Below are 43554 nucleotides of genomic sequence, written 5' to 3'. Positions count from 1 at the left end.
GTGCTGCGCTCCTCATCACCCCTCCCCCAGCGGGGGAGGGGCAAGGGGTGGGGGCATCAGCCCGCGCAGCGGGCTTCGTCACCCTAGCCCGGCCCTTTAGGGCCGGGCACGAGCTGAGGCATCCGTCCCGCTCAAGCGGGAGATTGCTTCGGTCGGGCGGCACCCTGCTGTGCGGGGTGCCGCCACTCCCTCGCAATGACAGACAGGACTCGCCAGCGTACAACATACCCCTCTCCCTAAAGTGGGAAGAGGGGCAGACGCGCGTTTCGTACCGCGTTACGACAGCCAGCGTTTGCGGCGTTTGTAATGCTTCACTTCGCGATAACTCTTGCGGCTGCCAATCTCGTTGAGGCCAAGGTAAAACTCGCGTACATCAGCGTTATCTTTCAAATCAGCCGGCGATCCATCGAGCACAATCCGGCCATTTTCCATGATGTACGCATGGTGCGCCGACTCGAGCGCCAAGCGCGCATTCTGCTCAACCAGCAAAATGGTCGTTCCCTGCTCGCGATTAATGCGGCGGATAATTTCAAAGATCTCGGCCACTAGCAGCGGGGCCAAGCCCAGCGACGGCTCATCGAGCATGATCAGTTTGGGATGGGCCATCAGCGCGCGCCCGATCGCCAGCATCTGCTGTTCTCCGCCGCTGAGGAAGCCGGCCACTTGATTGCGCCGCTCTTTGAGGCGGGGAAAATAGTTGTAGACCAGCGCCAGATCCTCGCTAAACCGGCCCAGCGGCTGGGTGTATGCGCCGGCGCGCAGATTCTCCTCGACGGTGAGGTGCTCGAAGACGCGCCGCCCTTCCATCACCTGAAAGATGCCCATGCGCACAATCTCGGCGGCGTCTTTCTTGTGGATCGGCTGGCCTTGAAACAGAATCTCGCCATCGGTGACTTCACCGTTTTCCGGCTTGAGCAAGCCCGAAATTGCTTTGAGAGTTGTGCTCTTGCCGGCGCCGTTTGAGCCGAGCAACGCGACGATGCGGCCTTCCGGCACTTCCAGCGAGAGGCCCTTCAGCACCAGCACCACATCGTTGTAGATGACTTCGATATTATTGAGTGAAAGCATAAGCGATTGATGAGGCGGCGGAAGGGGCAGGTCACAGACCTGCCCCCACGAGAGACCTTACCGCGCGGTAATGAAATCGGTAATCGGCACCCACTTGCCGTTTTCGACCCGGAACATCTTGAGCGACTTGACCCCGGCGTGATCGGTGGCGCTAAATTGCACCGGCAGCGTCACACCCTTCGTATCGATGGCACCCATCGTCTCGAGGGCCGTCTTGATATTCTCGCCGGTCACCTCTTTGCCGTCGGCCACCACCTTCTCGACCCCGGCGATCAGAATCGACATTGCTGTCCAGCCTTGCACGAAGGTGCTGTCAGCGCCGCCGTAGTCGATATTCTTCGCCTTGGCGAATTCGAGCGCAATCTTGCCGCCTTCCGACTCGTGGTTGAACGGCACGGCGCCAACCACGCCTTCGGCATCCGCACCGGCCAGCTTGATCAAGATCTCGTTGGCGCACCAGTTCAAGCAGACGAACTGGACGTTGTAGCCAAGGCTCTTGGCGTTCTTGATCGCCAGCGCCGCCGGGCTAGAAACGTTCTGCAAGAAGATGTAATTCGCGCCGTAGTCGCGGAGCTGGGTCAACTGCGGGGTGAGGTCAGTCGCGCCACGCGGCGAGGGCACTTCCAGCGGCGTCTCGATCCCCTGCGAGGTGGCGAAGGCGGTGCCGTCGGCCAGCGGCGAGCGACCGAACGGGCTATCGTTGATCAGATAGCCAAACTTCGGCAACCCGCTGTTGCCCTTGGCCTTCCAGTCTTCGATCGCCCACTTCATCGCGATGATCAACTGATCCGAGTAGGTCGGCGCGACGAGGAAGTTGTAGGGCGTCTCAGCCGGGTTAGCCAGCGTCACCGAGTACGAAGCCGAGATGAACGGAATCTTGTCTTCGGTAATCTTGGGCCGCAACGCTTCGGTATCACCGGTGCCCCAGCCAGAGAAGATAACCACCTTGTCTTGGGTCACGAACTTGGTGTACAGCTCTTCGGCCCGCGGCACCTGATAGGCGTAGTCTTCGCTGAACAACTGCAACCGCCGCCCGTTGATGCCGCCCTGCTCATTCTTCCAGTCAATAAAGGCAATCTGTCCACGCGCATAGGGTGTACCGACGTCAGCCGTCGCGCCGGTCAAGTCGAAGATCGCACCTACTTTGATTGGTTCGGCACTAGCGCCACCGCCGCCGGTGCCGCCACCCGTGCCGCCCGTACCGCCGCCGCCGCCACACGCAGCCAGCAACGTTGCAAAGAGGGCTAGCGCCACCAACCACCCGAACGTCCGTCTCCTCCTGTGCATGCCATCCTCCTTCTAGACGCTTCAATAACTGAACGGCCATAGCCGGAAATAATCTTTAATGTTGCGCCACATCTTCACAATGCCTTCCGGCTCGAAGATCAGGAAGAGGATGATAGCTAAGCCGAATGCGCCCTGCTGCATATAGGGCAGATAGGAGTTGATGTTGGGTACGACGTCGCTGAGGGCGCGGGCCAGATTGGAAAGGAACGCGGGCAGGAGCGTCATAAAGGCGGCGCCGTAGATCGAACCAGAGACGCTGCCGAGCCCGCCGATGATGATCATCGCGAGAAAGAGAATGCTGGTATCGATGGTAAATCGCTCCCACGAAATAATCCCACGGTAGTGAGCGGTGAGCGCGCCGGCCAAGCCGGCGAAGAACGACGAGGTGGCGAAGGCGAGCAGTTTATAGCGGAAGAGGTCAACCCCGATCACCTGCGCCGCGATGTCTTGATCGCGAATGGCGACGAATGCCCGCCCGGCGCGGGTGCGAAAGAGGTTGCTGACAAAGATGACGGTCAAGATCAGCGCCACAAGGCAGACCCAATAGAAGGCGAAATCGTTATTGCCTAGCCGGTCTAGCGGCAACCCAAACAGATTGTTGCTCGCCCGCGGCAGCGAGAGCGATTCGCCAATGCCAAGCAGTTTACCGTGGGTGAGCACCCAAATGATAATCTCTTGCGAGGCGAGGGTCGCGATCGCGAGGTACAAGCCTTTCAGGCGGAGCGATGGCAGACCGAAGAACGCGCCGACTGCCGCCGTGAACAAGCTCGCCACCGGGATGGTGATCCACATCGGCGCGCCGAGGTGGACGGCCATCATGCCGGCGGTGTACGCGCCGACGGCGAGGAAGCCGCCATGACCAATGCTAATCTGGCCGGTATAGCCGACGAGAATATTCAGCCCGATCGCGCCGATCGCAGCAATGGCGATCGTATTGGCCAGATTAAGCCAGTACCGATCGGCAAACCACGGAAAGATCAGCGCCAGCGCCAAGACGATCACAATCCGGATGCGTTGCGGCCAATACGGACGTAAACTGACATCACTGGCATACGTAGTGTGAAACGTTCCGCTCTGCATAGCAAACCCAATCTTGTTAGCGCCAATCGCCGCTTACACGCGCTCGATGATCCGTTGGCCAAAGAGACCGTATGGCCGCACCAGCAAGATAAAGAGCAAGATAATGAATGGGGCGACTTCACCTAGGCCCCATTCTGGCGGCAGCAAACCGCCGGCGAACGACTGGAGCAGGCCGATGATCAACCCGCCGATAATCGCGCCGGGAATGCTATCGAGACCGCCCAAAATCACCACCGGGAAGACGAGCAGACCGACCCGCCCGATCGTGCCCGACACACCGCCGAAGATGCTCATGAGCAGAATGCCGCCGACTGCCGCCGTAATCGCCGCGATCGCCCACGCCACGGCCCACACCTTCTTGACGCTAATGCCCATACTGAGTGCTGCTTGCTGATCGTCGGCCACTGCGCGCATCGCGATCCCTTCGCGGCTGAACCGGAAGAAGAGCGTGAGCAAGGCAAAGAGGGCGATCGCCAACCCAAAGGCCCAAATCCGATCAACCCCGACATTTGCCCCCAGAATGGTCACGGTATCGGTCGGCAAAAACTGCGGCGCCGGACGCGGCGTCACGCCCCAAATCGCGCCCACAATGGCACGTAAGAGTGACGAGAGGCCAATCGTGACCATAATCACCGAGATGGCCGGTTCGCCGATCAGCGGTCGCAACACCAGTTGCTCAATCAACACCCCGACCACGGCAGCCAGCGCCACTGCCACCACAACGCCTGCCGGCCACCATAGGCCAAACTGCTCGACCATCGCATAGGTGAGGTAAGCCCCAATCAGCAGCAACTCGCCTTGGGCGAAGTTGATCACGTCGCTGCTCTTGTAGATCAAGACAAAGCCAAGCGCCACCAACGCAAAGATTGCGCCATTGGCAATCCCGCTCAGCGCCAGTTGAATAATCCGATCCATGCGCGTCTCCGTCGTCGCCGAATTGCAAATTGGTGCCAGTATGGATTTAGAACCGCGTTGGGAACGTGCTCCCTGTTATCGCGCCACGGCCCGCGCTGCTGGGGCCGGCGCCGGTGCAGCCGGGTCGTGCAATTCCTCAATGCGCAGGCGGGTCTTGATCAGCGCCGTGCGCCCGTCTTGGTAGGTAATCGTTGTCTCGATTTCAAGCATATCTTGGTCGCCGTAGAGCGCATCAACAATCTCTTGGTAGCGTTGGGCCACCAACCGCCGGCGCACCTTGCGGGTGCGCGTCAACTCGCCATCGTCGGCATCAAGCTCTTTGTGCAGCAACAAGAAGCGGCGGATGCGCGCCGCCGGCGGCAAATCGGCATTCGCCCGCTCGACATCTTTGCGGATCAGTGCATAGACCTGCGGTTTCTGGGCCAAGTCGGTGTAGGTGGTGTACGAAATTTGCGCATTCTCAGCCCACTTGCCAACGTTGGCGAAATCGATATTGATCATCGCCGTGACAAAGGGCCAATCGCCGCCGAACACCACCGCTTCCTTGATATACGGGCTAAACTTGAGCTTATTCTCGATAAACTGGGGCGAAAACTTGGTGCCGTCATGCAGGGTCATCACATCTTTCGCCCGGTCGATCACGATCAAGTGGCCATCCTCATCAAAATAGCCGGCGTCGCCGCTATGCAGCCAGCCATCTTCCAGCGCCTCGGCGGTCGCTTCCGGGTTCTTGTAGTAGCCAACAAACACCGACGGGCTTTTCACCAGAATCTCGCCATTCTCGGCGATCCGGATCTCGGTATTGGGCAGGGGCGTGCCAACCGTTTGGAACTTGATCTGGCCATCGCGGTGGATCACGCTCAAGCCAGAGCTTTCGGTCTGGCCGTAAACCTGTTTGAGATTCACGCCGATGGCGTGATAAAAGCGGAAGACATCAGGGCCGAGCGCGGCGCCGCCGGTGTAGGCCCGCTTGAGAAATCGCAAGCCGAGATGGTCTTTCAGCATCTCGAACACGGTGATGCGGGCCAGCCAATAGCGCAGGCGCAGACCAAGATCGGGTTGCTTGCCGCTAAAGCGGGCATCGGCCATGGCATAGCCCTGCTTCATTGCCCACTCGAACAGCGCCCGTTTTAAGCGGGTCGAATCCTGCACTTTGACCTGCACCTGCGAGAGCATATTTTCCCAGATGCGGGGCGGCGAGAACATCACCCGCGGCCCGATCTCGCGGATATTCTCTTGCACCGTGCTGGCCGATTCGGGGAAATTGATCGTAAAGCCGCACTGCATCCCGGCGGCGACCGTCACCATCTGCTCGCCGACCCATGCCAGCGGCAAGAAGCTGACAAACTCATCGTCGGGGCCGAGCGGATCGACCGAGAGCAAGCCGGCGCCTTGGCTGATCAAATTGCGATGGGTGAGCATCGCCAGTTTGGGCTTGCCGGTGGTACCGGAGGTGGTAGAAAGGATGGCGACATCGTCGGGCTTGCCGGCGGCCAGTTCGGCCTCAAATAGGCCGGGATGGGCCCGATCGTAGGCGCGGCCTTGTTCTTCGATATCGGGGAAATGGGCAAGGTAGGGCTGCTGGTAATTGCGCATCCCTTTTGGTTCGTAGTAGATAACCTTCAGCACCCCTTCGAGGCGCGGCCAGATCTCGATAATCTTATCGACCTGCTCTTGGTCTTCGACCACAATCACCCGCGCTTCAGCCGCCGAGAGAATGTAATACACCTCTTCGGCCACCGAATCTTGGTAGACGCCGATCGACATCGCGCCGATGGTTTGGGCGGCAAATTCGGCATAGAGCCATTCGGGCCGGTTATCGCCAATAATGGCGATCACATCGCCGCGGCGCACGCCAAGCGCGTGCAGACCCATCGCAAACGCGCGCACGTGCTCGGCAAACTGCCGCCACGTCACCGTTTGCCAGATGCCAAAATCCTTCTCGCGCAGCGCCACCTTATCGCCGAAACGTTCCGCATTCTGGAATAATAAGCGCGGCAGCGTCGTCTCAGGTATCTGTATCATTGCGTCACCCGACCGTGGGACCGGCAGACAGCGCCGGAAGACTGGTATCGATTACATCCTCGGCATTGCGTGTTCACGGCCCAGATACGCATCGATCACCTTCGGATCGCTGCGCACCTCAGCCGGTGTGCCATACGCGATCAGTTGGCCGAATTCGAGCACCGCCACCCGATCGCTAATATCCATCACGACCCCCATATCGTGCTCAATCAGCACGATGGTCGTGCCATACTCTTCGTTAATATCAAGGATGAAGCGGGCCATATCCTCTTTTTCTTCGGTATTCATACCCGCCATCGGCTCATCGAGCAGCAAGAGGCGCGGATTCATCGCGAGCGCGCGGCCCAACTCCACCCGCTTTTGCAGGCCATACGAGAGCGCGCCGACCATCTTCTTGCGGATCGACTGGATTTCGAGCAGATCGATCACCTGCTCGACAAACGCGCGGTGCTCGACCTCTTCGCGCTGGGCGCGCCCCCAGTACAAGCCGCCGCTGAAGATCCCGCTGCGCATGTGAATGTGACGGCCCAGCATCAAGTTGTCAACGACCGTCATGTGGCGGAAGAGCTCGATATTCTGGAACGAGCGGGCAATGCCGAGGCGCGCGATCTGATGGGGCGGCATACCGATAATGTTGCGCCCTTCAAAGCGGATCTGCCCTTGTTGCGGGCGGTAGAGGCCGCTGATGCAGTTCAACAGGCTGGTCTTGCCGGCGCCGTTGGGGCCGATAATGGCCTGAATGGTGCCGGGATAGATATTGAAGGTCACGGAAAGCAGCGCGCGTACCCCGCCAAAGCTCAACCCGATGTGATCAATCTCCATTTGCGGGGCGGGCAGCGTCACCGAATCACGATGCGTCATGCGATCCTCATTGACAATGCACGAAACAGGTACGCACCGCTCACGAGTCGATCATGCGCATGAAGGTAGAATGTCGCCACTTCGATCGCTGTGATCGACCAATGACGTATCACAAACTATGGGGAATACTTGAGGTTTATTATAACGAAGGTCGCAGAATTGCGCAAATGGAGGTTGGGTTATGGAACGTACCGCGCGCCATACAGACAGAGGCCGGCCAAGGCGAGCCAAAACCAATGCCACAACCCAAACGGTTGCACGAAGGCGACCACAAGCGAAATGATCACAAAGATCAGGCCAAGGAGGGCCAGCAGAGTGCGGCGATGGTGGGCTGGCATCACGCACCCTCACGCACGACAAAGAAGGCGAACGCGAACAGCGCCACGGCAATGAACAGCAGCAACGAAAAGGCGAGGTTGCCGGTGGCGCTGATCAAGAAAATCGTCATCGCAATCACAATGATCGCCATCATGATACAGCCGCGGCGCACACGGCGGACACTGGCGGCGACATCGGGTTCTTCGGGAGTCTGAGCCATGATGGTTTCCGCTGCTAAACGCTTCCTGCCCTATCTTAGCATATCCGTAGCGCACGGCGTGCTGTAATGGTACTGCAATCGTAGTTTAGTACCAAAGTACTGTGCAATCTATAGCCAACATGCTATACTACACATGTAGGCGAAGCAACAGCTTGGCTGCAATGGCGCATGGGGAAAGGAGCTGCCGATGTTTGACCGCGAGACGTGGCGGCAACGGGTAGCCGAACGATTCAATAACTTTGCGCGCAACCCGCGGCAGGAGATCCAAGTAGCCGGCGTCAATACAGTGCTCGGTTTTCTTGCGCTGCGCGCGCTCGAACCCTTCCTCGAGGCCTTTCAAGACGAACCGGTAGCGGCGGTGCTGGCGTTGGCCGAGATTTCGCGCGGCCCCGGCGCCAATCATATTGTGCGCCGGGCAAGCCATTGGCGCTACCAGTTGGCGCAATTGATCGACCGCGAACTGCGCTCGCGTCCCGAATTGCGTATCACTATCGAAGAGATTTTATTGGCGCTGAACGTCATTCACCTTGCCCGCCAGCGGTTGAATAGCTCGCGGGATGAATGGTTGCGCCTGACCCTGCTCGCCGAAATCGATTCATTTGAGAGCGGTGATTTCGAGCAGTTGCGCCGCCAGTTGCACGATCCCGGCTGGCAGAGCCGGTACGAAGCGATTCGTCGCCTGCGGGTGCGCGAAGGCCATTTCACCGCCGCCGATCTGGTGCTGCTCCACGATGGTCTGAGCGATAGCGCCTCACATGTGCGTGCTGCCGCTGCCCGCACGCTGGGTTTGATCGTCGGCACGCCGCCGCAGCCGCTGGTCAAGACATTGATCCGGCTAGCCATTCACGATTGCGATTTAGAAACCCGCTTCGCCGCCGCTCGCACGCTGGGCTTGTTGCGCGACCGGATCGCGTCGCCGCAATTGCTCGATTATCTGATTGAGTGCCTTGGCGATCCTGACAGTTTTGTCCGTTCAGCGGCGGCGCTGGTGGTCAGCCAGTTGGGCGAGTTGGCCGGCACTAGCTCGATGATCGAGCGCCTGTTGGCAATGCTGGCCGATAGCGATGCCTACGCCCGTGAAGCCGCCGCCCGCGCTTTGGGCCGCCTTGGCGTTGCCGCTGCGACGTCGCCGGTGCTCAATGCCTTGGCACAGGCAGTTGATGATACCGATCCGAATGTCCATGAAGCGGCAGTGGATGCTATTACACGCCTGCGCAAGTTGCGGGCCACCCTGCCGCTTAGTCCGAGCCGCCATCCGACCGAGCCGCTGGCAGTGTAGGTGGGCGCATGCGGCGGCAGATCACTGTTTTTGCTGATCAGAACGCGATATCTGCTCTCTTGGCCTTCAGCGATGAGCTGGAGGCCAGTTGGCATTTGCCGCCCGATTATGGCTATTTGTTGCGGCTGGTGATCGAAGAGGTGGCCACCAATATCGTCAAGTATGGCTACCACGATCACAACCGTGACCAGATCCAGCTCGCTTGCGAGTATGAGCAAGGGGTGCTCACGATTACCATTCGTGATCGCGGCCAGCCGTTCGATCCGCGCGAAGCGCCGCCGCCGGACATCCATGCCGCTGCTGATCAGCGCTTGATTGGCGGCCTTGGCCTCTTTTTCGTTCGCGAATATGCCGATACGCTGACTTATCACCACGATCCGCGCAGCGGCTGGAATGAGTTGACCGTGACGAAGGCGATGAGCATGCTCGACCGGCTGCGGGCCTTGCCGATTTTTCAGGCTGTGCCGGAAACGGTACTGGCCGAACTGGCTCCGCGGCTGGCGGAAAGCCGGTTGGCCGCCGGTGAAGTGTTGTTTCATCAGGGGGATGCCGGCGCCGAATGCTTTGTCATTCTCGACGGCGCGGTCGAGGTGATTACGTTCGTGAACGGCGCCGAGTTGCGGCTCGAGGTCTTTCACACCGGCCAGATTATCGGTGAAATGAGCCTGATCGATCGCAGTCCCCGTTCGGCGACGGTGCGCGCGATCGAGCCGAGCCGGCTGGTTGCGTTGAACGAAGCGGTGTTTGCGACCCTGATTGGTTCCAGTCCGGAGTTGGCGATGACAATGCTGCGCAGCATTGTCAGCCGGGTGCGCAATACCAACCAGCGCATGATCCACGATCTCGAACGCAAGAATGCCGAGCTGGTAGCCGCTTATCAGCAATTGCAAGCCGCCCAAGCCGAACTTATCCGGCTCAACCGGCTCGAAGAAGAGCTGGCGGTTGCGCGCCGCATTCAGCAATCGTTTTTACCCCGCGTCTTGCCGCAACCACCCGGCTGGCGCATTGCGGCGTTTAGCCGGGGAGCGCAAGCGGTTGGCGGTGATTTCTTTGATACCATTACCCTCCCCAATGGCCAGATCGGGCTGGTGGTCGCCGATGCTTGCGGCAAAGGCGTCACCGCTGCCCTCTTTGTCGCCCTCAGCCGGTCGCTCTTACGCGCCGCTTCCCAAGCTGCCGGCAGCTCCCAAAGCGACGGTGATGCCAGCGCAGCAATTCTGCTGCACGCCGTAAGCCTGACCAATGACTATATCTGCCGTGAGCATGGTGACTCGATGATGTTTGTGACCCTCTTTTATGGCTTGCTCGACCCGGCCACCGGAGCGATGCAGTACATCAATGCCGGCCATAATCCGCCGTTGCGGATCGGGCCCGATGGCGCGGTGATCGAGGAGTTGAGCGAGGGCGCGCTGCCGATTGGAATTGTGACCGGACAAGCGTATGACGTGCGCGCATTGCAGATTGCTCCCGGCGAGAAGTTGGTCGCATTTAGCGATGGCATCACCGAGGCGATGAACCCGGCTGGTGAATTGTTTGGCGATGATCGTCTCCAAGCCTTGTTGCGCGCGCAAGCGCAGTGTACAGCGGCTGAGCTGGTGACGGCGGCGGTATCGGCAGTGGATGCCTTCGCGCAGGGTGCGCCCCAAGCCGACGACATCACCCTCTTGGTGGTAGAGCGGTTGCCGGCGGGGTAAGCGAGCGCTCGGCTATCGCCGGCAACCGAAACCTATGGACGAGCCGTGCTATAATGACCGCATCCTTGATCGCATAGCGGGCTAGCACCTGCTAGAAAGGGGTTTTTCGGCGTGAAAACCGAGCAAGTAGATGACGTGCTCATCATTGAGCTGCCAGCACGCCTCGATGCCGCCGGCGTGGCCGCGATCGAACACGATTTGGCCGCCGCAATTACCAACCACGGCGGCAAAGTGTTGGCCGATATGACCGCAGTGACCTTTGTCGCCAGCTTGGCGTTGCGCATGCTGCTGAGCAATCTGCGCGCCGTGCAACCGTTAGGCGGGGATTTGCGCTTGTGCGGGTTGCAACCGCAGATCGCCGAAATCTTCCGCAAGAGCCGCTTTGATACCCTCTTCAAGATTTACCCCGACCGCGAAGCGGCGCTGGCGTCATACCGCGATCGGTGAGGTGCGACGGATGGGGCGAGGCATCCCTCGCCCCGCTGGTTACGCCGAACGCTCGTGCGCCAGCATGATGGCCATTGCGATCGCCGACACCGCTAGCAAAACCAAGGCCGGTGCCGCGGCTTGGGTAAACATCGCTTCGCTGGTGGCGCTCCAGATCATCGTGGCAAGGGTCGGGAAGCCGGTCGGGCTGAGCAGCAACGTGGTCGGCAATTCTTTAATTGAGGTGAGGAAGACTAGCGCCGCTGCCGAGAGCATGCCGGGAGTCATCAGCGGGAGGGTAACGCCGGCAAAGACGGCGAGCGGCGAGCGGCCCAGCGAGCGGGCCGCATCTTCGACCCGCGGATTCATCTGCTGTAACGTGGTGCGGAGGCTGCCGATCGCCTGCGGCAAGAAGCGAATGGCCAATCCAAACAAAAGCATCGGCAGGGTCTGGTAGAGCCACGGCGTGTAGTTGGCGCCGAAGAAGACGAGCGCCAGCGCGACGACAATGCCGGGCAGAGCATAACCAGTGTAGGCGGCAGCATCGAGGAGGCGGCTCAGGCGGGAGGGGAAGCGGGCCGCCAGCAGCGCAATCGGAATGGCGGCCACAACGGTCAGTGCCGCCGCGCCGCCGGCAGCGAGCAGGGAATTGGCCATCGGCCGCCAGAGCACGTCGAGCGTCTGCCCGTTGAGCAAGCCGCGGATCAACCAGTAGCTCAGCGCCAACAGCGGCATCCCAATGCCAAGCAGCGTCAATAAGGCAGCATACAGCGCCGCCAGCCAGCGCCACGGCCCAATGTCAGCCAGCCGGCGCGGGCGGGCCACAGCGCAAGTCGTGCGGCTCATGCTGGGCCGGCCCCGGATGAGTTGCTCGATCCCGATCAGGCTGAGCGTCAACCCAATCAAGACGAGGGCCAACAGGGCGGCGCCGCTGCGATCAAACGATCCACGATACTGCACATAAATCGAACGGGTGAAAGTCTCGAATTGCAAGAGCGACACCGCGCCGAAATCGCTCAAGCTGTAGAGGGCAGCCAGCAACGCGCCAATCGCAATCGCCGGACGCACTTGCGGCAAGAGAATGCGCCAAAAGACGCGCCACGGGCTATCACCCATACTGCGGGCGGCGTCTTCCACCGCCGGATCGCACCGTTGCAACGCTGCGCGCGTATTCAGCAACACATACGGATAACTGCTGAGGGTGAGGGCCAAGACGGCGCCGCCGAAGCCATACACCGGCGGCAACCGCTCAACACCCAACGGCGCAAGCATCTGTTGCAGCAACCCCACTGGCCCTAACACCACAATGATCGCAAAGCCGTTGATGTACGACGGCACCGCCAGCGGCAAGGCGGTCGCGATTGCCCAAAAGCGGCGACCGGGAATATCGACGCAGACCGTCAACCACGCCAACGGCGCAGCGATCAGCACGCTGAGCAGGGCTGTGGCGAGGGCCAGACCGATACTATTCGTCACGACCCGGAGCGTGCGGGGGCGAAGTAAGGCGGCCCATGCATCAGGCCCGGCTTCGAGGGCGCGCACGAGGAGATAGCCGATCGGCAGCAACACGAGCGCAACAATGCCGAGACTCAGCCCGATCAAGACCCACGGGCGCGCGCGGCGCTGGGGAATGGCAACGGCTACTTCAGTCAGGGTGGCGCGACGGATCATAGGCTTGGAATAATGGGCGCCGCGATCAGGCCTGATCGCGGCGCATACACACGGTTACAACGCTCCAACATCACGCAGCAATTGCAAGGTGCCTTGCAAATCGCGCAACTGGTTGAGATCAATCTGCGGCGTTTGGATCTCAGACAGCGGCTTCAGCCGCGGATCTGGCTGCACATTGCCGGCCAGCGGATACTCAAAGGTCTGCTCGGCGAAATAGCGTTGGCCTTCGGTCGAGAGCATATAGTCAATCAGTCGTTGCGCTGCGGGCGCATTCTTGGCCGTCTTGAGGATGCCAACGCCGGCGATATTGATCAACGCGCCCACATCACCATCGGCGGGGTAATAGTTGGCGGCGGCCAGCGTATTGCCCGACTGGCGCTGCAACTGGTAGAGATAGTAGTGATTGACAAAGCCAACGTCGATCTCGCCAGCGGCGACGGCTTGCACGATCGCCGCATTCTTCTCGTAGGTCTTGACCTCGTTGGCGATCATCCCTTCCAGCCAACGCCGGGCAGCTTCTTCGCCCAACTGCACCCGCATCGCGGTGACAAACGCTTGGAACGAACCATTGGTCGGCGCCCAACCGACCCGACCCCGCCACTGCGGATCGACAAAGCCCGTGATCGAGCGCGGCAAATCGGCCTCGGTCAGCTTATTGGTGTTGTAGACCACCACGCGGGCGCGGCCACTGATGCCAACCCACAAGCCATCGGACGAGCGGAAGCGCGGCTCGACCTGATTGAGCGTGTCGGCAGGTAAAGGGGCCAGCATACCGGCAGCCGCCAACGCGCCGAGCGCGCCAGCGTCTTGGGCAAAGAAGAGGTCGGCGGGGCTATTAGCGCCCTCTTCGAGGATGGTCGCCGCTAGCTCAGCGGTATCGCCGTAGCGCACTTCAACTTGAATACCGGTGGCTTGGGTAAATTGGGTAAAGAACGGCCCAACGAGGCTTTCGCTGCGACCGGAATAGACGACAATCTTGGCCGGCGCATCGGTTGGCGCAGGCGCTTGGGTGGGTGAGCTGGCAGCTTGATTCCCGCAGGCGGCCAGTGTGAATGCCGCCAATGTCAACAGCGCGAACAGGCGCAGAAAGCGATTCACGGTTTCTCTCCTCGACCACGTCGATTCTTCGTGACAACGACCACAACCTTGCGCAAGGTTGGCGTTAGTATATCCTAACCTTTTCCGAAGGTCAAGCTAATTTACGAACATTTTGGTTGAGATATTTAGAAAAAGGTTGTGAAAGAGGTGGGCAAGCGCGGAGCGGGTTACGTCCACAGCCGGTCGAGCGTCTCAATCAGCAATTGGCTATGGCGGCTCAGATCGGCAAGGGCGATATGCTCATCAGGGGCAAACAGCGCGCTGGTTGCCGGCGTCAGGCCGATGCTGGCGGTAGGGATGGGCTGGCCGCCGGTGAGCAGGCTGAGCGGCGCCACATAGGGGCCGGCCGGCACAATTGCGAGGGGACGCTCAAACACAGTTGCGCCGATCGCTGCGACCCGGCTCACGATCGGATGGTCGGTAGCAGTAGCCCAAGGTGAATAACCGCCGGGCAATCGTTCGAGGGCGAGATCAGCAAACCCTTTATCGTCAAGATGGCGACGCACTAACTCATAGATGGCATCAGGCTGCTGGCCCGGCACCAATTGGAGATCGAGCAACGCTGATGCAAGGGCAGGGATTGCCGGCGCGTCACTATGCGGTTCAACGGTCAATGAACTGACATTACAGGTTGGGAGCGTGACCTCTGTGCGGCTAAGAGCCGCGCCGTCGATCCCAAACAAAAATTGGCCGATCTGCCATGCTTCCCGGCGCGCGGCGGCGGCCAATTGCAATTGGCGAATCGCGGCGTTATCAGCGCGGGAAGGCCCTTCAACCGCATCGTAGAAGCCCTCGATGCGCACATCTTCATCGTCGCCCTTGAAGGAGGCGAGCGCCCAGATCAAGCGCCAGAGCGGATTCGCGACACTCGTCGCGAATCCGGCGGGCAACGGATAGGCCGGGCCGCGGGCAACCAAGCGTAATCGGAGCCAGCCTTTGCTGCCGCTGGCGCAGATCGGCGTGCCATGCACGTCGCGATCGCCGCTGCTGGCCAACACCGCATCGCAGCGCACCAGATCAGCGTGGGCTGGCAATGCTTCAGCCAATCCCGGACTGCCAATCGTCGCCGCACCTTCGATCACAAGGGTCACACCGCACGGCAAGCTGCCTTCGCGTTGCACAATAGCTTGCAAAGCGGCGAGATGGGCAGCGAGCGCCCCTTTGCCGCCGGCGACGCCACGTCCAAAGATTTGGCCGTCACGCTCAGCAATCGCGAACGGTTCGTGCGACCAGTAGCGCCAAGGGCCGGTTGGCGGCGTATCGTAGTGATGGTAGAGCAACAGCGTCTGGGGGCGGCGGCCAGAACGGTGGGCAATAATCACCGGCGCTGCACTGGTCGCGACGATGCGCACCTGCATGCCGAGCATGCGGATGAAGAGTGCGATTTGTTCAGCCGCCGCGCGCAACTCCTCGCCATGCCCAGTCGTTGAGGGCAACCGGCACATATGGCGCAGTACATGCACGAGTTGTTCGGTTGATGGCGGTGCGTGAACAGTCACCCAGATTGCTCCCGTGGCAGTGCAACATCGTGTTTGGTGAACGAATTATAACACGGGGTTTACTCTAGAGAGGGTTAAGGCCATGCTAGAATAAAGTGCGAAATGTCACATTATTCTTGCAATCCGCGACGGCCGGTCGCGGCTGGAGGTTATGGCATGGATTCCCGGCACCGCGCATTTGTGAACTTTGCATGGCTGAATGTTGGTTACAACCTGCTGGTGATCATGTGGGGCGCGTTTGTGCGCGCTACCGGTTCGGGCGCTGGCTGTGGCGATCACTGGCCGCTGTGCGATGGGCAAGTGATCCCGCGCGCGCCGGATACGGCGCAGATGATCGAGTTTTCCCATCGCGTGACTAGCGGCATTGCGCTGTTGCTGGCAGTGGCATTGCTGGTATGGGCCTTGCGATTGTTTGCTGCCGGCCATCCGGCGCGCCGCGCCGCGATTGCCACCATGGTGTTCATGATCGTGGAATCGCTCATCGGCGCTGCGCTTGTCCTCTTCCGCTTGGTGGCTCACGATGTCTCGCTGACGCGAGCGTTGTCACTGGGTCTGCACCTGATTAACACCTTCTTGCTGATTGGCGCGATGGCATTGACCGCGTGGTACGCCAGCGGCAAGCCGGCGCCTGAATTGCGCGGCAAAGGTGGCCTGCTTGGCATGTTGATCGCTGCGCTGATCGGTACGGCGCTAGTTGGTTCAAGCGGTGCAGTGACTGCGCTGGGTGATACGCTCTTGCAGTTGGGGGTGTTGCCCGGCGGTGTGTCGCAAGCGATCACGCTTGATAGCCATCCCTTGGTTTGGATGCGCATTATCCATCCGGTGCTCGGCACGCTGGTGGGGTTAGCGATGATCACCTTGGCTCAGCGCGCGATGCGTTACGATCCCTCGCCGGCGACGCGGCGGCTGGCATGGGCCACGGCGGCCATCTTTGTCGGCCAGATCTTTCTCGGCACGATCAATGTCATTCTGAAAGCGCCGGTTTGGATGCAGTTAGTGCATCTGCTCTTCGCCGATCTCGCATGGCTGACGCTCGTCTTGCTCAGCGCAACGTTGTTGGCTCGACCATCGACTGTTGCTGCACTGCATGCGCCGGTGGTCTCCGGGTCGCCGGCCCGTTAGCCGGTTTGGTATGCGATGGGTTGTAGTTTGGCCTATCGCACAACGGGACTAGGGTCATCTTGTGTGCTGAGCAGCGCTATGGTATAACCAATTTGAGAAGGGGCATCCTCACCTCATCGCTACTTTGCATAGGAGGCCCGCGAATGGCGCTGCATGGATCGTTAGAACAGGTTTCATTGCGCGAGCTGATCGATCTCGCGACATATAGCTCGCTCACCGGATCGCTCGATATCACTGGCGAGCGATCCGGCCGGATCTTCCTCTTCAATGGCCAAATCTACCATATCGAGTGCGAAGGGCAGATTGGCGTCGAAGCACTGGGGATTCTGCTCAATGTGCAGAAGGGGACGTTCAACGTGACGAGTGGTGCGCGCAGCGAACATCAGTCCGTATGGGGCGATCTTGAGACGTTGCTGCGCAATGCTGAACGCACGGCGTTACGCTGGCGTCGCTTGTGGCATCAGGTGCCTTCGCTGCACTTGACGCCGGTGCTAGCAATGCCGCGGGAAGCGGCGAAAGAGCGCGCAAATGTAACAGAGCATCTGCTCATTGATGCCATCGATGGGCACAAGTGTTTGAGCGAGATTGCGGCTGAGTTGCACTGGCAGGCGATTGATGTGGTGGAGGGCATTGCCCATCTGGCAGCGCAACAGATGGTGCGGCTCGAAACGATGCCGCTGGCGCCGCACGATCCAGTGCCAGCGGCGCAACCGCGACCGGTGCCGCCGGCAATCCCCACCATTGACCGGTTGTTAGCGATTTTGCGGTCGTGATCTCTATCAAGATGGCGTAGAGTGGGAGGGGCGCAGCTATGCTGCGCCCCTCCTGTGCGTTATACTATACGTATTCGCCAACACGCACAAACCGCTGGGGGTTGCGATGGAAGTGACTCTGCCAACTGGTGCATACGTGCGCTACGATGATGTGGGGAGCGGGCAGCCGGTCGTGTTGTTGCATGCGTTTCCGCTGAGCGCGGCGCTCTGGCGCGTGCAACTAACTTCGCTCACCGATCGGTTTCGCATGATTGCACCCGATCTGCGCGGGTTTGGCGGCTCGCCACCCGCACCTACGCCGCAATCACTCGACGATTATGCCGATGATGTGCTCGCCTTGCTCGATACGTTACAGATTGAACGGGCGATCATTGCTGGCTTATCAATGGGAGGTTACATCGCGTTTGCCTTGCTGCGCCGGGCGCCTGAGCGGATCAGCGGTTTGCTGCTAGCTGACACCCGGGCGACGGCCGATAGCGATGCTACCCGTGCGACGCGCGCCGCTAACGCTGAGATTGCGCTGCGCGAGGGTAGTGCCGCCTTGGCGGAACGATTACTGCCAAATCTGCTCGCACCGCAAGCCAGCGAGGCGTTGCGGGCCGAACTGCTGGCAATTGCCGCGGCGAATCCGCCCGCAGGGGTGGCCGCCGCCTTGCACGCAATGGCGGCGCGCTCTGATTCAACGCCGCTCTTGAGCCAGATCCGGGTGCCGACGACCGTGGTCGTTGGCGCGGAAGATACGCTGACGCCGCCGGGCGAGGCACGGGTGATGCACGAAGCGATTCCCGGCAGCCGGTTCGTCGTGATTCCCGGCGCCGGCCATCTCAGCGCGATCGAGCGTCCGGCAGAATTTAATCTGGCGCTGGTTGAGCTGGTCATGCAGGTGGCTGCTGCCAATTCGTAAGCATGTGAGGGTTAGTCGCCGGCCCAACGATCGCCGGCAAAAACAACCGCAGCGGCGCATGCGCCGCTGCGGTGCTGTTGCCCGAAGTGTTGTCTAGTTTTGGGTCGTTTCCCGCCGCTCGCGGATGCGGGCCGCCTTGCCGGTGAGGCCACGCAGGTAGTACAGCTTGGCCCGGCGCACCTTACCACGCCGGATAACCTTAATCGAGTCGATGCGCGGCGCGTGGAGCAAGAACGTGCGCTCGACGCCAATCCCGTGCGACGCAATCCGGCGCACGGTGAAATTCTCGTTGATGCCCTCGCCACGGCGCCGGATCACGACACCCTCAAAATCCTGCACCCGTTCGCGGTTGCCTTCAACCACTTTGACGCCGACGCGCACCGTGTCACCGACGCGAAACTCAGGAATGTCGGTGCGGTACTGGCGCCGGCCCAATTCTTCAAGCAATTGCTGCGACACGGCGTCGCTCCTTTCGCATGATGCCGGCAGGCGCCCGCATGGTAGCGGGACTGCACGGCGCGCTGACACACAAATTTGGCAGGCGGATGGGTTGCCGCCTGCCAGATCGGCTCTGTTCCATCGCTGATTATACCATAGCTGTGAGAGGGCGGCAAGTTGCTGGTACGAACAGCCGTCGTGTGACGGCATGGCTGGAAAGATTATGGATATAGACGTTTGCTACACTAGGTGCGTAGAGAATCATTATACGAGCATCCAGCGGCTGATCTGATCGCCCTCTGCGTGTCGGTTGTTAGTTTTACAACAAGGCGACTCACATGGCTCCATCTAGCCAATCACCCCAAAACGCGCTATAATCGCCGCGAACAGCGCTCGTTCGACAGGGTAACGCTCTCGTATGCAATCGTCGCCAGCCCAACCGGTTTCCACTACCGAATATCTCATGTTTCGGGTCGCCACTGAGCGGTATGCGCTGGCCAGCACGCCGGTGCGCGAAATTATGCGCTGGCGCGCGCCGACGCCGGTGCCGGGAGCGCCGCCGTTGCTGCCCGGTGTGATTAATCAGCGCGGGCAGATTTTGGCGGTGATCGACCTGCGCTTGTTGCTGGGGCTGGCCGCCGCTGCGCCCGATCGCGCCACGCGCCTGATCTGGCTGCATCACGGTGACATTGACGCTGCTTTGCTGGTTGATGCCGTTGATGATCTGATCCCTATTGATGCGGCGCACCTCGAACCGCCGCCGGCCAATCTCACTGGCCCGGCGCAACGAGTCATCCATGCCCTCTTTCGCCATCATGATCAGCCGGTGGCAATGCTTGATCCGGCTGCGCTGTTTGCGCTGGTGCAGGAGGCAGCGTGATACTGCTCATCGAAACCGTCGCTCGCCGGTATGTGTGCCGGCAGCACGATGTCGATAGCGTTGGTTTGGCTACGCAGGCCGAGCAAGACGAGCGCGGAAGGCGCATTATGCGCCACCACTTAGGGCCGCTGCTTGATCCTGCCGACCCGCCGGCATCAGGCCGGTTGCATGCGCTTACGATCAACTTGCGGCGGCGGGTGGTGGAATTGGTTGTACCGCGGGTTGATCTGTTGGCTGAAGCGCCGGTGATTGTGCCGCTGGCGCCGTTTCTGACGGCCCGGTTACGCTTGCCTTGGGCCAACGGGGTGGCTCTGCTTGATGATCAGCCGGTCATTGTCCTCGATCTGCGCCGTATGGCTGCCGATCTCGCTCTGGGTCTTCGTTTGGCTCATGCTTGAGGAAGCGTTATGAATTCGGGAATCTCCGCTGGTTCGACTGCTGAACTCTCGGCCTTACGCGAAAATCGCGTGATGTTGCGCTGGTTGATCATCTTCAGCGTTGCAGTGTTGGCGGTCTTTTGGCTCTTTGGGTTGGTGTTGTGGTTCACGAGCCATGTTGATCTGGCCACCTTCGCGCTGGCTAGTCTGGTCACGCTGGTTGGCCTTGTGCTGTATGGCGTAGCGGCGTGGTTCGTCCGGCAGCAGCAAACCATGCTGGGCCGGCGTTGGCTCTTTTTGGCGATGATCGCCGGCGCAGCAATGGTGCTCTTGCTCTTTGGCGGCGCTGACGGGGCGCGGGTGGTGGTGCTGTTTGTGCCGATTGTCAGTGCCGGCTTGCTCGGTAGTGGGCGCGATACATTGTTGACCAGCCTTGCCGGGGTGTTGGTGTATGTGGGGGTGCTGCTCGCTGAGCAGTTTGCGCGGGTGCAACCGTTTCTTGACGATAATGTCATTATTGATTCGTTCTTCTTGATCCTGACAATTAGTTCGATCGGGACGCTGTCTTGGCTGAGTAGCCGCGATTTGAGCCGGGCGCTGGCCGAGTCGCATTCACGAGCCGAAGAGTTGCTGCGCAATACTGAAACCTTGATGGAAAAGAATATCCAGCAGGTTGAGCTGGGCAGTGAGTTGGCGGCGGCGGCAGCCGAGCTGCAAGCCAATTCGCAGCAACAGGCTGGCGGCGCTAGCGAGCAGGCCAGTGCGGTCTCGGAAGTCTCGACGACCATTGAAGAGTTGGGCAGCACGGCCCGCCAAATTGCGCAAGCCGCCGAGCATGTCTCTGAAGCGGCCCAGCAGACGCTCGAACAACTCAGCAGCGGTCAAGATGCGGTGGACGAGAGCATTCAAGCGATGAAACGCATCCGCCAGCGGGTGCAAGATATCTCTACCCGTGTGCTCGGACTTGGTGAGCGGTCGCAGCAGATCGGCGAGATTATCGATTTGATCGACGATATTTCGGATGAAACGCATCTGCTGGCGCTGAATGCCGCGATCGAGGCTGCCGGCGCCGGTGAGTATGGCCGTCGCTTTGCCGTCGTCGCTGCCGAGGTGAAGAGTTTGGCGAACCGCACTTTGGCCGCCGCCAAAGAGGTGAAGGGGGTGATTGCCGAGATCCGGCAGGCGACTAGCGCCGCGGTGCTGGCCGCCGAAGAGGGCAGCAAAGAGGTGGAGCGCGGCGTGGAGTTGGCCCACCGTGCCGGCCAAGTGATGGATAACATCGTGATGGTGGCCGAGCGCACCGCGCAGGCGGCTGCCGAGATCGGATTGGCGACGGCGCAGCAGCAGAGCGCCAGCGAGCAGGTGGTTGAGACGATGCGCGAGATTGCCGAGGTGGCCCGCCAGTCAGCGCTCAGTGCGCGCCAGATGGCCGAGTCAGCCGCAAAGCTGACCGCCATCGCGGCCCGTCTGCACGGGATTGCGAATCTTGATGGTGAACGCCCCTCGCGGGGGCGGGATCGCTGATAACGTATGGATCTGACGAGTTTCTATGCCCAATTTCGTGATGAGACGGCTGATAACCTCCGCATCTTGAATGATGCGTTGCTGGCGATCGAGGGGCAGGCTGGCGAGACGCTGCGTCGCAGCGAGTTAGATCGTGCCTTTCGCGCCGTGCATACGATTAAGGGGTCGGCCCGCATGCTTGGGTTCGATCCAATCGCGCAGGTAGCGCATGCGCTCGAACACGTGTTGGGTGAGATCCGTCAAGAACGGCGTGCGCTGGATCGGCCATTGGCCGATGTGCTGCTGCGCGGTGGTGATCTGATTGGGCAGTTGGCGGCTGCGGTTCCCCAGATGCCGGCGCCGGCGCTCGCTGCCGTGCCTGAGTTTGTACAGGCGTTGGGGGCAGCCGCGCCGCAACCACCGCTGGCAGTCGCGCCGCAACCACCGCCGGCAGCCGCGCCGCAACCACCGCCGGCAGCCGCGTCGCCATCGTCGCCTATGCTAGCTGAAACGGCGCCGCGCACGGCCCGCCAGACCGTGCGGGTGCGGGTTGACCGGCTCGACCGGCTGTTTAATCTGGCCGGTGAATTGGCGGTGAATCAGCAGTGGTTAGGGGAGGTTGGGCAAGAACTGTATCGCTTGCAAGAGGCGGTGGATCGCCAGCAGCGCGCGGTGCAGGCGCTCGAACAGGAGCTGGCCCGGCTGAGATTTTCGCCGACGCAACGACAAGCGTTAGATGCGCGTCTGACAGTGTTGCGCGATGCGCAGGCTGCATTGGCCGATCTTGCCCAGCGCCAGAGCGACCGGCTCGATCGCCATCTGGCTCGCCAGCAGATGCTGGTCAAAGACCTTGAGCAAGAGGTGATGGCGGTGCGGCTATTGCCGATTGCGACGATCTTTAATTCCTTGCCGCGCCTTGTCCGTGATCTGGCGGCGGCGACGAGCAAGCAGGCGACCATTGAGATTCGCGGCGAGACGACCGAACTCGACCGGAAGGTGCTGGAATTGATCAGCGACCCGCTGGTGCATCTGGTGCGGAATGCGGTGGATCATGGTCTGGAAGCGCCGGATGAGCGGGTGGCTGCTGGGAAGCCGCCTGCCGGTTTGATACAGATCAGCGCCGAGTCGGCTGGCAATGAGGTGCGCATCCAGATCCGCGATGATGGACGCGGGATTGATCCCGAACGGGTGCGCCGGCGGGCGGTTGAGCTAGGGATGCTGGCTGCCGAACGGGCATCTCAGCTCGATACGCAAGAAGCGCTGGATTTGATCTTCCAGCCGGGTTTTTCAACCGCCCGCACCGTGACCGAGATCTCTGGCCGTGGCGTGGGGATGGACATCGTCCGCGCCAATTTGCTCGAACTCGGCGGGCAGGTACGGGTCGATTCAACCGTAGGCCAAGGTACAACCGTCTCTCTGACCATCCCGCTCACTCTGATCACCAGCCGGGTGTTGTTGGTGCAAGCTGGTCGCCAGATGCTGGCATTGCCGGCAGCGACGATTCGGGGTATTCTGTGGGTACGGCGCGATCAGGTGCAGTTGATCGATGGCCAACCGACCATTGCCTACCAACAGCGAACCGTAGCTCTATTGTCACTGGCTGAACTGGTAGGTATGAACGTTGACTCGCCGCTTGCACGCCATCCGCGCGCACCGGCGCTGTTGCTCAATGTGCGCCAACGGCGCATTGCCCTGTTAGTGGATGATCTGCTCGACGAGCGCGAGGCGGTCGTCAAACCGCTTGGCCCGCTCTTTGCCCGCCGTCCGGCCCTCAGTGGCGCCGTGCAACTTGGTGATGGCGGTCTCGCTTTGCTGATCAATCCGCTTCAACTCATCGAAGGCGGTGCGCGACGCGCGGCAGCGTTGCCAGTCCTCAGCCAGTCGCTGCGCGATGATCCCCGGCCAGCGCGCGTGCTTGTGGTTGATGACTCGTTTACGACCCGCGAGTTATTGCGCAGTATTCTTCAATCGGCTGGCTATGATGTGACGGCCGCAATTGATGGGGCCGATGCGCTTGACAGGCTGCGTTCCACGACCTACGATCTGGTAGTAAGTGATATCGAGATGCCTCGTGTCGATGGTTTCACCCTCACGACTCGGATCCGGCGCGAGTTAGCCCTCTCGGAACTGCCGGTCGTGCTGATTACCAGCCTTGCCTCTGAAGAACATCGTCGCCGCGGTCTCGAAGCAGGGGCGCAGGCCTACATCGTGAAGAGCCAGTTTAATCAAGACAGCTTGCTGAAGGTGATTCAGCAACTGCTCGGCCACGAGGAGTAGCTATGCCAACCATTCTGGTCGTCGATGATAGCCGTCTCGTTACTGACATTGTCAAAATGCGGCTCGAGATGTACGGCTACACCGTTCAGCTTGCGCATAGCGGTGAAGAGGCGTTGGCGGCGATTGCCGCCGAGCCGCCCGATCTGCTGGTGCTCGATGTGCAAATGCCCGGTATCGATGGCTACGAGGTGTGCCGGCGCATTCGCGAGAATCCGGCCCTTGACGATTTGCGCATCATTATGCTGACCTCGTCGGATGATAAACGCGCCGCGTTTGAGGCTGGCGTTGATGATTATTTGAATAAAGACATCGATCTCCTCAATCTGCCTAATCGGGTGCGGTTGGTGTTAGATATGGAATAGCAGCGCAGCCAATCGGCAGCATACCCGGCGAGTAGACACCCATGACCAACCCGCTGCGCATCCTGATCGTCGATGATTCGGCGCTGATGCGGCGCTTGTTACGCCAAATGCTGGAAAGCGATCCGGCTATTCGGGTTGTCGGTGAGGCCGGCGATGGCAAGACGGCGATTGCGCTGACCGCCGAGCTTCGGCCTGATCTGATCACGCTCGATGTACGCATGCCGGTGCTCGATGGGGTAGAGACGACGCGCCAGATTATGGCGTACCATCCGACGCCGATTCTAGTCTTGTCGGCAGCGGTTAGCGGCAAAGACGCCAACACCTCATTTGAAGCGTTGGCCGCCGGTGCGCTCGAGGTCATGGAAAAGCCGAGCTTGACCGATAGCGGATCGCTCGATCATCTGCGCCGGATGTTGATCCGGCGGGTGAAGTTGTTGGCGCGGGTCAAAGTAGTCACCCATCTGCGCGGTCGCCGTCATCCACCGCCCGAACTCAGCTCCATCCTTCATGAGACGCCGCATCACGTGCGCGGGCCGCGGATCGCTCCCGGCCAGTTTCCGGTGATCGTGATTGGCGCTTCTACCGGCGGCCCCAAGGTCGTGCGCCAATTGTTGGCTGGATTGCCGGCGCAGTTTCCGGCGGCAGTGCTGGTGGTGCAGCACATCGCGCAGGGGTTTGGCGCCGGGATGGCCGAATGGCTGGCGGAGGCGAGCGCCATTCCGATGGAACTGGCCGCCGAGGGGAGGCCGGTTTGCCCGGGTATGGCCTTGCTCGCACCCGATCGGGCTGATCTGTTGATCAAACCTGATGGGACGGTGCGGCTGAGCATGTCGCCGCTGCTGCTGCAACGACCATCGATCGATATTACCATGACCGCAGTCGCCGAATTGTACGGCGCGAGTGCAGTGGGGGTCTTGCTCACCGGCATGGGGCGTGATGGCGCAGTGGGCATGCGCGCTATCCGGCGGGCTGGCGGGCTGACCATCGCCCAAGATGAGGCGAGTTGCACGATCTTCGGCATGCCGCGGGCGGCGATTGAGTTAGGAGCGGCGGAACTGGTGTTGCCGCCCGATCAGATTCTCGCTGTATTGCGTGAGCGGTTTTCTGCTTCTGCGAGCATCGTATGACATTGCCGCCTGAATCGCTGAGCGCCTTGCGCGATTTGTTGGCGCGCTACTGCGGCGTGTTGCTCGACGATGCGCGGCTGATCACGTTGCGCAGCGCGGTCGAACGGCGCGCTGAGGCCGTGCGGCGCGCGCCGGCACAATACGCGGCTGATCTGGTGCTAAGCGCCGATCGGGCTGAATTACACCAACTGGCCGAACTGCTGCTCAACCACGAGACGGTGTTCTTTCGGAACCGGCCCCATATTGAGGCGCTGCGCAAAACCTTGTTGCCAACCTTGCACGCAACCTTGCCGCCGGGAGCGCCGATCAAAATCTGGAGCGCCGGCTGCGCTACCGGCGAAGAACCCTATTCGATTGCGATCACTGCGCTTGAGGCACTGGGCGAACCACTGCCGCGTCCGGTCGAGATTCTGGCCACTGATCTCAGCACCACCGCGCTTGACAAGGCGCGCCGCGGAGTGTATCGTGGACGCGCGCTGGCTAATGTGACGCCGGCGCAGCGCGCGCGGTTCTTTGTTCCTGCCGGAGACGGCTTGGCTGTCCACGAACGGGTGCGCCGGTTGGTGTCGTTTGTGCAGCATAACCTGCTGGAACCCTTCCCGCCGGCCACGCGCGGGACGCACATTCTCTTTTGCCAAAATGTGACCATCTATTTCTCGATTGATACCTGCCGCGCCCTGATGGCGCGCTTCTACGACATTTTGGCCGACGGCGGCACCCTCTGCCTCGGTTTTTCCGAAACGTTGTGGAATATCTTTGACCGGCTACGGCCAGTTGCGGTTGATGGCGCGTTTCTGTACCGGAAAGATCCGCCGCGGCAGCGCCCAACGGTGGCGCCAGCGGATAAGCGGTCTGTCCAGTTGCCCCGATCGAGCCGTTTGCGTCCAGCGGCGCCATCGGTGGCGGGTGTGCCATTGTTTACCGATGAGACGGTGGTACACGAGGGCCGGCGCTTGATCGACAGCGGGCAGCTTGAGGCAGCACTCGATTTGTTTGCCCGCGCGCCGTTGGCCGGACGCCATGCGCCGGCAGTGTTGGCATTGGCGGCGCAGGCTCACGCTAATCGGGGCGATCTCGATCTGGCGCTAGCCGAAGCGCGCCGCGCACTCGAATTGAATCCGCTGGTCACTGAGGCGCACATCTTGCTGGGGTTGATCTACGAGCGGCAGCAACAATTGCCGTTGGCCATTCGCCATTTTGAACGGGCCCGCTATTTGAGCACCGAGTCGCCGTTGGTGGCGTTTCACCTTGCCGAGTGCTACCGCCAAACGGGACGAATGACTGATGCAGTGCGTGAATACCGGAATGCTGAGCGGTTGTTGGCCACGTTGCCGCCCGATGAGCTGCTGGAAGGCGTGGCTGCCCATTGGCTGGCCGAGAGTTGCCGGCGTTGGATTGACCGGCTCGATGGAGAGCGTTAAATGGCTGCCCGTAATGGTCGTGTGTTATCTGAACTCGTGATCCGGCGGCGGATGTGGCCGAGTCTTTTGGCGCATCACCCGCGCAGCCTGATCACCGCACGGCGCAGCGCCGCGCCGCCCGATCCGCCGTCGCCGCCGTCGCCGCCACCACCGGTCATTGATGAAGCGGCACAGCGGCGGGCACGCGAGATCGAACAAGAATTGCAATTGGCCCGCGATATTCAGCAGGGCTTGCTGTTAGAGGCGGCGCCGCACCTGCCCGGCTGGGAAGTGACGGCCATTTCGTTGCCGGCCCGTGATCTTGGCGGTGATCTGTACGACTTTTTGCCGTTGGCCGATGGGAGGCACGGCATCATGATCGGCGATGTCAGCGGCAAGGGGTTGCCCGCCGCCTTGCGCATGGCGGTGGCGCGCACCGTCTTCCGGCACGAAGCGCGCCGCAACGCTGATCCGGCCACCACGCTGGCGGCGGTGAATCGCGGCGTGTTGAGCGAGATTCCGCACGGCATGGTGACCATGCTCTATTTACAGCTCGAACCGCGGAGCGGCGTGATCTGTTGCGCTAACGCCGGCCATACCTTCCCGCTGATAGTAACTGACGAGCTGCGCGAGCTGGAAGTTAGCGGATTGCCGCTGGGAGTTGATCATGAGAGCGAATACACCGAGTTAAGCGCCGCCATTGCTCCCGGTGAGAGCCTGTTACTCTACACTGATGGCTTGATCGAAGCCGAGGGCCCTGATGGCCAAATCTTAGGCTTCGAGCGGCTGGCTGCGTTGGTGATGGCGCAACCGCAGCGCAAACCGCGTGCGCTGGCTGCGGCGCTCGTGCATGAAGTGCGCTCGTGGACGAACGGCGTGCTGAGCGATGATGTGACCATGGTGATTTTGCGGCGGCGCTTGCTCGATCTCACCGCAGAAATCCGTAGCGTGATTGCGGATGTCGTCGGTAGTGATCGCCTCGAACCGTTGTGGGATGCCCTCTTTGCTGGCGACATTCCGGCTGACGCCGAGGCATGGCGTGACCTATTGCCTCGCCTGCAAGCGCCGGCGCAAGCTATGTTGGGCCGTGGCTTGGCACGCGAATTGATCCAACAGATCCGGTTGACGTTAGATGATTACCGCGAGGTTGCGTAATCGCCGCGATCGCTTCGTTGGGGCAGGTGGGCATGCCTGCCCCGGCCACGCCGCTTGTGAAGAAAACTATATACTGTCGTATACTTCTAAATGACGATTCTACAATATACGGAGAGCGAGGGGCATGTTATAGTAGAAATCAGCATCTGTCTGGTCGCCGAGGTGAGCTATGGCATCAACGAACGAACTCCAATTTATGCCCCTCGACCTTGATACCTTTAGCGGTAGCGAACGGTTCATGACCGGCACACGGCTAGGGGCGGCGTTTAGTCAGGGGATGCGTTCATACCTGCGCGCGGCCTATGCCGATGCAATCGAACATTTCAAAGCGGCGCTCATCGCCGCGTATGTCGATGGTGAAGAGCAAGCCCAAATCTACGAGCGGGAACGGGCCATCATTTATCTCTATATTGGCAATTCGCTTGCGTTTCAGGAACATTGGGAAGAGGCGTTGCGCGAGTATCTTGAGGCGGTGCAGACCGATCCGCAATTGGCTGAAGCCCATTACAACCTTGGCGTAGCGTTTGCCGCGCTTGGCCAGATCGATCGGGCGATTGCCGCCTTCAAAGAGACGCTTGAACATAACCCCAACCTCTACGAAGCCCACTTTGCACTTGGCCGCTGCTACCAGCGGATTGACGACGCTGGCCGGGCATACATTCACTTTAGCAGCGCCTGCAACGCGCGCCCGCAAGCCGCCGAACCGCGCTATTACATGGGCTTGATGCACCAGAGCCACGGCGCGCATGAATTGGCTCAGCGTTGCTTCGCCGAGGCGTTGCGGGTCGAGCCGACCTTTGTTTCGCCGGAGCCGGTGCCCGACGAGCCGCTGGTCAACCGCAGCGAAGAAGAGGTTGCGCAGTGGTATTACCGCTTGAGCCAAGCCCTCAAGCAACAAGGCTACGAAGAGGAGGCCGAGCGGATCTATCGCGCCTTGTTGCAGTGGCGGCCCCAAGAGTACGCTGCCCGCTATCTGTTGGGCAATCTGCTCGCGCGCCAGCGCCGGTTTGAGGAAGCTTATGAAGAATATGAGCAGGTGCCGCCGCAACATCGTCACTATGTCGATGCCCGCTTGCGTATGAGCGCCATCTTGCGTTTGCAGAAGAAACCGAAACAAGCCTACGAAATTCTCTTCGCCTGTGCCCGCCTCAATCCGCACCATGGCCAGCTCTTCTTGCAGATGGGCAAACTCCTCTACGATATGGGGATGAATGCGCAGGCGGCGCGCGCGTTCGAGCGTGCTGTGCAACTAATGCCCACCGATGCGCAGGCCCATTACCTGCTCGGTTTTGTCTACAACTCGTTGGGGCGCGATACGTGGGCGCTGGCCGCGTGGCGCAAAGCCGTCCAATTAGCTCCCGATGCCCATTCGTTGCGCTTCGATCTGGGGTACATGTACATCCGGCGCGGGCGCTACGATCTGGCCGCGCGCGAGTTTCAACAAGTGCTTGAGCAGTGGCCCGACGATATCGAAACCCAGTTTATGCTCGGCCTCTGTTACAAAGAATTGCTTGAGCCGGCTCGCGCCATCCCATTGTTTGAAAAGGTGTTGCGCCGCAATCCACGCCATGCGCAAGCACTCTACTACCTCGGCGCCTGTTATCTGCAAGTTGGCAATACGTCGTTGGGCAAAGCCTACCTGCGCCGCTACGATCATCTCGTGCGCCAAACGGCGACTATGAATGGGGTGACTCGGCCACGTTCACACCCTACCTCTCGTCTCTCCTCGTAATTTGGCAATACTCTGGTTCGCTCCGTTCGCTACACTAGGATCGGTGCGAATCGAGCAACGCGCGTAGAGGCACAAGCATGCAACGAGTAGAGCTGCGTATTCCGTCAATTCCGATCTTCGAACGAGTAGTGCGCGCCAGCGCGGCTGAAATCGGCAGCGCCGCCGGCCTGAGTCCGGAACGGGTCGAAGATCTGAAACTTGCAGTGAGTGAGGCGGTCAATAATGCGATTGATCACGGCAATCGCGGCGATACAGCGAAGCTGGTCGGCGTGATCTTTGATATCGATGGCGATAAGCTCGAAATCCGGATCAGCGATCAGGGCGGCGGAGTGGAACGGCTTGACTTCTCGCGGCATGTGATTGATGACGAACGGCTCGATGCCGGTTACTTGCGCGGTTTCGGGATGTACCTGATTAGCGCGCTGGTTGACGATTACGAAGTGGATTCATCACAGCAAGGAACGGTGCTCACGCTCCGTTTGTATCGGAAGGATCGGCAACAATGAGCGACATTATTCGACGGGAAGAGTTTGGTGATGTGGTCGTGCTCCACATCCTGACCACGAGCGTTGATGCAATCTCGGCTGCCGCCATTGCTGCTGAATGCCAAGAGATGCGTCCAATTACCGTGCTGGATTTTAGTGAAGTCTCGTTTATCAATTCAGCCGGTATTTCAGCATTGCTGAAATTTGTGGTGAATGCGCGCAAATCGGGGTATCAGCTCTTTGCGATGAATGTGACGCCACATCACCAGAAAATCTTTAAAATGGTTGAAATGGCGCGGTATATGCCAACGATCGAAGAGCGCGATCTCGCGGCATACCGTTGAGATGCTCAAGCAGTGTAGCCAATCGTGCAACTATAAGAGGGGCGGGCGATCGTCTGCCCCTTTGGTGTTTCATCGCTTGATGGCTTACAGATAACAAATTGATGACATCGCTTGCTCACCGGCGCCGGATGCGCAACCACCAGTGCGATATGGTATGATTAAGAGGGAAAGTGACAGGAGGTTGCGCATGAGTTTACGGAAACGCACCGGAAAAGTTGGTGTGGTTGGCACGGGGATGGTTGGCACGTCCTTTGCGTATGCGTTGATGCAGCGTAGCCTCGCCAACGAGTTGGTGCTGATTGATGTTGATCATGCTCGCGCCGAAGGTGAAGCGATGGATCTCAACCATGGCTTGCCCTTCGTGCGCCCAATGCGAATCTATGCCGGCACGTATGCCGATTTGGCCGGCGCCGATCTGATCGTTATCGCTGCCGGCGCTAACCAGCGGCCCGGCGAAACCCGCCTCGATCTGCTTGGCCGCAATGCAGCTATTTTCCGCGAGATCATCCCGGCTATTCTGGCCGCCAACGATGATGGCATTATTGTGGTCGCCACCAACCCGGTTGACATCCTCACCACGATCGGCGCCCAGATTGCTGGCCCGGCAGCCAAGCGGGTGATCGGGTCGGGCACCATCCTTGATACCGCCCGCTTCCGGTACTTGCTCGGCCAACATTACGGGGTTGATCCGCGCTCGGTACATGCCTACATTGTTGGTGAACATGGTGATAGCGAACTAGCGCTCTGGAGTCTGGCGAATATCGCCGGCGTCCGGCTGGTCGATTTTGTTGGCGCTAATGGGCAGGGGTACGACCAAGCGGCGCTCGATGCCATTCTCGAACAGACGCGCAATGCCGCGTATGAGATTATCAAGCGCAAGCGGGCAACCTATTACGCGATTGGCTTGGGCTTGCTCTCAATTGCTGAAGCGGTGCTGCGCGACCAACATACGGTCATGACAATCAGCAGCCTGATGACCGGCCAGTATGGCGTGACCGGCATTGCCATCAGTCTGCCGACAATTGTCGGTCGCGATGGCGCGGAAGAGGTGCTCAATCTGCCCTTGTCGGAACAAGAAGTCGCGCTCTTCCAGCGTTCAGCCGCGATCCTGAAAGAGAATCTGGCTCACGTCAGTTAGGGCGAACCCAGCAGCCGAGGAGAGTGCGCCGTGCCACCCACGATCATGGTTGTTGAAGATGATGCCGCGACACGCCGGTTGTACCGGTTTTTGCTGCGGAATAGTGGCTACGATGTGATCGAAGCCGAAGATGGAATTGATGCCCTTGAGAAGTTAGCGGTTCATGATTGTGATGTGATCATCACCGACATGAATATGCCGCGCATGGGTGGCATCGAGTTGGTGCGCACGCTTCGCCAGAATCGCTCGCAAGTCTATGTCATTATGGTGACGGCCTTCGGCACCCCTGACACCGAGAAGAACGCCTTTCGCACTGGCGTGAACGAATATTTAACCAAACCGTTCGATTTTGACGAGCTTGAACGGCGATTGCAAAATTATTTCGCTCGCCGTAATCAAGCGGAATCGTGAGCACCGGCGCCGCGCACCCTCTGATCGGCGGCGCCGTCAGTTCAGTATGCGAATGGCAATATTGTCATCAGCCACGGCGCTGCTGTAGTCTTGGTGCAACGTTGGCATGGGTATACTACTCTAGGGTAGTATATTGATCATGCGTTGCACCTGCGTGTTGTCGATCTGAGGAGCCTCTCGTATGGCGGATTATGCAAGTCCCTCTCCGATTGCCCGCCCCCGGATCCTCGTTGTGGAAGATGAGACGAATATCCGCGAGTTTTGCCGTCTCCTCCTGCGCCGTGAATATGATGTGGTTGTCGCTGAGCATGGGCTGGCGGCAATCACGATTCTGCAACAGCAACCCTTTGATCTGGTGGTGACCGATCTCCAAATGCCGCACGTCGATGGTATTACCTTAATCCGCCATCTGCGCACTCACTATCTCGACACTGATGTGATTGTCATGACGGCGAATGCGACGGTGGAAACGGCGCGCGAGGCGCTGAAGCTCGGTGCGCTTGATTATATCGCCAAGCCGGTGGATGCCGAGCAGTTGCAAAAAACCATCCGCACCGCGCTAGAGATACGCCGGATCCGGCGCGAGCAAGCACGGCTGTCGGATCTGGTGTTGATGTACCAGTTTAGCCAAGCGATCGCTACCTCGCTTGATATTGAAGAGCAGACCGCCCGTTTGGTCGAGTTCGTGGGCCGGCGTTTTGCCCCCATCCATATCGGTTTGTCACTGATTGATTCCAATGATGAGACCTTAGTGGTGCTGATTGGAGCCGCCGCGGGCAATCATCTGTCGTTAGCCGCAGTTGATGAACAGACGCTGTCCGCTGCGCATCGTCGCCTCATCGCCTTGCCAGCCGCATCGCAGGGACGTTTGGTCGAAGTGGTGTTGCGCAGTCGCGATCGGGCGATTGGCATGCTTGATCTGGCGCGTTCTGATGAACAACCGCCCTTTGATGCCGCCGAACGGCATCTGATCGAAGTCTTTGCGTCGCAGATCGCCGCCGCCCTTGACAATGCCCGGCTGTACCGCGCGCTCAAAGATCAATACGAGCAGATGATTGCGGCGCTGGCCGGCGCGATCGAGGCGCGCGATTCCTATACCTATGGCCATTCGCGTCAAGTGACGCGCTATGCTGTTCGCTTGGCGATGGAATTGGGCCTGAGCGAGGCTGAGATCGAGCGCATTCATTATGCTGGGTTGCTGCATGACATTGGCAAGATCGGGGTGCGTGACGATGTCTTGCTCAAGGCGGGGCCGCTGGCTGCCGAAGAGCTGATTCAAATGCGCCGCCATCCCCAAATCGGTGTGCGCATCCTCGAGCAGATCCACGGGTTGCGCGATATATTGCCGCTGATTGCCGCCCACCACGAGCGTGTCGATGGCAATGGCTATCCGCTGGGTCTGCGGGGTGATGAAATTCCGCTCGGTGCGCGGATTTTGGCGGTTGCCGATGCCTTCGAGGCGCTGACTGCCGATCGGGCCTATCGTGCGGCGCTTGATCCCGAACAGGCGCTCCAAGTCATTCAACGCGGACGGGGCAGCCATTGGGATGCACAGATCGTTGATGTTTTCGTGGCGATGATGCGGCGTGAACGGCTGTGGGAACAGTCGCCCCGCTTGCGCCAAGCGACGCGGGTGCAAGCGCCGATTGAGTCGTAGGCGGCGCGTCAGATCATGGCCTCGATGATGCGCGCGATGATCGCGAAGAAGCCAAGCACGACCAATCCGAACGTCACGATTCCGCTAATGAATTCGCCAACCGTCGGTTTGGCTACCGTGACCGTTTCGACGGCCTGCGCTGGGCAGCCGGCTGGCGCAGGCTCGACGGTCTGCTCACGCTGGATGAAGCCGTGGGCAAGGCAGGTTGTGCCGTTGTGATCGCTGCGCAGCACATGGCGAAAGGCGATCGGCAGCCCGATGGCGGTAAAGAAATCAGCCCGATCTTGTAGTTGAACGTGTAGGTGCGGTTCACTGGAATGGCCAGAGTTGCCGCAGGCGCCGATGGGTTGGCCGGCGCGCACCGTCTCGCCAGTGTTGACGCAGACACTGCCCTGCTGCAAGTGGGCATAGAGGGTGTAGGCGTGCTCATGATGCTTGATGATGACGTAATTCCCACGTAGATCAGGCGTGGTGACATCGATCCAGCCGGTACCGGCGCGGGGATCGTCGCGAATGTCGTTGCGCATAGCGACGACGATGCCATCGGCGGCGGCAAGCACTGGCTGCCCGAACGCGAGGTAGTTGGCCGGTTGGCGCGGATCGCCGCGGTAGGTCAAACCGGTCGCTTCATCGACGATCACAAAATCATACGCATACCGCTGGCTGATGAGGCCCCATGAGTGCGAGGTTTGCTGATCAACCCCGCCGTTGACCACCTTCCAGCGTCCGTGAAACGGCAAGCGGACGGCAAAGGTCTCGTCGTAGGCGATGCCGCGCCGGAGACCGCGCCATTGCGCTGCCGCTTGCCCGCCAGCCTGCCGGAGGGTGAGCGCGAAGCCGTGGATGTTGAACAGGCTCCAAATCGTGACCGAGATGAAATACGCGGCAATGATTCTAAACGCCTGCAATGTGGTGGTCATAGAATCGCCCTTTCACTGCGGTGGAGGCTGATCGTGGTAGAGGGAAAGCGTTGTCGTACGATTGTACGTTAGGGGCATGGGTTTTGTTGCACTGGGACGGCGGAATCTGCGCTGGCACGATCGGAAAGGGCTGTGGCTGAGGAATCGCTTAGCTGGCTATACTGGCGCGGCGGGAACTGCTGTTGCGCGCTTGACGTTGAATCAGACAGGCGAGTATAATCGCCGTGGCTCTTCACCGTAGATCGTCTCAGCTTGTATGTGATTTGCCAGTCACGTATCAGGAACAGCTCAGTTCGGTTTCGGTGAGGATTAGCTACCATGAATAAAGCAGGCTGAACGCCGCGATCATGCCGCAATGGCGCGGAGTGATGAAGTAAGGGAGATTCTGCATGACACGACGGATCTTTGCTGCGCTGGGGTTGTTGGTACTGGCGGTTTCATTGCTGGCGTGGCCTCAGCCCGGTGCAGCGCAGGGCGGCGTGCCCGATACCTATCCGCCGTATCAGGCCCGCTATTTTCCCGAAACCGGGCATAGCGCGGTCAACTGGTTTTTAGAGGCGTGGAAGAATACGCCCAATGCGCTCTTTGTGCTCGGCTACCCGATCTCAGAGCCATTTATCGAAGAGAGCTTTACCGAGCCGGGCAAGTTTTATCGCGTTCAGTATTTCGAGCGCGCCATCCTCGAAGAGCACCCCGAAAACTTTGGCACCCAGAACAATCGCTACTACATTTTGGGCCGGTTGTTGGGCAGCCGGCTCGTGCAAGGGCGCGAGAATGAGCCGCCCTTCCAGCGGGTGCCTGATCCGGGTGATGGTACATGGTTTGCGCAGACTGGCCACACCCTGCGCAACAGTCCGGCCCCGTTCCGCACCTTCTGGCTCAACAATGGTGGCCTTGAGGTGTTTGGCTATCCGCTCTCCGAGCAGTTCCAAGAGCGCAATCAGGCCACCGGCGAGGTCTACTGGGTGCAATACTTCGAGCGCCAGCGCATGGAGTGGCACCCCGATGAGCCCGACCCGCGCTATCGCATTCTGCTCGGCTTGCTGGGGAATGAGTATCGCGATCTGCGCCACCGTACCAATCCGGCGTTTAACTATCGCCCGCCTGACCAGTCGTTGCCGCGCCAATTTATCTACGGCTTCAACGCCCATCTCTATGGGCAGGGCACGGCGTGGCAAGATCGCAACCGTGTCTTGCAGATGAGCCGCGATGCCGGTATTTACTGGATTCGCCAGCAGGTGCGCTGGATGGACTTGCACGATCGATCGGGCGCGATCTATTGGGCCGAACTCGATGATATTGTGGCCGATGCCAACCGGCAAGGCGTGAGTTTGTTGCTCAGCGTGGTCGCTGCGCCGAGTTGGGCGACGGCGAACGGCAGCAACGGTATGCCGCGGCGCGAAAACTTTAAGGATTTCGCCTATTTTATGGGCGAGATGGCGAAACGCTACAAGGGGCGGGTGCAGGCATACCAGATTTGGAATGAGCAGAACCGCGCTTGTGAGAACGGCGGCGACTGCGCCCGCGATGGCGGCGTTGGCGGGCGGGTGGCCGACGCAAGCTACTACGTTGATCTGCTCGAAGTCGCTTACAAGGCGATCAAGGCTAATGACCCTATGGCGATTGTGGTTAGCGGCGCCCCAACCAGCACCGAGACCAACAATCCGAATATCGCGCTGAGCGATACATCGTATATGCGCTCGATGGCTTCCAACCCCAAGTTCCGCGCCAATGTTGACGCCATCGCTGTCCATCCCGGCGGCCATTACAATCCGCCTGATACGCTCTGGCCCGACCGGCCCGGCCCCGGCCCCGAATGGCGCACGAGCCGCGAATTCTACTTCCGCCGCGTTGAAGATATTCGCAATGTGCTGGTGCAGAACGGTCTGGCCGACAAACAGATCTGGATTACCGAGTTTGGATGGGCAACGCGCAATAATACGCCGGGTTACGAGTACGGCAACTCGACCTCATTCGAGCGGCAAGCTGAATGGATCGTGCGCGCCTTCCAGATCGGTCGCCGCGAGTATGCGCCGTGGGTAGGGGCGATGTTCCTCTGGAACCTGAACTTTGCCGTGCCATGGCGGGCGCAGGGCAATGAGTTGCACGAGCAGGCCTCGTTTGGCGTGATTAACGGCGATTGGAGCCCGCGTCCGGCGTGGTTTGCCATTCAGGCCATGCCGAAAGATTGATAGGGGCAAGACATGTCTTGCCCCATTGGGTAGTATGCAATCACAACATGATATGAGGTACGTATGAAACGGTTTCATTCCCGGCGCTGGCCGGCGCTGGTGCTGATGTTGATGCTCTTGGCCGCCGTATTAGCGGCATGTGGCGGCCAACCGGCCAATCCGCCAGTGAGTAATGTGCCGACTGCTGCGGTAGTAGCGACGCCTGATACTGCGACGGCGCCGACCGCAGCGCCGACCGCTGTGCCCACGGCAGCGCCGACCACAGCGCCGGTCGAACCGACGGCGACCCCGGCGGAACCGACGCCGGTACCGGTCAACCCTGATTACCTTGAGTTTGGCATCGTCGGCCACTTGTATTACACCGACCGCGATCGAGTGTTGCAGTTGACGAAAAATGCCGGTTTTGACTGGTTCCGCCAGCAAGTGGTCTGGATGGATATTGAGGATCCGGTTAAGGGCATCTATGGCTGGGATGAGCTGGATCGGATCGTGGACGCCGCTAACCGGTTTGGGATTAAGTTGCTGGTGAATGTGGTGCGGTCGCCGACGGCTTATAACGCGACCAACGGCCTGCCCGACGATCCTGAGACGCTGGCCAATTTCCTTGAGCAGATGGTGCGCCGCTACGGTGATAAGATTCAGGCGTATGAAATTTGGAATGAGCCGAATCTCGCCGTTGAAAACGGCGGTGAAATTGTGCCGGAAGATGTCGGGCACTACGTGGAGATTCTGAAAGCGGCGTACACCCGGATTAAGTCGCTGAAGCCAGATGCGATCGTGCTGGCGGCAGCGTCATCGTCGAGCGGCGTGACGAATCCGGCCATCGCGCTCTCGGATCAAGAGTTCTACCGCCTGATGTATACCTACAACAATGGTGAAGTGCGCAACTACTTCGATGTGCAGGCGGTGCATCCGGGTGGCGCGGCGAATCCGCCCGATACGCTCTGGCCCGACAATCCGAGCTATATTCCCGGCTGCCAGCCGGCGCCTGATCGCTGCTGGAACGACCACGAGACGCACTACTTCCGCCACGTCGAGAATGTGCGCAAGTGGATGGAACAGTACGGGATGGGCGATAAAGAGATCTGGATTACCGAGTACGGTTGGGCGACGCCAAATAACACGCCGGGCTATGAGTTCGGTAACTATGTGACGCCAGAGCAGCAGGCGGAGTACATCCGTGCGGCGATGCTGCGCGTCTACGATAACTATCCGTTTGTGGGCAATATGTTCCTCTGGAACATCAACTTTGCCGTGCTCTGGGGCGAGCAGGGTAATCCGAACCACGAGCAGGCTGCCTTCGGCATCCTCAACCCCGACTGGAGCCCGCGGTTGTCGTATCTGCGCGCGCAAGATACGATTGCCCAGATTAAGATGTGGCAGGGGCGGTTTGTCGCGCCGTGATGCGGTAGGGGCGGTTCATAGCACCACCCCGGCACGGGGTCGCTCGCTGGGTTAGGGGCGGTTCACAGCACCGCCCCTACTACGTTCACTCCTAATTTGGTTACTATCATCTCACCCCATTCACGCTCCAGCTCGCCGGCTAGCAGCCAGCCGGCGGGGTGGGGTTGTGCGATCATGCCGAGCACGTTGCGGTACGCCTCTGGCAGTGGAATTTCAGGCATCATCCAGCCTTCAGCGGTGGAGGCAAGACGCAGGCTTGGCGAATCGGGCAATTGGCCATAAGCAGCCAAGATCGCCTCTTCAGCCGGCAGTGTCTGCCAGCCGGTGGCCGTGATGCGCAGATAGTCTGCCGGCCCGCGTCCGTGACGCCGGCGCACGATCTGGCCTTCCAGCAGTTCAAGAACGCCATCAGGGCTGGCCGGCAAGCTGCGCCAGCCATTGGGGGCATTCAGATCAAGCACGCTGAGTTGCTGCTTGGCGCTGATAGTGAGACGGCGCGGTGGGCCAAGTTGCGCTGACGGCGGCGCGGGGAGGGCGGCGATCCGGTCGGGGATGGTCAAGGTAACGAAGCCACGGCTGGCGAGCCGGCCAAGCAGACCGGCCCGCCGCCAACTAGTGAGGTGAAAATGAAATCCATCGCGCTCGCCCTCGCCGCGCAAGACGGGGCCAAGCGCCGGGTTGTGGATGAGGAAGAGGTTGGGCCGGATCTCTTCAAAATCGGCGGGAGCGCCGGGACGGCGACGAGATGCCATAGTGGTGATTGAGGATAGCCGCAAAGAGACGCAAAAGGTTGATTAATCTTAAACAATGTATGTTCTAGTGCATATTATAGCGTGTATCTGCGAGATAGAGACGCTGAGTTCTGTTCGCGGGCCAGCGGCCCGCACGCCGGTGGCTTCAAGGGCGGACAGAACGCATGAGCGTAGATGCGGTTGATAGTTTTGAGATGCTTTGGTTTGCCCTCACCCGCAGCCCCTCACCCGCTGACATTCAGGGGTGGGCAGATCATCTGATCCGGCCCCCGGCCCTGAAGGGCCGGGCTAAGGTTACGAAGCCCGCGGCGCGGGCTGATGCCCCCACCCGCAGCCCCGCTCCCGCTGGCGTTCAGGGGTGGGCAGACCATCTGATCCGGCCCCCGGCCCTGAAGGGCCGGGCTAAGGTTACGAAGCCCGCGGCGCGGGCTGATGCCCCAACCCTTGCCCCTCCCCCGCTGGGGGAGGGGTGATGGGGAGCGCAGCACGGGGCTTTACGCCATTGCACAGCGATCAACGGTTGTGCGCGACCAAAGGTTCTTTCCGCCCCTAAAGTGCCGGTGGGAGGGGGCGGGCCAGCGGCCCGTGTTTCCGCTCGATGCCACCTCACGACGATAACCCGAACCGTTGCAGGTTAGGCGCGGTATAGGCGTGACAAATCGCGATCGCGAGCGCATCGGCGGCATCATCCGGGCGCGGCGTGGTGGTCAGGCCAAGCGTCAGGCGCACCATCTCTTGCATTTGGCGCTTATCAGCGCCGCCGTAACCGGCCACCGCCTGTTTCACCGCCAGCGGCTTATATTCATGCACCGGAATACCAGCTTGGGCCAGCGCCAGCAATGCCACCCCGCGCGCTTGGCCAACGGTCAGCGCCGTATTAACGTTCTTGCCGAAGAAGAGTTCTTCGACGGCGGCGGTATCGGGGCGGAGGCGTTCGATAATAGCGCACAGCCCATTATAGAGCTGCAACAACCGTTCGGGTTGGGGCATACCAGCGGGAGTCGTGAGGGCGCCGGTCTCGATCAGGCGCAGTTGACCACCTGTTATCTCGACCACGCCCCACCCCATCGTTGCGGTACCCGGATCAATCCCAAGCGTGCGCACAATGCTCCTACTCTGTGATCGCTGCTGCTGACCGCGCGTTACGAGTCAAAGCGAGCCACCAGCTCGGCGGTAATATCGAGGTTAGAATAGACCTTCTGCACATCGTCGAGGTCTTCGAGCTTCTCGATCAAGCGCAGAGCGGCCAGCGCATCTTTCTCATCGGGTTGGATGAGGGTCTTGGCGCGCATGATCTTCTCGGCATTGCTGATCGGCACGCCTTGATCGAGCAACGCTTGCCGGATAGCGTTGAGTTGCGTCCACTCGCAGTAAATTTCGAGCGTCTCGTCATCAAGCACGACATCATCGGCGCCGGCGTCGATTGCGATCAATTGCAGCTCATCGGGATCGCGCTTGGTCGCGCTGAGGTCAACGGTAATCAAGCCCTTTTGCTCAAACATCCACGAGACGGAGCCGGGTTCGCCGGGGTTGCCGCCATTCTTGTTGAAGGTCGCGCGCACCTCAGAGTTGGTGCGGTTGCGGTTATCGGTCGCGGCTTCGATCAAAATGGCAACGCCGCCGGGGCCGTACCCTTCGTAGAAAATCTCTTCGATGGCGGCTTCGTTTGATTTGCCCAAGCCGCGGTCGATCGCGCGCTGAATATTCTCGTTCGGCATATTATTGGCGCGCGCCTTTTCTACTGCCAGCCGCAAGCGGAAATTCATATCGGGGTCGCCGCTGCCGCCTTCGCGGGTGGCAATCGTAATATCGCGGGCCAATTTGGTAAAGAGCTGGCCGCGACGCTGATCATTCACGCCTTTGGTACGGCGAATGGTATGCCATTTCGAATGGCCGGACATAGCACCTAGCCTCCTTAGTCATAGAAGGTTATACTGTACCCAATTATAGCATGGTCATTGAGCGACGCTGTGCGGGTGGATCAATTTGGCTGGCGGCGGCGTTTAAGTAGACAGAATTGCGAACGGTTGCCGGCAGGAGAATGGTATGAAACCTTTACTGACGGATCGGGTGCATTGTCTCCCTAACGACATCTATGTTGTTACGACCGCAGCCGGCAATGTATTGGTCAACAGCCCGCCGGAGAGCTTGAAATTTCTGCTAGCGCAGGGTTTGCCGCCGCCGGCGTACGTGCTCTTGCCGCCGGATGCGCTGGCGGGGAGCGAACCCAGTTCGCGCGGATTTGTGCGGCGTGGGATTAACTACGCCAGTGTGGAGTTCTTGATCTATGCCAACTTTTTTGGGCAGCAGCGCCGGATGACCTTGATCACGGCGACGGCTGCGCAGGCGCAGCGATTGTATACCTTGCTGAGCGAAACGATCAACGGCCCGGCGGCGCTGGACGATTGGCCGGGGGCATGGTTGCGGCAAGAATGTGAGACGGTCGCGTTCTACCCGCCGCTGGGGCGCGCGCCTACGGTTGATGATATGGTGACGATCGTGGCGTTAGAAGAGAGCGGCGATCTAGGGCCGATGCAGATTGAGTATGACGGGAGCAATTTTCGCTTCTTTGAGCAAGGCGTCGAGATTGCGCGCGTTCCTGCCGTGATCACTAGTGTGGCCCATCCCTTGGCGGTAGCGCCACCGCGACCATTGGTGCGGCAGACGATCACCTTACAGTTTATTGGCGGGAGTGATGGGTTTGACCCGACTGGCATCACTACCTGTTTTCTGGCCTATTTAGGGGCCGGCCAACCGTTATTATTCGACGCGGCAGCCTATCTCAATGTGCGATTGGCGCATTTGGGTCTGTCGCCGCGCCAACTGGATTTGGTCATTATCTCGCACCTGCACGAGGATCACATTGCTGGGTTGCCGGAACTCATCCTCGCCGGCGGCAAGCGGGTGCAGTTGGTGACGGCGCAGCCGATCTATCGCTCGTTGTTGCGTGTGCTAGGGGCAATGCTCGATCTGCCGCCGGCAGCCGTGGCTGAATTATTCGACTTCTACCCGCTTGATCCCGGCCAACCGTTGGACGTGCATGGCTACCGGTTTGAAGCGACTTACGCGGTGCATTCGATCCCGACCATTGCAGTACGGGTAGGTGGAATCGGCTATTCGGGTGACATGCGCTACGACGAGGCGTGGTTAGAGCATTTGCATCAGAGCGGCCAGCTCAGCGCCGAGCGGCTGGCTGCATTGCGCCAGTTTGCCGAAGGGGTAGAGGTGCTGGTGCATGATATGGGGGGCGGCGCTATCCACACCACGCCAACCGCGCAGCTCTTGCGTGAGCTGAGCGCCAAGAGCCGGCGGTTAGTGCTGGCTCATACCAGTCGCCAAGATTGGAAAGTCGCCGATGAATTGGCTGGCCGGGTGGAAGTGGCGGTGAGCGGGCATATTGTGGGGTTGGGGGAAGTTGTAGCCGATGACGAACAGCGCCAGCGGTTTGAGACTCTCACCATTTGCCCGATCTTTGCCCGCTTACCGGCGGCGGAACGGGCCGAGCTGGCGGCGCACTGCGCGGTGCTTACCTATCCGGCAGGACACACCATCGCCCACGAAGGTGATGGCTCAGACGGCAGCGCGTATGTGATTCATCACGGGATCGTCGAGATCTTGGTCGGTGGTGAACCGGTGCGCTTGTTGGGGCGCGGCAACAGTTTAGGCGAGCGGGGAGCATTGATGGGTGAACCGCGCACAGGCACGATGCGCGCGCACAGCGAAGTGCAATTGCTGCATATCGCACCTGATCTGTTTACCGGGGTGGCGCGCCGGCTGGGGTTGCATGATGCGTTTACCCGCGCTGAATGGTTGTGGCAACAACCGGCGTTGGCGCAGTTGCCGTGGGCGACATTGCTCGATCTGGCGCTCGATTTTACGCCGCATCCTGTTCCGGCGGGGACAACCCTTTGCCGGCAGGGTGAAATCGGCGCGACCGGCTATTTGCTGGTGTCGGGACGATTGGCGTTTGCTGGCGCGACGACCGGCGATAGTGAGCGAAGTGGTGATTGCTTTGGGATGCGCGCTGCGTTGCGGGGTGAACCGTACCGGATGACGGTAACGTCCCTGACCGACAGTATGGTGTGGAGTATTGACGCGCCGGCGCTCCAGCGGCTCTATCTGATCTACCCTGACTTGTTGCTGCACCTGCACACGATCGACCGGTAGCAGAGTTCAGCAGCGCATTGCACTGCGGTTGGCGCACGGCGGTGCTGGTGCCGACCATTTGACAAAGTGGGGGGAGCGTAGTATTATGTTGTCGCGTCGGGAAACCGCGCCATGCCGAAGTGGCGGAACTGGCAGACGCGCTACGTTCAGGGCGTAGTGAGGGTGACCTCGTGTGGGTTCAAATCCCACCTTCGGCACCACAGTGGGGGATAGTTTAAGGGTAGAACGCCTGGTTCTGGCCCAGGTAGTTGGGGTTCGAATCCCTGTCCCCCAGCCAATGCTCTATACCGTTACCCCTTCTTCACAAAGGCGTGAAGAAGGGGTTTTTTACATGTGGCGATGCGATAAGGGCGGTTAGAACCGCTCCCTCCTAGCCCACGTTCAAAGGTGGACAGAATGCAGGAGCGCTACGGTTGATGGCGTTGCGATGAGGTGGTGTACCCTCACCCCCATCCCTGCTCCCACTGGCGCGGGAGAGGGGAGTGGAGCTAGGCGTTGAGGCATTGCACAGCGATCAACCGTTGTGTTTGATCAAATGTTCTGTCCAGAACCCGGCCCTAAAGGGCCGGGCTAGGGGTACGAAGCCCGCTGCG

At 60.2% G+C, this 43554-nt stretch carries 39 protein-coding genes, 2 tRNA genes and 1 pseudogene; 26 read left to right on the top strand and 16 right to left on the bottom strand.

The features are described 5' to 3' along the window. Positions 1 to 276 precede the first annotated feature (276 nt). The 8 genes from A6A03_RS13000 to A6A03_RS12970 all read right to left on the bottom strand — a co-directional run bounded on the left by A6A03_RS13000 (position 277) and on the right by A6A03_RS12970 (position 7774). On the bottom strand, positions 277 to 1068 hold the full coding sequence (locus A6A03_RS13000; protein ID WP_066789055.1) for an ABC transporter ATP-binding protein: 792 nt from the start codon (positions 1066 to 1068) through the stop codon (positions 277 to 279). 57 nt (positions 1069 to 1125) lie between these two features. Continuing rightward, complete coding sequence (locus A6A03_RS12995) at positions 1126 to 2355, bottom strand: ABC transporter substrate-binding protein (RefSeq protein WP_066789053.1); 1230 nt, start codon at positions 2353 to 2355, stop codon at positions 1126 to 1128. Between the two features lie 21 nt (positions 2356 to 2376). After that, positions 2377 to 3435, bottom strand: a complete 1059-nt coding sequence (locus A6A03_RS12990; protein WP_066789050.1) for a branched-chain amino acid ABC transporter permease — start codon at positions 3433 to 3435, stop codon at positions 2377 to 2379. 33 nt (positions 3436 to 3468) lie between these two features. Further along, entirely contained in the window at positions 3469 to 4350 is an 882-nt protein-coding gene (locus tag A6A03_RS12985) for a branched-chain amino acid ABC transporter permease (RefSeq protein ID WP_066789041.1), read from the bottom strand. A 75-nt stretch (positions 4351 to 4425) separates the two neighbouring features. Further along, complete coding sequence (locus tag A6A03_RS12980; protein ID WP_066789038.1) at positions 4426 to 6375, bottom strand: long-chain fatty acid--CoA ligase; 1950 nt, start codon at positions 6373 to 6375, stop codon at positions 4426 to 4428. 51 nt (positions 6376 to 6426) lie between these two features. Then, positions 6427 to 7236: an ABC transporter ATP-binding protein gene (locus tag A6A03_RS12975; protein WP_066789035.1), complete on the bottom strand. Its 810-nt coding sequence runs from the start codon at positions 7234 to 7236 to the stop codon at positions 6427 to 6429. A gap of 179 nt (positions 7237 to 7415) precedes the next feature. Next, positions 7416 to 7574: a hypothetical protein gene (locus A6A03_RS20625; RefSeq protein WP_172812315.1), complete on the bottom strand. Its 159-nt coding sequence runs from the start codon at positions 7572 to 7574 to the stop codon at positions 7416 to 7418. Continuing rightward, the gene (locus tag A6A03_RS12970) at positions 7574 to 7774 is read right to left on the bottom strand and encodes a hypothetical protein (protein ID WP_066789032.1); all 201 of its coding nucleotides are present in this window, start codon (positions 7772 to 7774) and stop codon (positions 7574 to 7576) included. The genes A6A03_RS20625 and A6A03_RS12970 overlap by 1 nt, the downstream gene beginning before the upstream one ends. Before the next feature lie 187 nt (positions 7775 to 7961). On the opposite strand from A6A03_RS12970, the gene A6A03_RS12965 reads away from it, so the two are divergent. From A6A03_RS12965 to A6A03_RS12955, 3 genes are all read left to right on the top strand, one after another. Continuing rightward, complete coding sequence (locus tag A6A03_RS12965) at positions 7962 to 9053, top strand: HEAT repeat domain-containing protein (RefSeq protein ID WP_066789029.1); 1092 nt, start codon at positions 7962 to 7964, stop codon at positions 9051 to 9053. A gap of 8 nt (positions 9054 to 9061) precedes the next feature. Continuing rightward, positions 9062 to 10747 (top strand): SpoIIE family protein phosphatase, encoded by a 1686-nt coding sequence (locus A6A03_RS12960; protein WP_066789026.1) that lies wholly within the window; start codon positions 9062 to 9064, stop codon positions 10745 to 10747. Positions 10748 to 10858: 111 nt separating this feature from the next. Beyond that, positions 10859 to 11194, top strand: coding sequence for an STAS domain-containing protein (locus tag A6A03_RS12955; protein WP_066789023.1), 336 nt, complete (start codon positions 10859 to 10861; stop codon positions 11192 to 11194). 39 nt (positions 11195 to 11233) lie between these two features. Here A6A03_RS12955 and A6A03_RS12950 read toward each other — a convergent pair whose 3' ends face one another. The 3 genes from A6A03_RS12950 to A6A03_RS12940 all read right to left on the bottom strand — a co-directional run bounded on the left by A6A03_RS12950 (position 11234) and on the right by A6A03_RS12940 (position 15441). Beyond that, positions 11234 to 12844 carry an ABC transporter permease gene (locus A6A03_RS12950; RefSeq protein WP_066789020.1) on the bottom strand — a complete coding sequence of 537 codons (1611 nt, stop codon included), beginning with the start codon at positions 12842 to 12844 and terminating at the stop codon, positions 11234 to 11236. A gap of 54 nt (positions 12845 to 12898) precedes the next feature. Beyond that, the gene (locus tag A6A03_RS12945) at positions 12899 to 13942 is read right to left on the bottom strand and encodes an iron ABC transporter substrate-binding protein (protein WP_066789018.1); all 1044 of its coding nucleotides are present in this window, start codon (positions 13940 to 13942) and stop codon (positions 12899 to 12901) included. 167 nt (positions 13943 to 14109) lie between these two features. After that, positions 14110 to 15441 carry a M20/M25/M40 family metallo-hydrolase gene (locus A6A03_RS12940; protein WP_066789016.1) on the bottom strand — a complete coding sequence of 444 codons (1332 nt, stop codon included), beginning with the start codon at positions 15439 to 15441 and terminating at the stop codon, positions 14110 to 14112. Positions 15442 to 15597: 156 nt separating this feature from the next. On the opposite strand from A6A03_RS12940, the gene A6A03_RS12935 reads away from it, so the two are divergent. From A6A03_RS12935 to A6A03_RS12925, 3 genes are all read left to right on the top strand, one after another. Further along, positions 15598 to 16563 carry a COX15/CtaA family protein gene (locus tag A6A03_RS12935; protein ID WP_066789014.1) on the top strand — a complete coding sequence of 322 codons (966 nt, stop codon included), beginning with the start codon at positions 15598 to 15600 and terminating at the stop codon, positions 16561 to 16563. A 143-nt stretch (positions 16564 to 16706) separates the two neighbouring features. After that, complete coding sequence (locus A6A03_RS12930; RefSeq protein WP_066789012.1) at positions 16707 to 17336, top strand: DUF4388 domain-containing protein; 630 nt, start codon at positions 16707 to 16709, stop codon at positions 17334 to 17336. A 106-nt stretch (positions 17337 to 17442) separates the two neighbouring features. Then, positions 17443 to 18240 carry an alpha/beta fold hydrolase gene (locus A6A03_RS12925; protein WP_066789009.1) on the top strand — a complete coding sequence of 266 codons (798 nt, stop codon included), beginning with the start codon at positions 17443 to 17445 and terminating at the stop codon, positions 18238 to 18240. A gap of 93 nt (positions 18241 to 18333) precedes the next feature. Here A6A03_RS12925 and rplS read toward each other — a convergent pair whose 3' ends face one another. Beyond that, the gene (rplS, locus tag A6A03_RS12920; RefSeq protein ID WP_066789007.1) at positions 18334 to 18699 is read right to left on the bottom strand and encodes a 50S ribosomal protein L19; all 366 of its coding nucleotides are present in this window, start codon (positions 18697 to 18699) and stop codon (positions 18334 to 18336) included. A 397-nt stretch (positions 18700 to 19096) separates the two neighbouring features. On the opposite strand from rplS, the gene A6A03_RS12915 reads away from it, so the two are divergent. The 15 genes and pseudogenes from A6A03_RS12915 to A6A03_RS12850 all read left to right on the top strand — a co-directional run bounded on the left by A6A03_RS12915 (position 19097) and on the right by A6A03_RS12850 (position 33526). After that, entirely contained in the window at positions 19097 to 19558 is a 462-nt protein-coding gene (locus tag A6A03_RS12915) for a chemotaxis protein CheW (protein WP_066789005.1), read from the top strand. After that, complete coding sequence (locus tag A6A03_RS12910) at positions 19555 to 19956, top strand: hypothetical protein (RefSeq protein WP_066789003.1); 402 nt, start codon at positions 19555 to 19557, stop codon at positions 19954 to 19956. Before A6A03_RS12915 ends, A6A03_RS12910 begins: the two co-directional genes overlap by 4 nt. A gap of 9 nt (positions 19957 to 19965) precedes the next feature. Next, positions 19966 to 21459, top strand: a complete 1494-nt coding sequence (locus A6A03_RS12905) for a methyl-accepting chemotaxis protein (RefSeq protein WP_066789001.1) — start codon at positions 19966 to 19968, stop codon at positions 21457 to 21459. Positions 21460 to 21465: 6 nt separating this feature from the next. Then, positions 21466 to 23265 (top strand): annotated as a pseudogene (locus A6A03_RS12900) (chemotaxis protein CheA); the annotation flags it as partial. A gap of 84 nt (positions 23266 to 23349) precedes the next feature. Next, the gene (locus tag A6A03_RS21110; protein WP_425394383.1) at positions 23350 to 23715 is read left to right on the top strand and encodes a response regulator; all 366 of its coding nucleotides are present in this window, start codon (positions 23350 to 23352) and stop codon (positions 23713 to 23715) included. 2 nt (positions 23716 to 23717) lie between these two features. Continuing rightward, a complete protein-coding gene (locus A6A03_RS12895; RefSeq protein WP_066788996.1) occupies positions 23718 to 24077 on the top strand; it encodes a response regulator in 360 nt (119 codons plus the stop codon). 41 nt (positions 24078 to 24118) lie between these two features. Continuing rightward, entirely contained in the window at positions 24119 to 25204 is a 1086-nt protein-coding gene (gene cheB / locus A6A03_RS12890) for a chemotaxis-specific protein-glutamate methyltransferase CheB (RefSeq protein ID WP_066788993.1), read from the top strand. After that, positions 25201 to 26625, top strand: coding sequence for a CheR family methyltransferase (locus tag A6A03_RS12885; RefSeq protein ID WP_066788991.1), 1425 nt, complete (start codon positions 25201 to 25203; stop codon positions 26623 to 26625). The genes cheB and A6A03_RS12885 overlap by 4 nt, the downstream gene beginning before the upstream one ends. After that, positions 26626 to 27759, top strand: a complete 1134-nt coding sequence (locus A6A03_RS12880) for a PP2C family protein-serine/threonine phosphatase (RefSeq protein WP_066788989.1) — start codon at positions 26626 to 26628, stop codon at positions 27757 to 27759. Positions 27760 to 27928: 169 nt separating this feature from the next. Beyond that, a complete protein-coding gene (locus A6A03_RS12875; protein WP_066788987.1) occupies positions 27929 to 29491 on the top strand; it encodes a tetratricopeptide repeat protein in 1563 nt (520 codons plus the stop codon). Between the two features lie 77 nt (positions 29492 to 29568). Next, positions 29569 to 29997 (top strand): ATP-binding protein, encoded by a 429-nt coding sequence (locus tag A6A03_RS12870; protein ID WP_066788984.1) that lies wholly within the window; start codon positions 29569 to 29571, stop codon positions 29995 to 29997. Continuing rightward, on the top strand, positions 29994 to 30320 hold the full coding sequence (locus A6A03_RS12865) for an STAS domain-containing protein (RefSeq protein WP_066788981.1): 327 nt from the start codon (positions 29994 to 29996) through the stop codon (positions 30318 to 30320). The genes A6A03_RS12870 and A6A03_RS12865 overlap by 4 nt, the downstream gene beginning before the upstream one ends. Positions 30321 to 30507: 187 nt before the next feature. Next, complete coding sequence (locus A6A03_RS12860; RefSeq protein ID WP_066788978.1) at positions 30508 to 31458, top strand: L-lactate dehydrogenase; 951 nt, start codon at positions 30508 to 30510, stop codon at positions 31456 to 31458. A gap of 30 nt (positions 31459 to 31488) precedes the next feature. Continuing rightward, the gene (locus tag A6A03_RS12855) at positions 31489 to 31869 is read left to right on the top strand and encodes a response regulator (RefSeq protein ID WP_066788972.1); all 381 of its coding nucleotides are present in this window, start codon (positions 31489 to 31491) and stop codon (positions 31867 to 31869) included. Between the two features lie 181 nt (positions 31870 to 32050). Next, positions 32051 to 33526 (top strand): HD domain-containing phosphohydrolase, encoded by a 1476-nt coding sequence (locus tag A6A03_RS12850; RefSeq protein WP_066788969.1) that lies wholly within the window; start codon positions 32051 to 32053, stop codon positions 33524 to 33526. 8 nt (positions 33527 to 33534) lie between these two features. Here A6A03_RS12850 and A6A03_RS12845 read toward each other — a convergent pair whose 3' ends face one another. Next, positions 33535 to 34446 (bottom strand): M23 family metallopeptidase, encoded by a 912-nt coding sequence (locus A6A03_RS12845; protein ID WP_066788966.1) that lies wholly within the window; start codon positions 34444 to 34446, stop codon positions 33535 to 33537. A 389-nt stretch (positions 34447 to 34835) separates the two neighbouring features. Here A6A03_RS12845 and A6A03_RS12840 point away from each other — a divergent pair, with 389 nt between their 5' ends. Together A6A03_RS12840 and A6A03_RS12835 are read left to right on the top strand one after the other, a co-directional pair. Then, positions 34836 to 36638 (top strand): hypothetical protein, encoded by a 1803-nt coding sequence (locus tag A6A03_RS12840; protein WP_066788963.1) that lies wholly within the window; start codon positions 34836 to 34838, stop codon positions 36636 to 36638. 63 nt (positions 36639 to 36701) lie between these two features. Next, the gene (locus A6A03_RS12835) at positions 36702 to 38042 is read left to right on the top strand and encodes a glycoside hydrolase family 5 protein (RefSeq protein WP_066788960.1); all 1341 of its coding nucleotides are present in this window, start codon (positions 36702 to 36704) and stop codon (positions 38040 to 38042) included. A 62-nt stretch (positions 38043 to 38104) separates the two neighbouring features. On the opposite strand, the gene A6A03_RS12830 is transcribed toward A6A03_RS12835, so the two are convergent. The 3 genes from A6A03_RS12830 to A6A03_RS12815 all read right to left on the bottom strand — a co-directional run bounded on the left by A6A03_RS12830 (position 38105) and on the right by A6A03_RS12815 (position 40695). Beyond that, positions 38105 to 38794, bottom strand: a complete 690-nt coding sequence (locus A6A03_RS12830) for a hypothetical protein (protein ID WP_066788956.1) — start codon at positions 38792 to 38794, stop codon at positions 38105 to 38107. Between the two features lie 606 nt (positions 38795 to 39400). Further along, the gene (ruvC, locus tag A6A03_RS12820; protein ID WP_076798255.1) at positions 39401 to 39898 is read right to left on the bottom strand and encodes a crossover junction endodeoxyribonuclease RuvC; all 498 of its coding nucleotides are present in this window, start codon (positions 39896 to 39898) and stop codon (positions 39401 to 39403) included. Between the two features lie 38 nt (positions 39899 to 39936). After that, positions 39937 to 40695 carry a YebC/PmpR family DNA-binding transcriptional regulator gene (locus tag A6A03_RS12815; protein WP_066788950.1) on the bottom strand — a complete coding sequence of 253 codons (759 nt, stop codon included), beginning with the start codon at positions 40693 to 40695 and terminating at the stop codon, positions 39937 to 39939. A gap of 145 nt (positions 40696 to 40840) precedes the next feature. Here A6A03_RS12815 and A6A03_RS12810 point away from each other — a divergent pair, with 145 nt between their 5' ends. The 3 genes from A6A03_RS12810 (at position 40841) to A6A03_RS12800 (ending at position 43238) form a co-directional block, all read left to right on the top strand. Beyond that, positions 40841 to 42961, top strand: a complete 2121-nt coding sequence (locus A6A03_RS12810; RefSeq protein ID WP_066788946.1) for a cyclic nucleotide-binding domain-containing protein — start codon at positions 40841 to 40843, stop codon at positions 42959 to 42961. Between the two features lie 113 nt (positions 42962 to 43074). Further along, positions 43075 to 43161 (top strand) — tRNA-Leu (locus A6A03_RS12805). A gap of 3 nt (positions 43162 to 43164) precedes the next feature. Next, positions 43165 to 43238, top strand: a tRNA-Gln gene (locus A6A03_RS12800). Positions 43239 to 43554: the final 316 nt, after the last annotated feature.

This window comes from Chloroflexus islandicus, from assembly GCF_001650695.1.
GTDB lineage: Bacteria > Chloroflexota > Chloroflexia > Chloroflexales > Chloroflexaceae > Chloroflexus > Chloroflexus islandicus.
Note: the sequence above shows the minus strand (reverse complement) of the source record. Positions and strands in the feature narration are given on the sequence as shown.

Excerpts from the sequence above, each read along its gene's own strand:
- A6A03_RS13000 (WP_066789055.1), bottom strand. The coding sequence starts at position 1,068 with ATGCTTTCACTCAATAATATCGAAGTCATCTACAACGATGTGGTGCTG.
- A6A03_RS12995 (WP_066789053.1), bottom strand. The coding sequence starts at position 2,355 with ATGCACAGGAGGAGACGGACGTTCGGGTGGTTGGTGGCGCTAGCCCTC.
- A6A03_RS12990 (WP_066789050.1), bottom strand. The coding sequence starts at position 3,435 with ATGCAGAGCGGAACGTTTCACACTACGTATGCCAGTGATGTCAGTTTA.
- A6A03_RS12985 (WP_066789041.1), bottom strand. The coding sequence starts at position 4,350 with ATGGATCGGATTATTCAACTGGCGCTGAGCGGGATTGCCAATGGCGCA.
- A6A03_RS12980 (WP_066789038.1), bottom strand. The coding sequence starts at position 6,375 with ATGATACAGATACCTGAGACGACGCTGCCGCGCTTATTATTCCAGAAT.
- A6A03_RS12975 (WP_066789035.1), bottom strand. The coding sequence starts at position 7,236 with ATGACGCATCGTGATTCGGTGACGCTGCCCGCCCCGCAAATGGAGATT.
- A6A03_RS20625 (WP_172812315.1), bottom strand. The coding sequence starts at position 7,574 with ATGCCAGCCCACCATCGCCGCACTCTGCTGGCCCTCCTTGGCCTGATC.
- A6A03_RS12970 (WP_066789032.1), bottom strand. The coding sequence starts at position 7,774 with ATGGCTCAGACTCCCGAAGAACCCGATGTCGCCGCCAGTGTCCGCCGT.
- A6A03_RS12965 (WP_066789029.1), top strand. The coding sequence starts at position 7,962 with ATGTTTGACCGCGAGACGTGGCGGCAACGGGTAGCCGAACGATTCAAT.
- A6A03_RS12960 (WP_066789026.1), top strand. The coding sequence starts at position 9,062 with ATGCGGCGGCAGATCACTGTTTTTGCTGATCAGAACGCGATATCTGCT.
- A6A03_RS12950 (WP_066789020.1), bottom strand. The coding sequence starts at position 12,844 with ATGATCCGTCGCGCCACCCTGACTGAAGTAGCCGTTGCCATTCCCCAG.
- A6A03_RS12935 (WP_066789014.1), top strand. The coding sequence starts at position 15,598 with ATGGATTCCCGGCACCGCGCATTTGTGAACTTTGCATGGCTGAATGTT.
- A6A03_RS12930 (WP_066789012.1), top strand. The coding sequence starts at position 16,707 with ATGGCGCTGCATGGATCGTTAGAACAGGTTTCATTGCGCGAGCTGATC.
- A6A03_RS12925 (WP_066789009.1), top strand. The coding sequence starts at position 17,443 with ATGGAAGTGACTCTGCCAACTGGTGCATACGTGCGCTACGATGATGTG.
- A6A03_RS12915 (WP_066789005.1), top strand. The coding sequence starts at position 19,097 with ATGCAATCGTCGCCAGCCCAACCGGTTTCCACTACCGAATATCTCATG.
- A6A03_RS12905 (WP_066789001.1), top strand. The coding sequence starts at position 19,966 with ATGAATTCGGGAATCTCCGCTGGTTCGACTGCTGAACTCTCGGCCTTA.
- A6A03_RS12895 (WP_066788996.1), top strand. The coding sequence starts at position 23,718 with ATGCCAACCATTCTGGTCGTCGATGATAGCCGTCTCGTTACTGACATT.
- cheB (WP_066788993.1), top strand. The coding sequence starts at position 24,119 with ATGACCAACCCGCTGCGCATCCTGATCGTCGATGATTCGGCGCTGATG.
- A6A03_RS12885 (WP_066788991.1), top strand. The coding sequence starts at position 25,201 with ATGACATTGCCGCCTGAATCGCTGAGCGCCTTGCGCGATTTGTTGGCG.
- A6A03_RS12880 (WP_066788989.1), top strand. The coding sequence starts at position 26,626 with ATGGCTGCCCGTAATGGTCGTGTGTTATCTGAACTCGTGATCCGGCGG.
- A6A03_RS12875 (WP_066788987.1), top strand. The coding sequence starts at position 27,929 with ATGGCATCAACGAACGAACTCCAATTTATGCCCCTCGACCTTGATACC.
- A6A03_RS12870 (WP_066788984.1), top strand. The coding sequence starts at position 29,569 with ATGCAACGAGTAGAGCTGCGTATTCCGTCAATTCCGATCTTCGAACGA.
- A6A03_RS12865 (WP_066788981.1), top strand. The coding sequence starts at position 29,994 with ATGAGCGACATTATTCGACGGGAAGAGTTTGGTGATGTGGTCGTGCTC.
- A6A03_RS12860 (WP_066788978.1), top strand. The coding sequence starts at position 30,508 with ATGAGTTTACGGAAACGCACCGGAAAAGTTGGTGTGGTTGGCACGGGG.
- A6A03_RS12850 (WP_066788969.1), top strand. The coding sequence starts at position 32,051 with ATGGCGGATTATGCAAGTCCCTCTCCGATTGCCCGCCCCCGGATCCTC.
- A6A03_RS12845 (WP_066788966.1), bottom strand. The coding sequence starts at position 34,446 with ATGACCACCACATTGCAGGCGTTTAGAATCATTGCCGCGTATTTCATC.
- A6A03_RS12840 (WP_066788963.1), top strand. The coding sequence starts at position 34,836 with ATGACACGACGGATCTTTGCTGCGCTGGGGTTGTTGGTACTGGCGGTT.
- A6A03_RS12835 (WP_066788960.1), top strand. The coding sequence starts at position 36,702 with ATGAAACGGTTTCATTCCCGGCGCTGGCCGGCGCTGGTGCTGATGTTG.
- A6A03_RS12830 (WP_066788956.1), bottom strand. The coding sequence starts at position 38,794 with ATGGCATCTCGTCGCCGTCCCGGCGCTCCCGCCGATTTTGAAGAGATC.
- A6A03_RS12815 (WP_066788950.1), bottom strand. The coding sequence starts at position 40,695 with ATGTCCGGCCATTCGAAATGGCATACCATTCGCCGTACCAAAGGCGTG.
- A6A03_RS12810 (WP_066788946.1), top strand. The coding sequence starts at position 40,841 with ATGAAACCTTTACTGACGGATCGGGTGCATTGTCTCCCTAACGACATC.